Origin of the sequence: Enterobacillus tribolii (genome assembly GCF_003363015.1) — a bacterium.
In the GTDB taxonomy this organism is placed as follows: Bacteria; Pseudomonadota; Gammaproteobacteria; order Enterobacterales; family Enterobacteriaceae; genus Enterobacillus; species Enterobacillus tribolii.
Genome location: NZ_QRAP01000004.1, coordinates 1 through 57,671, shown reverse-complemented (window position 1 = coordinate 57,671; position 57,671 = coordinate 1). Strand labels below are relative to the sequence as shown.

Annotated in this window: 54 protein-coding genes (1 of these 54 running past the window's edge); 43 read left to right on the top strand and 11 right to left on the bottom strand. The window is 54.4% G+C overall.

What is annotated here, in order from left to right; genetic code table 11:
- From C8D90_RS09650 to yfcG, 4 genes are all read right to left on the bottom strand, one after another.
- Positions 1-151: the 5' portion of an OmpA family protein gene (locus tag C8D90_RS09650; protein WP_230472996.1), read on the bottom strand. The gene continues 848 nt to the left of window position 1, outside the view; only the first 151 of its 999 coding nucleotides appear in the window; it begins with the start codon at positions 149-151; its stop codon lies beyond the left edge, outside the window.
- Positions 152-704: 553 nt separating this feature from the next.
- Positions 705-1,622 carry a TIGR01777 family oxidoreductase gene (locus C8D90_RS09645; protein WP_115458245.1) on the bottom strand — a complete coding sequence of 306 codons (918 nt, stop codon included), beginning with the start codon at positions 1,620-1,622 and terminating at the stop codon, positions 705-707.
- 35 nt (positions 1,623-1,657) lie between these two features.
- Positions 1,658-2,029, bottom strand: a complete 372-nt coding sequence (gene folX, locus C8D90_RS09640; protein WP_115458244.1) for a dihydroneopterin triphosphate 2'-epimerase — start codon at positions 2,027-2,029, stop codon at positions 1,658-1,660.
- Between the two features lie 104 nt (positions 2,030-2,133).
- On the bottom strand, positions 2,134-2,760 hold the full coding sequence (yfcG, locus tag C8D90_RS09635) for a GSH-dependent disulfide bond oxidoreductase (protein WP_115458243.1): 627 nt from the start codon (positions 2,758-2,760) through the stop codon (positions 2,134-2,136).
- Between the two features lie 200 nt (positions 2,761-2,960).
- On the opposite strand from yfcG, the gene yfcE reads away from it, so the two are divergent.
- Both yfcE and yfcD read left to right on the top strand, forming a co-directional pair.
- Positions 2,961-3,512 carry a phosphodiesterase gene (gene yfcE / locus C8D90_RS09630; RefSeq protein ID WP_115458242.1) on the top strand — a complete coding sequence of 184 codons (552 nt, stop codon included), beginning with the start codon at positions 2,961-2,963 and terminating at the stop codon, positions 3,510-3,512.
- 103 nt (positions 3,513-3,615) lie between these two features.
- Complete coding sequence (yfcD, locus tag C8D90_RS09625; RefSeq protein ID WP_115458241.1) at positions 3,616-4,224, top strand: NUDIX hydrolase YfcD; 609 nt, start codon at positions 3,616-3,618, stop codon at positions 4,222-4,224.
- A gap of 2 nt (positions 4,225-4,226) precedes the next feature.
- On the opposite strand, the gene C8D90_RS09620 is transcribed toward yfcD, so the two are convergent.
- A complete protein-coding gene (locus tag C8D90_RS09620; RefSeq protein ID WP_115458240.1) occupies positions 4,227-5,246 on the bottom strand; it encodes a LacI family DNA-binding transcriptional regulator in 1,020 nt (339 codons plus the stop codon).
- Between the two features lie 278 nt (positions 5,247-5,524).
- Here C8D90_RS09620 and C8D90_RS09615 point away from each other — a divergent pair, with 278 nt between their 5' ends.
- The 6 genes from C8D90_RS09615 (at position 5,525) to C8D90_RS09590 (ending at position 11,194) form a co-directional block, all read left to right on the top strand.
- Positions 5,525-5,968, top strand: coding sequence for a PTS sugar transporter subunit IIA (locus tag C8D90_RS09615; protein ID WP_115458239.1), 444 nt, complete (start codon positions 5,525-5,527; stop codon positions 5,966-5,968).
- A 112-nt stretch (positions 5,969-6,080) separates the two neighbouring features.
- Positions 6,081-6,350 (top strand): PTS sugar transporter subunit IIB, encoded by a 270-nt coding sequence (locus C8D90_RS09610; RefSeq protein WP_115458238.1) that lies wholly within the window; start codon positions 6,081-6,083, stop codon positions 6,348-6,350.
- 21 nt (positions 6,351-6,371) lie between these two features.
- Complete coding sequence (locus C8D90_RS09605) at positions 6,372-7,760, top strand: PTS ascorbate transporter subunit IIC (RefSeq protein WP_115458237.1); 1,389 nt, start codon at positions 6,372-6,374, stop codon at positions 7,758-7,760.
- Positions 7,761-7,771: 11 nt separating this feature from the next.
- Positions 7,772-8,599, top strand: a complete 828-nt coding sequence (locus tag C8D90_RS09600) for a transketolase (RefSeq protein ID WP_115458236.1) — start codon at positions 7,772-7,774, stop codon at positions 8,597-8,599.
- Positions 8,596-9,552, top strand: a complete 957-nt coding sequence (locus C8D90_RS09595) for a transketolase family protein (RefSeq protein ID WP_115458235.1) — start codon at positions 8,596-8,598, stop codon at positions 9,550-9,552. The genes C8D90_RS09600 and C8D90_RS09595 overlap by 4 nt, the downstream gene beginning before the upstream one ends.
- Positions 9,553-9,793: 241 nt before the next feature.
- Positions 9,794-11,194 (top strand): sensor domain-containing diguanylate cyclase, encoded by a 1,401-nt coding sequence (locus tag C8D90_RS09590; RefSeq protein WP_162844385.1) that lies wholly within the window; start codon positions 9,794-9,796, stop codon positions 11,192-11,194.
- A 28-nt stretch (positions 11,195-11,222) separates the two neighbouring features.
- Here C8D90_RS09590 and pta read toward each other — a convergent pair whose 3' ends face one another.
- Together pta and ackA are read right to left on the bottom strand one after the other, a co-directional pair.
- The gene (gene pta, locus C8D90_RS09585; protein WP_115458233.1) at positions 11,223-13,364 is read right to left on the bottom strand and encodes a phosphate acetyltransferase; all 2,142 of its coding nucleotides are present in this window, start codon (positions 13,362-13,364) and stop codon (positions 11,223-11,225) included.
- A gap of 61 nt (positions 13,365-13,425) precedes the next feature.
- On the bottom strand, positions 13,426-14,625 hold the full coding sequence (ackA, locus tag C8D90_RS09580) for an acetate kinase (protein ID WP_115458232.1): 1,200 nt from the start codon (positions 14,623-14,625) through the stop codon (positions 13,426-13,428).
- A gap of 470 nt (positions 14,626-15,095) precedes the next feature.
- Here ackA and yfbV point away from each other — a divergent pair, with 470 nt between their 5' ends.
- The 17 genes from yfbV to C8D90_RS09495 all read left to right on the top strand — a co-directional run bounded on the left by yfbV (position 15,096) and on the right by C8D90_RS09495 (position 32,513).
- Positions 15,096-15,551 carry a terminus macrodomain insulation protein YfbV gene (gene yfbV / locus C8D90_RS09575; protein WP_115458231.1) on the top strand — a complete coding sequence of 152 codons (456 nt, stop codon included), beginning with the start codon at positions 15,096-15,098 and terminating at the stop codon, positions 15,549-15,551.
- Between the two features lie 193 nt (positions 15,552-15,744).
- Complete coding sequence (locus tag C8D90_RS09570) at positions 15,745-16,242, top strand: YfbU family protein (RefSeq protein WP_115458230.1); 498 nt, start codon at positions 15,745-15,747, stop codon at positions 16,240-16,242.
- A gap of 38 nt (positions 16,243-16,280) precedes the next feature.
- The gene (locus tag C8D90_RS09565) at positions 16,281-16,943 is read left to right on the top strand and encodes a sugar phosphatase (RefSeq protein ID WP_115458229.1); all 663 of its coding nucleotides are present in this window, start codon (positions 16,281-16,283) and stop codon (positions 16,941-16,943) included.
- A gap of 684 nt (positions 16,944-17,627) precedes the next feature.
- Positions 17,628-18,338 (top strand): type IV pilus major pilin, encoded by a 711-nt coding sequence (locus C8D90_RS09560; protein WP_115458228.1) that lies wholly within the window; start codon positions 17,628-17,630, stop codon positions 18,336-18,338.
- 89 nt (positions 18,339-18,427) lie between these two features.
- Positions 18,428-20,278 carry a pilus assembly FimT family protein gene (locus C8D90_RS09555; protein WP_115458227.1) on the top strand — a complete coding sequence of 617 codons (1,851 nt, stop codon included), beginning with the start codon at positions 18,428-18,430 and terminating at the stop codon, positions 20,276-20,278.
- A gap of 21 nt (positions 20,279-20,299) precedes the next feature.
- A complete protein-coding gene (locus C8D90_RS09550) occupies positions 20,300-20,746 on the top strand; it encodes a TcpQ domain-containing protein (protein WP_230472995.1) in 447 nt (148 codons plus the stop codon).
- Positions 20,747-20,760: 14 nt separating this feature from the next.
- On the top strand, positions 20,761-22,221 hold the full coding sequence (locus C8D90_RS09545; protein WP_115458226.1) for a type II and III secretion system protein: 1,461 nt from the start codon (positions 20,761-20,763) through the stop codon (positions 22,219-22,221).
- 16 nt (positions 22,222-22,237) lie between these two features.
- Entirely contained in the window at positions 22,238-22,786 is a 549-nt protein-coding gene (locus C8D90_RS09540; RefSeq protein WP_115458225.1) for a pilus assembly protein, read from the top strand.
- A 3-nt stretch (positions 22,787-22,789) separates the two neighbouring features.
- Complete coding sequence (locus C8D90_RS09535) at positions 22,790-23,689, top strand: hypothetical protein (protein ID WP_115458224.1); 900 nt, start codon at positions 22,790-22,792, stop codon at positions 23,687-23,689.
- Entirely contained in the window at positions 23,677-24,189 is a 513-nt protein-coding gene (locus C8D90_RS09530) for a hypothetical protein (RefSeq protein ID WP_115458223.1), read from the top strand. Before C8D90_RS09535 ends, C8D90_RS09530 begins: the two co-directional genes overlap by 13 nt.
- Positions 24,189-25,733, top strand: a complete 1,545-nt coding sequence (locus tag C8D90_RS09525; RefSeq protein WP_115458222.1) for an ATPase, T2SS/T4P/T4SS family — start codon at positions 24,189-24,191, stop codon at positions 25,731-25,733. Before C8D90_RS09530 ends, C8D90_RS09525 begins: the two co-directional genes overlap by 1 nt.
- Complete coding sequence (locus C8D90_RS09520) at positions 25,717-26,754, top strand: type II secretion system F family protein (protein WP_115458221.1); 1,038 nt, start codon at positions 25,717-25,719, stop codon at positions 26,752-26,754. Before C8D90_RS09525 ends, C8D90_RS09520 begins: the two co-directional genes overlap by 17 nt.
- A gap of 2 nt (positions 26,755-26,756) precedes the next feature.
- Positions 26,757-27,551 carry a hypothetical protein gene (locus C8D90_RS09515; RefSeq protein ID WP_115458220.1) on the top strand — a complete coding sequence of 265 codons (795 nt, stop codon included), beginning with the start codon at positions 26,757-26,759 and terminating at the stop codon, positions 27,549-27,551.
- 29 nt (positions 27,552-27,580) lie between these two features.
- Positions 27,581-28,423 carry a prepilin peptidase gene (locus tag C8D90_RS09510; protein ID WP_115458219.1) on the top strand — a complete coding sequence of 281 codons (843 nt, stop codon included), beginning with the start codon at positions 27,581-27,583 and terminating at the stop codon, positions 28,421-28,423.
- A 4-nt stretch (positions 28,424-28,427) separates the two neighbouring features.
- On the top strand, positions 28,428-29,228 hold the full coding sequence (locus tag C8D90_RS09505) for a M23 family metallopeptidase (protein WP_115458218.1): 801 nt from the start codon (positions 28,428-28,430) through the stop codon (positions 29,226-29,228).
- A 423-nt stretch (positions 29,229-29,651) separates the two neighbouring features.
- Positions 29,652-30,428, top strand: a complete 777-nt coding sequence (locus C8D90_RS09500; protein WP_115458544.1) for a histidine phosphatase family protein — start codon at positions 29,652-29,654, stop codon at positions 30,426-30,428.
- Between the two features lie 252 nt (positions 30,429-30,680).
- Entirely contained in the window at positions 30,681-32,513 is a 1,833-nt protein-coding gene (locus tag C8D90_RS09495) for an SLC13 family permease (protein ID WP_115458217.1), read from the top strand.
- Between the two features lie 3 nt (positions 32,514-32,516).
- Here the strand turns inward: C8D90_RS09495 and C8D90_RS09490 are convergent, their stop codons facing one another.
- Positions 32,517-33,422 carry a LysR family transcriptional regulator gene (locus C8D90_RS09490; protein WP_115458216.1) on the bottom strand — a complete coding sequence of 302 codons (906 nt, stop codon included), beginning with the start codon at positions 33,420-33,422 and terminating at the stop codon, positions 32,517-32,519.
- 104 nt (positions 33,423-33,526) lie between these two features.
- Between C8D90_RS09490 and C8D90_RS09485 the strand changes: the two genes are divergently transcribed.
- Positions 33,527-34,513, top strand: coding sequence for a zinc-binding dehydrogenase (locus C8D90_RS09485; protein ID WP_115458215.1), 987 nt, complete (start codon positions 33,527-33,529; stop codon positions 34,511-34,513).
- A 14-nt stretch (positions 34,514-34,527) separates the two neighbouring features.
- Here C8D90_RS09485 and yfbR read toward each other — a convergent pair whose 3' ends face one another.
- Both yfbR and C8D90_RS09475 read right to left on the bottom strand, forming a co-directional pair.
- Complete coding sequence (yfbR, locus tag C8D90_RS09480) at positions 34,528-35,127, bottom strand: 5'-deoxynucleotidase (RefSeq protein WP_115458214.1); 600 nt, start codon at positions 35,125-35,127, stop codon at positions 34,528-34,530.
- A 126-nt stretch (positions 35,128-35,253) separates the two neighbouring features.
- Positions 35,254-36,468, bottom strand: a complete 1,215-nt coding sequence (locus tag C8D90_RS09475) for a pyridoxal phosphate-dependent aminotransferase (RefSeq protein WP_115458213.1) — start codon at positions 36,466-36,468, stop codon at positions 35,254-35,256.
- 350 nt (positions 36,469-36,818) lie between these two features.
- On the opposite strand from C8D90_RS09475, the gene C8D90_RS09470 reads away from it, so the two are divergent.
- Positions 36,819-37,415, top strand: coding sequence for a carboxymuconolactone decarboxylase family protein (locus C8D90_RS09470; RefSeq protein ID WP_115458212.1), 597 nt, complete (start codon positions 36,819-36,821; stop codon positions 37,413-37,415).
- Positions 37,408-38,034: a CDP-alcohol phosphatidyltransferase family protein gene (locus C8D90_RS09465; protein ID WP_115458211.1), complete on the top strand. Its 627-nt coding sequence runs from the start codon at positions 37,408-37,410 to the stop codon at positions 38,032-38,034. Before C8D90_RS09470 ends, C8D90_RS09465 begins: the two co-directional genes overlap by 8 nt.
- Positions 38,035-38,098: 64 nt before the next feature.
- On the opposite strand, the gene C8D90_RS09460 is transcribed toward C8D90_RS09465, so the two are convergent.
- Positions 38,099-39,406 carry a rhodanese-like domain-containing protein gene (locus C8D90_RS09460; RefSeq protein ID WP_115458210.1) on the bottom strand — a complete coding sequence of 436 codons (1,308 nt, stop codon included), beginning with the start codon at positions 39,404-39,406 and terminating at the stop codon, positions 38,099-38,101.
- 186 nt (positions 39,407-39,592) lie between these two features.
- Here C8D90_RS09460 and C8D90_RS09455 point away from each other — a divergent pair, with 186 nt between their 5' ends.
- From C8D90_RS09455 to nuoN, 15 genes are all read left to right on the top strand, one after another.
- On the top strand, positions 39,593-40,336 hold the full coding sequence (locus tag C8D90_RS09455) for a TVP38/TMEM64 family protein (protein WP_221810567.1): 744 nt from the start codon (positions 39,593-39,595) through the stop codon (positions 40,334-40,336).
- A gap of 352 nt (positions 40,337-40,688) precedes the next feature.
- A complete protein-coding gene (locus C8D90_RS09450) occupies positions 40,689-41,612 on the top strand; it encodes a LysR family transcriptional regulator (RefSeq protein WP_115458209.1) in 924 nt (307 codons plus the stop codon).
- Between the two features lie 623 nt (positions 41,613-42,235).
- Complete coding sequence (locus tag C8D90_RS09445; protein ID WP_115458542.1) at positions 42,236-42,676, top strand: NADH-quinone oxidoreductase subunit A; 441 nt, start codon at positions 42,236-42,238, stop codon at positions 42,674-42,676.
- Positions 42,677-42,718: 42 nt separating this feature from the next.
- Entirely contained in the window at positions 42,719-43,393 is a 675-nt protein-coding gene (locus C8D90_RS09440) for a NuoB/complex I 20 kDa subunit family protein (RefSeq protein ID WP_115458208.1), read from the top strand.
- Between the two features lie 128 nt (positions 43,394-43,521).
- A complete protein-coding gene (gene nuoC / locus C8D90_RS09435) occupies positions 43,522-45,330 on the top strand; it encodes an NADH-quinone oxidoreductase subunit C/D (RefSeq protein WP_376744985.1) in 1,809 nt (602 codons plus the stop codon).
- Between the two features lie 2 nt (positions 45,331-45,332).
- Entirely contained in the window at positions 45,333-45,833 is a 501-nt protein-coding gene (gene nuoE / locus C8D90_RS09430) for an NADH-quinone oxidoreductase subunit NuoE (RefSeq protein WP_115458207.1), read from the top strand.
- Positions 45,833-47,182, top strand: coding sequence for an NADH-quinone oxidoreductase subunit NuoF (gene nuoF, locus C8D90_RS09425; protein ID WP_115458206.1), 1,350 nt, complete (start codon positions 45,833-45,835; stop codon positions 47,180-47,182). Before nuoE ends, nuoF begins: the two co-directional genes overlap by 1 nt.
- Before the next feature lie 87 nt (positions 47,183-47,269).
- Complete coding sequence (gene nuoG, locus C8D90_RS09420) at positions 47,270-50,005, top strand: NADH-quinone oxidoreductase subunit NuoG (protein ID WP_115458205.1); 2,736 nt, start codon at positions 47,270-47,272, stop codon at positions 50,003-50,005.
- Positions 50,002-50,979: an NADH-quinone oxidoreductase subunit NuoH gene (nuoH, locus tag C8D90_RS09415; RefSeq protein WP_115458204.1), complete on the top strand. Its 978-nt coding sequence runs from the start codon at positions 50,002-50,004 to the stop codon at positions 50,977-50,979. Before nuoG ends, nuoH begins: the two co-directional genes overlap by 4 nt.
- Positions 50,980-50,994: 15 nt before the next feature.
- The gene (gene nuoI / locus C8D90_RS09410; RefSeq protein ID WP_115458203.1) at positions 50,995-51,537 is read left to right on the top strand and encodes an NADH-quinone oxidoreductase subunit NuoI; all 543 of its coding nucleotides are present in this window, start codon (positions 50,995-50,997) and stop codon (positions 51,535-51,537) included.
- Positions 51,538-51,547: 10 nt separating this feature from the next.
- Entirely contained in the window at positions 51,548-52,120 is a 573-nt protein-coding gene (nuoJ, locus tag C8D90_RS09405; protein WP_115458202.1) for an NADH-quinone oxidoreductase subunit J, read from the top strand.
- Entirely contained in the window at positions 52,117-52,419 is a 303-nt protein-coding gene (gene nuoK, locus C8D90_RS09400; RefSeq protein WP_115458201.1) for an NADH-quinone oxidoreductase subunit NuoK, read from the top strand. Before nuoJ ends, nuoK begins: the two co-directional genes overlap by 4 nt.
- The gene (gene nuoL, locus C8D90_RS09395) at positions 52,416-54,263 is read left to right on the top strand and encodes an NADH-quinone oxidoreductase subunit L (protein ID WP_115458200.1); all 1,848 of its coding nucleotides are present in this window, start codon (positions 52,416-52,418) and stop codon (positions 54,261-54,263) included. The genes nuoK and nuoL overlap by 4 nt, the downstream gene beginning before the upstream one ends.
- 92 nt (positions 54,264-54,355) lie before the next feature.
- Positions 54,356-55,879 carry an NADH-quinone oxidoreductase subunit M gene (nuoM, locus tag C8D90_RS09390; RefSeq protein WP_115458199.1) on the top strand — a complete coding sequence of 508 codons (1,524 nt, stop codon included), beginning with the start codon at positions 54,356-54,358 and terminating at the stop codon, positions 55,877-55,879.
- A gap of 6 nt (positions 55,880-55,885) precedes the next feature.
- Positions 55,886-57,346 (top strand): NADH-quinone oxidoreductase subunit NuoN, encoded by a 1,461-nt coding sequence (gene nuoN / locus C8D90_RS09385; protein WP_115458198.1) that lies wholly within the window; start codon positions 55,886-55,888, stop codon positions 57,344-57,346.
- The last annotated feature ends 325 nt before the right edge of the window (positions 57,347-57,671 follow it).

The window sequence follows — 57,671 nt, the reverse complement described above, 5'->3', positions numbered from 1 at the left end:
TAATAACGGTTTTTTGCAGGCTGTCGGGTGAGTCCGGCATTAACTGAGTGAGTAAATTCCTTATTACGGAATCCGGTCCGCTAATTCTCAGGAGTTCGCTCAGCGTAAAGTTTTGCGTATTAAGCTCGGGCAGTTCTCTTAATAATTTCAAGAAAACACTGGGGGTTTCTGAGTATTGTAAATGGCCAGAAACTTTATTAAGTAAAAAAGGGATTATTCCGGATAGCGCTAATTTTACGTTATCTGTATTTTCCCCCAGCATGGCGGATACCGACTCCAAAAATGCCGGCGTGATTTTGTTTTCTAGCGAATTTACGATATTTTCTTTCATATCCCTATGTTCCTCCGACACAAGAGCCGGGAATACGTGCGACGGATCTCCCTGCCCGTGTACATGCGGTTGCATGTATACCTTATTAGTACGATTAGTACGCGCGACTTTGACCAATACGATTGGTGCGCGGAGAGTAAATAACTCTCTGGTGGACGTCAACATAATTAAGTAGCAGGGGATCTGATAATAATATTAATAGGGAAATTCTGGGATGAGATATGCATTTGATTAATATAAATGCAGAGTTTTCTGCCTTTCGGGGGGAGAACAGGTAATAATCTGCGATGGCTGTTAAATCAGAAATGCCTTAGAAGCCGGCGCTGCCGAAAAGGGTAAAACGCGCCGGCCCGGCTTTTGCGCCGCTGAGGCGTCAGGCACTACTGCGGCGTGACACGCTGACGACGTCACGCAGCGCCTCTTCCAGTTCAAAATAGCGGAACCCGAAGCCTGCTTCTTCCAGGCGTTTGGGAATGGCGCGTTGCCCGCCGAGCACCAGAACGCTGGATTCCCCCATCAGCAGGCGGATCGCAAAGGCCGGCGTGCGCAACAGCGTGGGGCGGTTGAGCGCTTCGCCCAGCGCGGACGTGAACTGCTCATTGTGCACCGGGTAAGGGGCCGTCATGTTGAACGGGCCGCTCAGGCCGGGCGTGGCGAGCAGATACAGAATGGCGTTGACCATGTCATCGAGGTGGATCCAGGGTACGTACTGACGACCGCTGCCCAGCGTGCCGCCCAGCCCCAGGCGGAATATCGGCATCATTTTCGCCAGCGCGCCGCCGTCGGCGCTCAGCACTACGCCGGTACGCAGCAGACACACGCGGGTGCGTTCGCTGGCGGCTTCCCTGGCCAGTGCTTCCCAGCGGGCGCACAGCCGGTGGGTAAATTCGTCGTGCGGCGTTTCTTCTTCGCTGACGACGGCTTCGCCCTGATCGCCGTAATAGCCGACGGCGGAGCCGGAGATGAACACGGCGGGCGGCGTGGCGCTGCGGGTAATCAGTTCGGCCAGGCGCTGGGTAATTTGCCAGCGGCTATGGCACAGGCGCGCTTTCTGCGCGTCGGTCCAGCGTTTGTCGGCGATCGGCTCGCCGGCCAGGTTGATCACGGCGTCGAAACCGTCGAGCGTGGATACGTCATCAAGCGCCGGAAGCAGGGCGACTTCACCGCCGAGACGACGACGGGCGGCGTCCGGATTGCGGGTCAGCACCGTCAGTGAATGTCCGAGAGAAAGCAGGCGCGCCGTCAGGGCCGAGCCGATGAGTCCGGTGCCGCCGGTCAGCAGAATGTGCATGATTCCTCCCCGGTACAGTGAATATTATGCGCCCGTTACGCCCGGCGATAGCTCATGCTCATGGAGACGGAATCGGCGTAGCGCAGGGCGAATAACTTATCGATCTCTACTTCAGCATAGGTCACCCAATCGTGTTCACAAGCGATATTGAGCACATCCTGAGTGAGTTTTTCCAGCAACGCGAACCGGTGGTTCTCTACGTGAGCGATGACGCGCTTGGTGATGGTCCGGTAGTTCAGCGCGTCGTCAATATTTTCGCTGCTGCGCGCTTTTTCCGCCGGGTAGTGGATCACAATGTTAATGACAACATCCTGTTTATTCTTGATTTCTTCATCGTTAATACCGATGAAGGTGCGCAGACGCAGGTTTTTTATACGAATGATGGCGTCGGGATAAAGGGCTGGCATAACAAATCCTTAAACTGGTGCGATGAGAGCGGCCACAGCATACACGGAAACAGGGGCGATGAATAATGGGGGAGGGGCGCCGCGGGGCGGCGCCGGCAAAGCACTCAGTTTTGCGCCAGCTGGTATGCCCGCTGGGTAGCGGGGCGCGCGGCGATACGTTCGTGCCAGTTGCATACTGCGGGATAGTCGGCCAGATCGATGCGCTGGCGCTCATGGGAAACGACCCACGGGTACACCGCCATGTCGGCTATGGTGTATTCATCGCCGGCCACATAGGCGTTCTTCTCCAGCTGCGTATTGAGCACGCCGTACAGACGCTGCGTTTCTAACTGATAACGTTCGATCGCATAAGGCACCGGCTGCGGCGCATAATAGTTAAAGTGATGGTTTTGCCCCAGCATCGGGCCGAATCCGCCGACCTGCCAGAATAACCATTGCAGCGTCGTCGCGCGGGTGCGCATTTCCTGACTCAGGAAGCGGCCGGTTTTTTCCGCCAGATAGAGCAGGATTTCGCCGGATTCGAACAGGCTGAGCGGTACACCGCCGTCAACCGGCTGGCGGTCGACAATCGCCGGAATCTTGTTATTGGGAGAAATGGCGAGGAATTCGGGCTTGAACTGATCGCCGGCGCTGATATCAATGCGGTGGATCTGATAGGGTAGGCCGGTTTCTTCCAGAAAAAGCGTGATTTTATGGCCGTTGGGGGTCGGGGCGTAATACAGGTCGATCATGATGTCTCCCAATAAAATCAAAAAGTAATAACGGAAGAGGGGGTTTGAACTATAGAGCAAAAAACGTACGTTAGGAAGCTATGATGTTAATTATTTGTTGATTTACCGCAGGCAATAATCAATATTTCGTTTTTGCCTCCCTGACCCGGCGTTATCCGCCTGATGCGGATCGCCGTTTGCCGCATGCAGTGAGAATTGTTATGAAACTGATGTTTATCTCGGACATCCACGGATCGCTCAGCGCAACGGAGCGGGCGCTGGCGCTTTATGAACAGAGCGGCAGCCGCTGGTTGATTATTTTGGGCGACATCCTGAATCACGGGCCGCGCAACCCGCTGCCGCAGGGATATAATCCGCCTGAAGTCGCAAATTGCCTCAATCATTATGCCGACCGGATCATTGCCGTTCGCGGCAATTGCGACAGCGAAGTCGATCAAATGCTGCTGAAATTCCCGATCATGGCGCCCTGGCAGCACATTCTGCTGGAAAAGCAAAGATTGTTTTTAACCCACGGTCACCTTTATCATCCTGCAGAGCTGCCGCCGTTAGCGGAGAATGACGTATTGGTTTACGGCCATACGCACCTCCCGGTGGCGGAGAAGCAGGGCGCGATTATCTGCTTCAACCCGGGTTCCGTCAGTTTGCCCAAAGGGGGGCATGAAGCCAGCTATGGCATGATGGAGTCCGGGATGTTACGGGTGCGGGCGCTGCACGGTACGCAGATACTGGCAGAAACCGCGCTTGGCGTGTGACAACGTATTTTATTGGCAAGTTTGGTAGCGACCGACGCATAATGCGAAGGGAGATTCTGTAAATAACGGCGCTGTGTCAGCGCCCGGAAAAAGGTTGCAGAGGATGGTGGAACAATCACTCAACGCCGAAACAGAGTGGGTGGACATCGTTGATGAAAATAACGAGGTCATCGCTCAGGCGAGCCGTCAGCAGATGCGTGCCCAAACGCTGCGGCACCGGGCTACGTATATTGTGGTTCATAACGGGATGGGGAAGATTCTGGTTCAGCGTCGTACTGAAACCAAGGACTTTTACCCCGGTTGGCTTGACGCCACGGCGGGCGGCGTGGTGCAAAGCGGTGAAATGATGCTGGAGTCCGCGCGCCGCGAGGCGGAAGAGGAGCTGGGCATCGCCGGCGTACCGTTTGCCGATCACGGCATGTTCTATTTCGAACAGGAGAACTGCCGGGTGTGGGGCGGCTTATTCAGCTGCGTTTCCCACGGGCCGTTCGCTTTGCAGGAAGAGGAAGTGGACGAAGTGCTCTGGATGACGCCGGATGAAATTACCGCCGAGTGCGATCATTTTACGCCGGATTCGCTGAAGGCCCTGTCGCTGTGGATGAGCCGCAACAATGAGGGCGAATACCAGCCGATTTGCGAAACGAAAGACGCCGCGGAAAACGAAGCGGCTGACGGCGATCGCCAGGAAACGGCGCAGCCGGCCGGCGAGTAACGTCAGCAACTGTCGCGACGGCACAGCGTGGCGCTGATGGGCGGGCTTTCCGGCTGGGGAAGCTGCTCCAGACGCGCCATTAATACCTTACCCGCCTGAATACCGATCTCACGGTAGGGCACGGTGGTGGTGGTCAGGGGCGGCTGGCAAACCTGGCTGACGTCGCTGTTGCCAAAGCCGATCACTGCCAGCTGCGTCGGCACCCGGATGTGCCTGCGCTGGCATTCATACAGCACGCCGCAGGCCAGCTCGTCAGAGGCGCAAATCAGGGCGTCGGTTTCCGGCCACGCCAGAAGAAACTCCGGCAGCTGCCGGGCGCCGGTTGAGAAAATCGCCGGTTCCGCCGCATTGATCACCCGGTGAGGAGAAACGTGATCGCGCAATAACGCCTGATGCCACCCCTGCAAATGCTGCCGGAAAATCCAGGGCTCCTGGTTGGCGCACAGCAAACCGATATTCTGATACCCCTTCTCAATTACGTAGCGCGTCAGCTGATACATTGCCGCGACATAGTCGATGCCGATGTTGATATCGATCGGATCATCGCGGCGCGCGCCGATCTCCACAACCGGAATATTGCGGTTCTTCAGCCAGTGACGGGTGTTGTCGGAGTGCTCCGCGCTGAGCAGCACGGCGGCGGCCATATTATAGGCCAGCAGCGTTTCCAGCGCCTGTTCCTCGCGTTGCCGGTCATGGCGCGATTCGGCCAGCATGATTTGGTATCCCGCCGGAAGCAGCACGCTTTGCAGCGCGGCGAACATCTCGGCGCAGCCCGGTTCGGAGAAGCTGGGCACGACCATGGCGATGGTGCGGGAGGAGGCGGAAGCCAGCGAGCTGGCGGACAGGTTGGGCATATAACCCAATTCGCTGACCGCGGCTTCAATTTTTTCGCGCAGCTTATCGGAAACCTGCTCCGGCGTGCGCAGCGCGCGCGAGACGGTCATAGAGCCTACGCCGGCCAGCCGGGCTACGTCGGCGAGGGTGACCCTGCCGGTGCTGCGTCGTTTTTTACTGATAGACATGCCAAATCCTAGCGCTTGACCGCACGTTGATACGCTATTGTACTCGACGGTGTAATTTATTCATAAAACCGCGTACGGGCCGCCGCTTCGGCTTTGCCGACGGTGCCGGCCGATGCCCTGCGGCTCCCGCTGAATCCCGTCTTTTAGCTTAACGTCTCTTTTTTGATAGCGCTATCACAAAACAATTTAATATCCATTTGGTAGCGCTATCTTTAAAGGTATTGTCGTTCAGACAGTTCACCACCGACCGTTTTATACGGCGACCTCAAGGAGACGACATGCTGGCGGAATGGCTGACGGAAGAGACGATTCATCAGTGCGACAGAGTGGATGACTGGCAACAGGCCATCGCGCTCAGCGCCCGGCCGTTGCTGGCGCGGGGAAGTATTGTGCCGGAGTATGTTGATGCCATTCTCCGGCAGCACCGGCAACTGGGGCCTTACTACGTGCTGGCGCCGGGCATCGCCATGCCGCACGCCCGGCCGGAAGAGGGCGCGAAGGCGCTGGGGCTGTCATTACTGGTCGTGCGCGAGGGCGTGGTTTTCGGCTCGCAGGATAACGACCCCGTGCATCTGATCGTGATGCTGGCGGCGCCGGACAGCCATAGTCATATTGAGATGATTTCACAGCTGGCGGAGTTCTTTTCCTGTGAGCAGGATGTTCAGGCGGTGATCCGGGCCGGTTCGCTTCAGGCCATCCGGGACATCATTTTCCGCTACTGATTTGCAGCAGTTCCCGCCCGCATAACGCGGGCGTCACTTTATCCGATAACAAAAACACGCGGGGCCTCGCGGGGCTTCGCATTGTCTGAAAACTTGTATCAAGGAATAGCAGATGAAGATTATGGCGATATGCGGTTCGGGTTTAGGCAGCAGTTTCATGGTTGAAATGAATATCAAAAAAGTGCTGAAGAAAATTGGCGTTGAGGCGGAGGTGGAGCACTCCGATCTCTCTTCCGCCACGCCCGGCGCGGCGGATTTGTTCGTGATGGCGAAGGATATTGCCGCCAGTGCCGGCATTGCAGCGGAACAGATGATCGTCCTCAGCAACATCATTGATATCAATGAACTGGAAACCAAGCTGAAAGCCTATTTCCAAAAATAACTCCGTAAGGACGAGGTGGGTATGTTTATCCAGGAAATACTCAAATTTATTGTCGATATCTTAAAGGTGCCGGCGGTGCTGGTCGGGGTGATTGCCCTGATTGGCCTGCTGGCGCAGAAAAAATCGTTCAGCGACGTGGTGAAGGGCACCATTAAAACCATTCTCGGTTTTATCGTATTGGGCGGCGGCGCCGGCGTGTTGGTCAGTTCGCTGAACCCGTTGGGCGGGATGTTCGAGCAGGCGTTCAACATTCAGGGCATCATTCCCAACAACGAGGCCATCGTTTCTATCGCCCTGGAGAAGTACGGGGCGTCGACGGCGCTGATTATGGCGTTCGGTATGGTGGCGAACATCGTAGTGGCGCGCTTTACCCGGCTGAAATATATCTTTCTTACCGGCCACCATACGTTCTACATGGCCTGTATGATCGGCATCATTCTGACCGTTGCCGGCTTCGAGGGCGTTCAGTTGGTGTTTACCGGCGCGCTGACCCTGGGCCTGGTGATGGCGTTCTTCCCGGCGCTGGCGCAGCGTTATATGCGTAAGATCACCGGTAACGACGAGATCGGCTTCGGTCACTTCGGGACGCTCGGCTATGTGCTGTCCGGCTGGATCGGCAGTAAAACCGGCGAGTCCCGTTCTACGGAAGAGATGAACCTGCCGAAGAACCTGAGCTTCCTGCGCGACAGCTCCATTTCCATCTCGCTGACCATGATGGTGATTTACCTGATTATGGCCATCTGCGCCGGATCGGAATACGTGGAATCGACCTTCAGCGGCGGACAAAACTATCTGGTTTACGCCATCATCATGGCGATCACCTTTGCCGCCGGGGTTTTCATTATCCTGCAGGGCGTGCGCCTGATTCTGGCGGAAATCATCCCCGCGTTTACCGGCTTTTCGGAAAAACTGGTGCCTAACGCCCGCCCGGCGCTGGACTGCCCGGTGGTATACCCCTATGCCCCTAACGCGGTACTGATCGGTTTCTTGTTCAGTTTTCTCGGCGGGCTGGTAGGGCTGTTCCTGCTGGGGCAACTGAACCTGGTGCTGATTCTGCCCGGCGTGGTGCCGCACTTCTTTACCGGCGCGACCGCCGGCGTATTCGGCAACGCCACCGGCGGACGCCGCGGCGCGATGATCGGCGCCTTCGCCAACGGTTTGCTGATTACCTTCCTGCCGGTGTTGCTGCTGCCGGTGCTGGGCGCGCTGGGTTTTGCCAATACGACGTTCTCGGATGCGGATTTCGGCGCGGTAGGCATCGTGCTGGGGAACATGGCGCGCTTCCTGAATAAGGACATGATCATGGTCGTGGTCATTGCCGTTTTTGTGCTGCTGGTGGCGCATAACGTTTTCGCCTCCCGCCGCAACAAAGAGAGCGGGGCCGATGCATCGGCCGGCGCGGATGAATAAGGGGGAACACAATGAAAATTGATGAAATACGCCGCTTTGCCACGGACATCCGTGTGGAAACGCTGCGGGCGCTGACGCACCTCGGGTTCGGCCATTACGGCGGTTCGATGTCGGTGGTGGAGGCGCTGGCGGTGCTGTACGGCGCGGTAATGCGCGTGAAGCCGGACGAACCGCAATGGCCGCAGCGGGACAACTTCGTGTTGTCGAAAGGGCATGCCGGCCCGGCGCTGTACAGTACGCTGGCGCTGAAGGGGTATTTTCCGCGCGAGATGCTGATGACGCTGAACCAGAACGGCACCCGTCTGCCCAGCCACCCCGACCGTCTGCTGACGCCGGGGGTGGACGCCACCACCGGTTCGCTCGGTCAGGGAGTTTCCCTCGCCGCCGGCATGGCGCTGTCGCACCGTCTGGCGGGCCGCCCTAACCGGGTGTTCTGCATGCTCGGCGACGGCGAGCTGAATGAAGGGCAGTGCTGGGAGGCTTTTCAGTTCATCGCCCATCACAATCTCAATAACCTGATGCTGTTCATCGATTACAACAAACAGCAACTGGACGGCACGCTGGAAGAGGTTATCCGGCCGTTTGACCTGGCGGAAAAATTTACCGCGTTCGGCTTTGATGCCGTAACGGTGAAAGGCGATGACGTCGCCGCCATTTACGACGCCGTAGCGCCGGCAAGAGAAGGCGCGCAGCGGCCGCGGGTGGTGATCCTCGACACCATCAAAGGGCAGGGCGTTCCTTGCCTGGAACGGCGCAGTAACGCCCATCACCTGCGTTTAACCGACGACGTGAAGGCGGAGATACTGGACGCCATCGCACAACTGGAGGCGACCCGATGAATCCGATCACTCATCCGTTAAAGAAAGACGACATTGAGATGCGTAAGGTCTATGCCGGAGCCATGCGCGAGCAGTTTGAGCTTGGCGGCCCGGTTATCGCGCTTGAGGCGGACCTGATGAGCTCAATGGCGATGGACGGCGTGCAGCGCGATTTCCCGCAGCAGGTGATCAACGGCGGCATTATGGAAGCCAACGTCATCGGCGTTGCCGCCGGGCTGGCGCTGACCGGCCGTGTGCCGTTTGTACATACTTTTACCGCCTTCGCCAGCCGGCGCTGCTTCGATCAGCTGTTTATGTCGGTCGATTATCAGAACAGCAACGTCAGGGTCATTGCGTCGGACGCCGGTGTTTCCGCGGTGCATAACGGCGGCACGCACATGTCGTTCGAAGACATGGGCATCGTGCGCGGGCTGGCGCGTTCGGTGGTGATGGAGATGACCGATGCCGTGATGTTCCGCGACATTCTGTCCCAGCTGGTGACGCTGCAGGGCTTCTACTGGGTGCGCACCATCCGCAAACAGGCTTACTCTGTCTACCCGCCGGGAACCACGTTCACCATCGGTAAAGGCAAGGTGTTGCAGGACGGCGAAGACATTACGCTCATCGCCAACGGCATCATGGTGGCCGAAGCGCTGAAGGCCGCCGCGCAGCTGGCGGAGCAGGGCTACCGTGCGGCGGTGATCGACATGTTTACCCTCAAGCCCATCGATCGCGAACTCATTGTGGAGTACGCGCGTAAAACCGGACGCATCGTGACCTGTGAAAATCACAGCATTCATAACGGATTAGGCTCAGCCGTCGCTGAAGTGCTGGCGGAGCATCACCCGGCTCCGATGCGCCGCGTCGGGGTTAAAGAGCGTTATGGACAAGTGGGAACGGAATCCTTTTTGATGGAGGAATACGGCCTGACGGCACAGACGATCGTTGATCAGGCTCTGTCGCTGTTGGTCTGAGAAAAGGCCGGGGTGCTGGCTTGCGTTGCCGGCGCCCCGGCAAAATATAACTACATTCTATTTTTCATGATTATATATTCATTTAAAGAATTTATTTTTCTGTTTATCGAATGTAAAGCATGTTTTAAGTTTTTATCTTTATTTTCTTGCGGTATAAATAACGGTATTTTCTGAATTAACCTTTCTGCGGTAAAGACAGCGCCGGATGCGTGCTCTCTCCGGAAGAATACGGGGCGTTGTGATGAAAAATACTGTTTATAACTTCAATCAATATTTATTTTTATTGTTCTTATTTGTTGTATTAATACCACTAACCGTATTCTTTCACTACGTTGATACATACATCGGGTATTCCACGAAGATTATCGCGCCGATGATGGTGGCGGTATTACTGGTTTGTCATGCCCTGATCGCTTTCTTTATGTTGCTGCGCTACCTGCACCGGCGAAAGCGTTTCTATCTGGCGGCGCTGTCTGCCGCGTACGGTGTTTCCGCCTGTTATCTCCTGTATCAGTTGCTCTCTTATCCGGGCGTTTTTTCCGCGCAGGCGATAATACCCGGAGAGCTGAATGACATCGGTATTAATCTGTTTTTCCGCAGTATGCTGGTGGCGTTGATTTTTCTTGTCGCTATGATTCTGTACCGCAAAAAGTACGTGGTGGAAAAACATTCTCCGGTGATGGTTGTCATGTTAATGGCCGTCGGTATATTGATGACCGTTCTGGCCTGGCTTTATTCCAGTCATTATCCGCCTCTGAGTTTAACGCTGATCAGCGGTGACGGGCGTTACGATGGTTTATGGCGAAACGGCAGTGGTTATATTCTGGGTGGAGTATGGCTGATCACCTCATTGCTGGTGTTGTATTACTCACATGTTAAGAATGCATTCTGGCTGGCGATCAGCCTGACCTGCGTGGCGCACGTCGGCAGCCTGGCGATGCTGCATGGCAGTAATACTTCCGTCAATTCTCTGGCATGCTATTTCGCACGTGTTTTTGAGATGGCCTCCGCGTTTTTAGTAATGCTGGTTCTGTTGTATGACATTTTCCACGTTCATCAAAACACGCTGAAGAAATATCTCGACTCTTACGAATCTGCCATGCGCGACCCGCTGACCCTGCTCTATAACCGGCGCTACTTTCTTGATGCGCTTAAAGGGCGGCTTGAGCACTTTTCACAGCATGGCGCGCCGTTTGCCGTGATTGTGGCGGACATTGATATGTTTAAACGTTTTAACGATCTCTATGGGCATATCAAGGGCGATGAGGTTATCCGCTACGTGGCGTATACCATGATGCATTCGCTGGGCGAAGCAGACGTCAGCGCCCGCCTCGGCGGGGAGGAGTTTTGCGCCATTATCGAAGCGAGGGATATGCAGGAGGCTTACGCCATCGCCGATCGCTTGCGCCTGAACGTCGGCAACGATAAAGCATCCGGCTTTGACGGCACGTTGCCGGAGTCAGTCGCCATTAGTATCGGCGTTTATCTGGTTGAAGGGGCGGGGGAGACAATGGAACAGTGTCTGGAGAAAGCGGATATCGCGATGTATGCGGCGAAGCGGACGGGCCGTAACCGGGTGGTCGTGTATGATGATGTGCTGATGCGGAAAGAGGAAAAAAATCAGGCTCCGTCACCTGCGTAACGGAGCCTGCAGTAACCGCGAAGGGCGATTAAGCCTGCTGAGTCGCCTGAATGGCGGTCAGCGCGACGGTATAGACGATATCGTCAACCAGCGCGCCGCGTGACAGGTCGTTAACCGGCTTACGCATGCCTTGCAGCATCGGCCCGATAGAAACCAGGTCAGCAGAGCGCTGCACCGCTTTGTAAGTGGTGTTGCCGGTGTTCAGATCCGGGAAGATGAACACGGTCGCTTTACCTGCAACCGGTGAATCCGGCGCTTTTGACTTCGCCACGTCGGCCATGATGGCGGCGTCGTACTGCAACGGGCCATCGATAATCAGATCCGGACGTTTTTCTTTCGCCAGACGCGTTGCTTCGCGAACTTTATCCACGTCGCTGCCCGCACCGGAATTACCGGTGGAGTAGGAAATCATGGCTACGCGCGGCTCGATGCCGAACGCCGCCGCAGAGTCTGCAGACTGAATGGCGATTTCGGAAAGCTGTTCGGCGGTCGGATCCGGGTTGATGGCGCAGTCGCCGTAGACCAGAACCTGATCCGGCAGCAGCATGAAGAACACGGAGGACACCAGGGAGCTGCCCGGCGCGGTTTTGATCAACTGCAGCGGCGGACGGATGGTGTTGGCGGTGGTGTGTACGGCGCCGGAAACCAGGCCGTCTACTTCACCCTGTTCCAGCATCAGCGTACCAAGCACTACGTTGTCTTCCAACTGCTCGCGGGCGACCACTTCGGTCATGCCCTTGCTCTTACGCAGCTCAACCAGGCGCGGCACATACTGTTCGCGTACGGCCAGCGGATCGACGATTTCAATCCCTTTGCCCAGCACCACACCCTGAGAGGCGGCAACGCGCTGGATCTCTTCCGGGTTGCCCAGCAGCACGCACTGTGCGATGCCGCGCTCGGCGCAGATGGCTGCGGCGCGGATGGTACGCGGCTCGTCGCCTTCCGGCAGCACGATGCGTTTACCGGCTTTGCGCGCCAGCTCGGTCAGCTCATAGCGGAATGCCGGCGGAGACAGGCGGCGCGAACGCTCGGAGGTCGCGGTCAGCGAGTCGATCCACTGGTTGTCGATATGGCTGGCGACGTAGTTTTGCAGTTTTTCCACGCGCTGGTGGTCGTCGGCCGGAACTTCCAGGTTGAAGCTCTGCAGGCTCAGGGAGGTCTGCCAGGTGTTGGTGTCAACCATGAATACCGGCAGGCCGGTCTGGAACGCGCGCTCGCACAGTTTGCCGATACGGGCATCCATTTCGTAACCGCCAGTCAGCAGGATTGCGCCGATTTCCACGCCGTTCATCGCGGCCAGGCAGGCGGCGACCAGGACGTCCGGACGGTCAGCGGAGGTTACCAGCAGCGAACCGGGGCGGAAATGCTCCAGCATGTGCGGGATGCTGCGTGCGCAGAAGGTGACGGATTTGATGCGGCGGGTTTTGATGTCGCCTTCGTTGACGATGCGGGCCTTCAGGTGGTTAGCCATGTCAATCGCACGGGTGGCGATCAGATCAAAGCTCCACGGTATGCAGCCCAGCACCGGCATCGGGCTGTTGGCGATCAGCTGTGCGGTGTCGATGTTGACGATATTGGCGCGGGTGGAATCGTCGAAGATTTCCGACAGATCCGGACGCGTGCGGCCTTGCTCGTCTACCGGGGCGTTCAGTTTGTTGATGATCACGCCGGCGATGTTCTGGTTCTTGCTGCCGCCAAAGCTGGAACGGGCCAGTTCAATACGCTCTTTGACCTGTGCGGCGGAGTCGCTGCCCAGCGCCATAACGAACACGATTTCCGCGTTCAGCGTTTTGGCGATCTCATAGTTCAGCGCATTGGCGAACTGATGCTTACGGGTCGGCACCAGGCCTTCGACCAGCACCACTTCCGCATCTTTGGTGTTTTCGTGATAACGGGCCACGATCTCTTCCATCAGCACGTCCTGCTGATTGGAGCTCAGCAGCGCTTCGACGTGTGACATTTTCAGCGGCTCGGCGGCCGGAATGGCGGAGTTGGCACGAATGATGGTGGTGGTTTGATCCGGTGCATCGTTGCCGGTGCGCGGCTGGGCAATCGGTTTAAAGACGCTCAGGGGAACGCCTTTCTGCTCCATCGCACGGATAACGCCCAGGCTCACGCTGGTCAGGCCAACGCTGGTGCTGGTGGGGATCAACATAATAGTACGGGACACGATAAAACCCCTTCAATCAGTGAAAACGACACCGTCAGCCTGGGCTGACGGTGTGCGGTTATTATGCGGTCAGACGGGCGGCGTCCTGGGCGATGACCAACTCTTCGTTGGTTGGGATCACCAATGCCAGGCGGCTGTCGTCGGTGGTGATAGCGCCAGACTTGCCGAAGCGGGCGGCCAGGTTACGTTCGTGGTCGATCTTGAAGCCCAGCAGGGCCAGCTTGTCGAGGGTCAGCTCACGCACCATACCGGCGTTTTCGCCGATGCCGCCGGTAAAGACGATGGCGTCCAGACGGCCATCCATCAGGGCGGTGTAGGCGCCGATGTACTTAGCCAGGCGGTGGCAGAAGACGTCCATAGCGCGCTTGGCGTCGGCTTTGGTATCGTAGTTGTCTTCTACGTAACGGCAGTCGCTGGTGACTTCGGTCAGGCCCAGCAGGCCGGATTCTTTGGTCAGCATCTTGTTGATCTGCTCAACGCTCATGCCCAGTGCATCGTGCAGGTGGAAAATGATCGCCGGATCGATGTCGCCGGTGCGGGTACCCATTACCAGGCCTTCCAGCGGGGTCAGGCCCATGGACGTGTCGACGCATTTACCGTTACGGACTGCGGTAACTGAGCCGCCGTTACCCAGGTGGCAGGTGATGACGTTCAGTTCTTCCACCGGCTTGTTCAGCATTTTGGCCGCTTCTTGGCTGACATAGTAGTGGCTGGTGCCGTGGAAGCCGTAACGGCGGATGCCGTGCTCTTTATACAGATGGTACGGCAGGGCGTACAGGTATGACTCTTCCGGCATGGTGGTGTGGAACGCGGTGTCAAACACGGCGACGTTCTTTTTGTTCAGGGCCGGGAAAGATTTGAATGCTTCGGCGATGCCGATCAGATGCGCCGGGTTGTGCAGCGGGGCAAACGGGGCGGCGTCTTTAATGCCTTGCAGGACTTCGTCGTTGATGATGACGGACTGAGTGAATTTTTCACCACCATGTACAATACGGTGACCGATGGCGGTCAGCGCGGCAGACAGTTCAGGTTTCTGCGCCAGAATGGTGTTCACGATGAAGTTCAGCGCTTCGCTGTGAGCGGCGCCCGCACCCAGAGCGGCTTCCTGCTTGGCGCCGTCCATTTTCCATTTGATGCGTGCTTCAGGAAGGTGAAAACATTCGGCTAAACCTGAGAGGTGTTCTTCGCCGTTGGCAGCATCAATGATCGCAAATTTCAGGGATGAACTGCCGCAGTTAAGAACCAGTACCAGCTTCGACATGAGAAGTACCTACTTGTTATACGTGGTTAATAATGAGTCAGACTGACATTAAGCGTAGCGTATTATGTCGCCGACATTTATGATTAACATCATGCCGCGTGCGTTGGAATGCGCATGATGGAGAAAATAGCGTTAATCTGATACCCGGGGTATTTCCCGTACATCCAACAAAATTGCAACGTGAAATACAAAAAGGTATATATAATCTCGCAACAACCAATTAACACACTCGCAGAGTAATTCACTGACGATGTGCTGCTCCGGCATTTTGCCGTACTACTAAAACGGCGGATCCTGCGTTATAAAGGAAGAAAAAGCGACATTTCGGCAGTTTTTTCTTTCCCCGGCCCGTAAAGCGGGCTTAGGATACCGGTCGGCAGAAGCAAAAACAAAATAAATTTAAATCCGCTAAATTTCCATTGGCATTTTACACGAAAATTTTAAGTTTTATAAACGAAGTTGAGGATACTATGACATCCAAACCCACCGGACAGGTCAGTTGGTTCCAACTTTTCCAGCGCGGTCAGAAGTATATGAAGACCTGGCCCGTGGAAAAACGCCTGGCGCCGGTGTTTCCCGAGAACCGGGTTGCCAGGGCCACGCGGTTCGGTATCCGGTTTATGCCGCCGCTGGCGATCTTCACCCTGACCTGGCAGATCGCGCTGGGCGGTCAACTGGGGCCGGCGGTGGCGACCGCGTTATTCGCCTGCAGCCTGCCGCTGCAAGGGCTGTGGTGGTTGGGGAAGCGCTCGGTGACGCCGCTGCCGCCGTCGCTGCTGCAATGGTTCAACGAACTGCGTAATAAGCTGGCGGAAGCCGGGCAGGCGTTGGCGCCGGTAGAAGGAACGCCGACCTACCAGGCGCTTGCCGATTTGCTTAATCGTGCCTTCAAGCAACTGGACAAAACCTTTCTCGACGATCTCTAGACCGCCGCTCCGGCGGTCATTTCCCTACCTTTTGTGTTGGATTTTTCGTGCGGGATCAGCATGTTGATCGCCGTGCTTTCCGGGCAATTCCCTGCTTAAATCAAAGAATGCATGAGTAGGACTGTCTCGATTCACCCGGCTGTGACATGCTGTGCGGCGTAGTCTGACAATCGTTGTTGATGAGGAAAGCATAATGGAAATGACAAACGCGCAACGCCTGATTCTTTCTAACCAATACAAGATGATGACGATGCTTGATCCCGATAACGCAGAACGCTACCGCCGCCTGCAGACCATCGTGGAAAGAGGGTTCGGCCTCCAGATGCGCGAGCTTGACCGCGACTTCGGCGAACTGAGCGAAGAGACCTGTCGCACCATCATTAATATTATGGAAATGCACCACGCCTTGCAGGTTTCCTACAACAACATGCGCGACGGTAAGCAGGAAATTGATCCGCGTCGCCTGGAGTTTCTTGGGTTTGACGCCGCGACGGAGGCACGCTACCTGAGCTACGTGCGTTTTATGGTGGGAACGGAAGGGCGTTATACCCACTTCGACTCCGGCACGCACGGATTTAACGCGCAAACCAAGATGTGGGAGAAATACCAGCGCATGCTGGCGATCTGGCAGTCCTGCCCGCGTCAGTATCACCTGAGTGCCGTTGAAATCGCACAGATCATCAACGCGTAACGTATTTTCATTCGTCCGGGCAAATGAGGAGATCGCCGGTGAAGTGTAAAGGTTTTTTGTTTGATTTGGATGGTACGCTGGTCGATTCGCTGCCCGTTGTTGAGCGCTCATGGATCGAGTGGGCGCATCAGCAGGGCCTTGACCCGCAGGAGGTGCTGGCGTTCATCCACGGCAAACAGGCGATCACCTCGCTGCGGCATTTCATGCCGGGGGCAAGTGACGAAGAGATTCAAAAAGCATTCCGCTGGATGGAAGAAAAGGAAGCCAACGATACGAACGGTATTACGGCGTTGCCCGGCGCGCTGGCGTTGCTGGAACACCTGAACGCGCTGGCGGTTCCGTGGGCTATCGTCACTTCCGGCACTGTCCCCGTGGCGCACGCGCGGCAGCAGGCCGCGCACCTGCCGCGCCCGGAGGTGTTTATCACCGCGGAGCGCGTAGCGCGCGGTAAACCCGAGCCGGATGCTTACCTGCTGGGGGCGCGCGAGTTGGGCCTGGACCCGCAGGACTGCCTGGTGGTGGAAGACGCCGCTGCCGGGTTGCGTGCCGGTATGGCGGCCGGATGCCGGGTTGCGGCAGTGCATGCGCCGCAGGATCTGGCGGAGCTCAGCCAGGTCGATTTCAATTTGCTTTCGCTGACGGCGCTGCGGGTTGAGCGCCGGGGAGAGGAGATTGACGTGTGGCAGGTGAATGCATCGTAATAAACGGGATGTAGCCCCCTGAGGCATCCGGCAATCGTGCCGGATGCCGGATTAAAGAGTCATAAATGTTATATTTTTCTTTGTTCCATTTAATTAATGGATCATATTTCTTATCAAAATAACCTCAGTTCATTTCCCCTTCCTGATTAATCGTTATAATAAGCCATATTGGGTTAATAGAATTATTATTCCGAATGTTTATGCTGGTTTTGCTTTACATATTTTCTTAATAATAAACTTCTGTTTAATCACCTTATATATGAATGCTCGATCTTTTTTGATTTAATTAAGTGGAAATTAACTGTGGCTTAATTATTTTGTCATTGGCTAATGACGTATTTTTGAAGAAAAAATGCTTATTTTCAATCGCATACTTTTTTATATTTGGTTAAATTGATATTTAAATTCTGGGCATGTGTAATTTAAATATATAAATTTTCGATCGCTGTATTGCGCAGGGGGAATTTTGTGATAGATTTCTATCTGCGTTTTAGAGTTATTACATGTGCTTTTATATCTTGGAAGTATCTACACGCTGTATTTCTGCTGGGTTTCTCCCGGGATGTAGAGTGCGTGTAACTTACGTTTGCAATATCCCAGAATGCTTAGTTGTCATGAATTCATGAGATAAATTCTATTTTGGTATATTAAAAAACAATCATTGTTGATATTAAGGAAATATAAATGGATGCATTATTTGTTCGTGCGGGAAAACGTTTGGATAGTAAAGTGAAGAAACTTCGGGAGTTAAGAAATCAGCGAGGCGTTACTCTGCTGGAGATCATTATCGTTTTAGGTATTATCGGCGTGATCGCCGCGGGTGTGGTACTTCTGGCTCAACGCGCGTTCGTTAATCAGGATATTTCAGACGTTATTAACAATACTAACTCTATTCGTACTGCGGCGATTGAGGCATATAAAGATCAGGGCGCCTATCCGAGTTCATCGAATAGCGCTGTTGGTCTGACCAAAGCCACCATTAAAACGGCGACGAATGATTCTATTATCGCAACGCTGGTCAAAATGGGCAAAATTTCAGCCGATGAAGCTTTCAATGGTTTCTCCAGTGATGCCTTCCAAATGGGGCCGGCGAGAACCAGCGGTAATTCTACCGTAAATAAAGGCTTTGTGCTGGTTGTAAACGGTTTGGATACTGAGACTTGCCGTAACCTGGTTTCCCAGATGGGACCGCAGTGGGATTACGTTGCCACGACAACTGCGGCGGCGGGTGCTGACGCGAACATCGATGACATGGATTTGACCGGAGCGGTGAACATTACCAACGGACTTTTGAAAACGTTGGATGCTGATAGCCTGAATCCGACCAATATCGTTAACAACGGTGTTTGTAACCAGTCAGGCTCAACGAATGCCGCTATCTTTGGCAGCCGTTAATCTGAGTCGTTAATTGAACGGGTAGTCATTTTATTTTACTCCGCTCCATTTGGGGCGGAGTCCTTGAAATTATGTGACAGGGAAGGTGCATGCGTAAACAAGCAGGCGTGACATTACTGGAGATGATCATTGTACTGGCGCTGATGGGGATCTCGCTTGTTTGGTATACCCGTTATCAGAGCCGAAAGGCGGATGAGTATGCCCGGCAAAATGTAGTTAATGCTTTGGCGCATGAGATGAAGGGCGTTATTAATCTGGCCCAGGAGAGCGTCGTTCCTGTCGAGGGCAATAAAGACACGCGAGAAACGAATCCGCTCTATAACCCAAAAGCGAACTCCGCCTATCATCAGCGTATTGTTCACCTTTCTGAGGATGATGATAGCCTGGCGGATGGTGAATATTATGTCTGGGGTGAAGGGAATACCCAGGAACGTTATTATTTTATTAATAACAAATGTAAAAATACACGGGTTTTCGCTGAAGGTATGGCCTTCAGTAAAGAGTATCTGCCTTGCAAAATGGTGAAGCAGGCACTGAATACGGAACTGCAAATCGACCGTATCGCTTTTACTAACAGCGGTAATGCAGGCGAGAAGCTCACGATAAATACGGTGGAAGTCACCGTCGGGTATAACATGAGTGGCAATGATGCTGTGCAAATAGCGAATTATGCACCGCAGTTTGCGTCGGCCTATCAAAATGTAAAGCTAAGCTACAGCCATGCTTATGTTGTTTATCGTAACCGTACGGCTGGGGCCGGAAGTCCGTGGAAGATTGCTAAAGACAGCAATAACCGCATCATTGATTTCAGCCACGTCTCTAATAATATTGCTGGCTTGCAAAATCTGGCAAAGCAGAACCGGCTGGGCATCCGCTTTGTATTTGATTTGAATGATAACTCAGGATCGCCGGTCCTCCCCGATGGATCGGTTGCGGTAGACAAGCTGTGCTGGAATCCGGCGGAAGGTAAAGCGCAGGTTTGCTACCAACAGCTCCCCGGAACCGGAACGCATGGTGAAGATCAGGTCATGGCGCTGACGGTTAAAGATCCGGAGTTAAATAATGGGCGTGCGATGACAGGTACTATCCTGACGAACGTCGTATTGGAGAACACGGCCAGGCCGGTATACCTGTTTGCCCGTACTGGCGGTGTCTATGGGGGGCAACCCTACGGAGATGTCGTACTGGATGCGGACAATAAGCCTTCATTGCTGACGATGACGGACCCTGACGGCGTTCAATACACGGCCGAGCGTACGGGCACTGAAAAGTTTGATTACGATTGGTATGACGCATTTGAGCTTGTTACTCCACCCTATATCGATCAGGTGGCAACCAATAACCAACGTGATGATGTGCTGGAAGGTCGGGCAAGCCTGACGCCAAAAATAACGGAAACAGGCGCGGTGACTTATCTGGTGCATACGTGTCCGAAGGTAACGCAATCTATTGTCCTTAAAGATCGTAATGGTGAAGCGGTTATTGACGACGATACGGAAACCTTGCAGGAAGTGAAGGTCGAACGGCAGTTATATCCGCGTATATCCGTTGCACTTTCTTCTATCGCGGGCGATCAACTGACTAGCGGGAGCGGTAAACGGAGCCAGTTTATTTCATTCTCTGAGCTGTCGAAAAATCGTGAAGTGTTGAGTGATGCTAATTCTGTAGTAGAAAACCTGGCTGGGGTAGCTATACAGGCGAATTTTGTGAAATCTACAGTCGTAGATAATCATTACCAGCGTTATGTATGGCTGATATCCAGTATGGTCGCTTCCTATAATGCCGATACGGGTAAAGGGAAGAATATGATTAACCCAACATCGGCATCCTATGTCGTAACCCGTTGGTGCAGTACGCTTCCGCAAAACGATATGCCTGCAGGCTATGTAAACGATCTGGCAAAAGAGAAGGGCGAAGAAGGATATCTGTATAAACAATAATGTAATCCGGGAATTTATTATATGGAAAGTATAGGTGTGAAAAATAAGTTTATCCGCGTTGTAATTGCTCTGTGTATGATAGCGCCTTTCGCTGCCTCGGCTAATAAGAATGCGAATGTTCGTGATTTAGCGCCAAAGGCACGTAGTCCCTTTTCCGTTGACAACCCATCGGCTGTTAAAACGGACGTTATTTCACCGGGCTCTGCCATGGTTAAAAGCGAAAAACATTTATATCTCAGAGAGGATATGTTGTTGAGTCAGGGGCTGAAATCATGGGCATCTGAAAATGGCTATAAACTTTTATGGAATAGCCGGAAAGACTACATTATCTATAATAACCTGGTTTTTAGCGGCAAGGATGATGATGAGCTGCTGAGTGAATTAGGTAAGCTCTTTTTTTCTGAAAACTATGGCTTAGTGGTAAAACGCTATATTAAAAATAACGTAATCGTTATTGATGAACAGTAAGGACACGTTAAACAATGATTAAAAAATTCAGCGTAGGCGCAGTGTCACTCGCCTTCTTGCTCCAGGGATGCAGTAGCTCATTTGAGAATAAATATGATGCAAATAAGGCAATGCAGGAAGACTTAAAAGGCGGAACGCGTGCGGAAGATGCAAAAGTTCGTCCTTATATTAAGTATGACACTGCTTTCCTGGGACAGAAGGTTGAGTATAGCGTCGAGCGGCAAAATCTTCTGAATAAGCCCGTAAAAATACAGTCTTATGAAGCTGCGGATATTGAAACTATATTGGCGTCGGTAGCGGTTCAAACCGGAATCAGTTACCGGATTGACAGTGAGCTGAAAGGAAAAAGCGGCTCAGGAAATGCCACGGGAAGTATCAAACCGCACAGCGTTAATTTTACTGGTTCGTTTGAAGAATTTATGCGTTATATTTCTTCGCTGTATGATGTAAGCGTCAGCCTGGATAAAAGCGCCGTATTGAAAATAAAAGTCTACGATAACTACGCGATAAAGCTTGATTTTTATGGTGGTGATAATAAGACAGAGACAACGCTCGATCTTTCCGGTAATGAGGCCACATCCGGAGGCGGGTTAACGGGTAAGTCTGAGACTAAGTTTGAATCATCATTTTGGGATGACGTTGATGATATGGCCGGGAAATATGTCTCTAGCGGCATATACAATATTTTTAAGGATGCATCAATTCTGATGTTTACCGGGCGACCTTCAGAATATGAAGCGCTGAACAATGTTCTGCAGAAATACAAAACAGATAACAACAAACAGTTTGTTGTTACCTATAAGATATTTACGCTGGACAATGAGAAGGTTAAAAGCGCGGCTGCAGGATTGAACATCAGTTACAACAGTAACAGCACGTCGGCGCAGATAACGACGCAGCTGATGCAGTCCATCGGGGGGGGGATTTCCGCCGGCTGGAAGAGCGACACCTGGGATATCAGCGGTCAGCTTGAAGCGCTGTACAACCTGACCGGCAACCGGGTCATTCAGAGTGGTTCCTTTATCACCCGCAACAATATGCCGGTTCCATTGAACATGACTAACTCAAAGTATTATGTTTCAAGCCGTACACGCTCCGTCAATGCGGAAAGCGGTAATGAAGATGTGTCGGTAGTGACCTCTGAGTTAGTAACGGGAACCAGCTTTATCATTACGCCCAGAGTACTTTCGGACGGGCGTATAGAAGTGATCAACGGATTTACCAAACGGGAGTTGGTATCCATTGATACCTTTGATGCCGTGCAACTCCCTGCCGTTAATACGACGGAGTCATTCAATTCAGCAATCATATCGCCGGGCAGTTTACTGATGGTGGCAAAGTATGATGCGAAAAAGCAGAAGGACTCGCGTAACTTTATGCTGCTGGGAGCCGGTACGGAAACCGATGAAGGCAGCGCAACGGTAGTCATGGTTGTTGGTGTTGATTACTACCGTGCTCCTTTCGTCGCCCGCTGATGCTATGGAGGGGGAGATGAAGGCGCGTCTGTTAAAAAATAATCTTTTAGTGAATATGCAATGGGAGCCTGAGTACCCCGATAAATTAGAGTCGGGTGCATTAACATGGTTTCGTAACTCAGTAAAATCAAACCGAAAGCTTTTTTATACAGATGCATTTGGTCATGTTGCAACGGGTTATACGGCAAAGCTCTCTTCCCGTTTTGATGCATTCCCTATCTTCCTGATGACGCTGTTTGGCGATGGAATATATTATCGCCATCAGGCAAACACCAATGGTGATAGCTATCTGGTGATAATCAAAGACGGTCGGGTTGTTTCAGGAACAGATTGCTTTTTGAAGCGGACATTATTTGATGCTTTGCTTGAGAATGCTGAGAATTACAGCAATCTGGAAATGATCCTCATCACTGATAATCATTTAGCCAGAGTCATTGAATATTGCACAGCACGACAACAATCCCTCAAGCGGCGCAGAATGATTTTTATTTTGTCCTTTATGGCCGCAGGCGCAGTCGCATTGTTTGTTTTGGCGTTGATGTTCCGGCTAATGAATGCAGGTTAACCTATGCTTAAAAAGAAGTTTGTCTGGAAAAATAAAAAACTTTCATCAGGTACGGCTATCATCATTCTGGTCGTTATTACATTGATACTCGTCTGCGGCGGGGGCGGTGCATACTGGTATTATTTCATAGAGGTGCCAAGGCAGGAGCAGGAGGCATTGCGCATTCAGCAAGAACAAAAAATCCAGAGTGATATTGCTGCTGTTAATGCTTTTTACGAGAAAACCCTGGCAGGCGGAAATTACTTACAGGTTATTTCATTGCTGCATGAAATAAACCGAAGCCGTTTGTTGCTTGATAGTATAGGGTTCATAGAGAAGGATTTCATATGCAATATGAAAAACTGCTCATTCGACTATGAGCTTGCCGAGAATACGATTTATAACACGCCGCAAAAACCATTTTATGGTGAGTATTATGACGTGTCTCTGATTGGTGCCGGAGAGAGTAAAAATCAAAGAGGGTCCTCTTCCGGAACCAAAAAGAACGAGGATGTATTCTCTTATAAAAATCTTCCTGGGATCAAACAGAGCAGTTTGCTGGCGGAGTATAAAAAAAGGGAATCGCTGGTTTTTCAACGCTGCAGTAATATTGTTAATTACATAAACGGTTATAATTCAGTCTTTTCCAGCATGCCCGGTCCAGACCGAAAAACGAAGCTTTTGTCGATGGATAAGTATCCGCAGTCCCCGGTAATGTCAACGGAAAAGTCATTAGGAACCAAAGTTCATTACTATGGCATGTTGTCGGCGCCGCTGACGTTAACAATAAAAGAGACGGATATTCCTCATTTGGTCAGTATTATTCAGGGCTTGGCATATAAAGAATCGTTCATTATCAATGGTATTGAGTTGAATGAAAGGGAAGGCTATAAAATTTCAGGAGTAATGGTATGTGCAAATTAAAGTTTCTTGTTTCAGGCGCTATGTTTTTCTCTGTTATTTTGAACTCACCGGCATTTGCTGAGAACGTGGCAGGGGCAGTGAATCAGCCAGCAGCGGCAGAAGCGTCGCCCACGGATGAGCCAGAGAGCTCTCAAACTCAGATCATTCAAATGGTCCAGGATGATTATCTGTTTCAAAAAACCTACAGAGGTTTGAAAAACGAGCTGGCGCTTGAGGAGCTGCGTAATAAGATCAGGAAATTGCAAGGCGTGGATAAGTTATCGCCGCCGACCATCGCACAACCTGTGGATACCGGATCAGAGACGCTTGTTTCGGCAGATACCGTTCCAATGCCGCGCGTCTTATTAGAAACGCAAATAGCAGGGGTTTCAACGGTCGCTGTATCTGATGGTAATCAGATAAAATATGTGATGCCTGGCAGAGTATTCGATATGAATGGTAAGTCATATCATTTAAGCCGTACTCAGGGTAATAAATTGCGGATACAGGAAGCGAATTAGTGAGTCTTGATTTTATTCATTTACCCGCGGATTGCCTGAATAATGAGGACTGGTACTTTCATGAGTATGCAGGAATAGGGATTACTGCAACGTTGAAAGATGGCGGTGAGTTTCTCATTCTTTCTTGCTTATCTATCGATACCTGGTTCAGCCAGCAATTGCAGGTAAGCCGTATTAATAGTGTGTATAAGCGAGAGTTAGCGGGCATTGCACAGGTAAGTGAGGATACCTATTTCAAGATTCTGGAGTATGTCTCCGCCCGAGACAAAAGTGCGGCAAGTGCTAACATCAATATATCAGACACGCAACATCAGTTGAGTGATATTCTGCATAAAGCCGTAGGTATGGGAGCAAGCGATCTTCATATTACCCGTAATGATTTTTTGGCTTTAATGGAAGTGCGCGTTAACGGTGTACTTGTTCCGTTTATGCAATTGAAAGCTCAGCAATGTGATGAACTTGTTTTCGTACTGTATAACGTTGAAGCAACAACGCGTGACACCACCTGGAACCGGGCAATACCGCAAAGCGCCAATATTCTTTATTCCCTTGGGGAAAGAAGCTATCGCTTTCGCTATGCGCATTTCCCTATTTTTGGTGAAACCGCCGACTGTTATCATGCTGTTTTGCGTATTATTCCATCAGGGCTGCAGAAAGGAACTATCGCTAACTTAGATACATTGGGTTTGTTCGATGTTGAAATAAAGGATATTAAAAAAATACTCAGTAATCCGTATGGGGCATACATTATTGCCGGTACGACGGGATCGGGAAAATCGACGACGTTAAAAAACTTAATGGAGTGGTTGCAGATCAACCGCTATGAAGATAAGGGATGCTTCCTGACGGTTGAAGACCCGGTGGAGTATCAGATTTATGGCGCCAAGCAAAGTTCGGTTGTCAGCGTTGATGGCGGAGGATTTCATGCCGCGATTAAATCAGCGCTGCGACGGGACCCGGATGTCCTGATGGTGGGTGAAATCCGCGATAATATTTCGGCTAATGCATTAGGTGGCGCCGTAGAGAGCGGTCACTATTGTTTTACTACGGTACATGCCGGAAATATTGTCTCGCTGTTACAGCGTTTATCCGCACTCGGCCTGACCAGCGATAAATTGTCGACACCCGGATTTATTGCCGGCTTGCAATGCCAGAAGCTTATTCCGGTGTTGTGCCCGCATTGCAAGCAGCCTTATCAAACAATGGAAACCGCGTCGGGGAAGACGTTCGGCTTATATCAACGTAATGCTGCCGGCTGCTCCGTCTGTAAACATAGCGGAATCAGCGGTCGTCAACTGGTGATGGAATACCTGTTACCGACTTACGATGAATTAGCGGCGATTGCCAGAAATGCATGGCTGGATGCTTATACCATTTGGCGCAAAAAACGAGAACAGTGTGACGGATTGGGTGAAGGGTTTGAGATTCGTGAAAAAGTCATGTTTCACGTTCTGACCGGCAGAGTCTGTGCGCAATGGTTCAGTATGGAATTTGGTGAAGTATTACCTGAAAACATGGAGGTGCTTCTTGGCAAAATTAAGTAAAAAACAACGGCTTTATGTCTACCAGTTTTGTGCGGATATGATTAAGGCACAGCTGCCTTTGTATGACTCTTTGCAGAAGCTTCAGTTGGAAGGTAAAGCCCTGTTGGGGAAAGGCTTTAGCCAAAAGATTCTTGCTCTGCTGAATCAGATGGCGCAGGAAACGTCTGTTGCGGCGGTTTTTTCCAACATGGTGCCGTCAAATGAGTTAAGCGTAATTACTTCCGCCGAACGTAGCGGCAGCCTGGCTGAAGGGTTTATGACGCTGGTCAATATTATCAATTTCAACGATGAGCTACGTAAAAGAATCGTAGGGGCAATGATTTTCCCGATGATTATGCTGGTTCTCTCCCTCGTTGTGATTGCTGGCTATGCGGTAGGGGTTTTTCCCAAGTTTGCTTCCGTTGTCCCGGTGGATAAGTGGCCGGGAGTCACACAGAACTTATACAGTTTTGGCACAGCATTGTATGGTGGGTTATGGGTACTGTTGTTAGCCCTGTTTATCGGATTGGTTATTACAATCTCTTTTGCCATGTCGAATCTGAAGGGAACGATCAGAAATAAATACCTGGATAAAATTTTGCCTTTTTCCACTTACCGGCAGCTCAGTTCCTCTGTCTTTTTAAATAACCTGTCGCTTATGTTGCGTAATGAAATTCCGCTTGCAGATTCGCTGAGTATTATCAGGTTGAATTCAAATCGCTGGTTAAAATACCACATTGACAACATGCTGGAAAAAATGGCTCAGGGCCTTAACTATGGTAAAGCATTAGATAGCGGACTTCTGGGTACCGAAGAGTTATTAAATATTAGCTTATACGCGGATTTGCCTTCTTTTAATGATGTGTTGAGATCTGTCTCCGATAAGTCTCGTGAAAATATTAAATTATACATCCAGAAGCTGGCAGGGATTTTGAAAAGTATGTCAACCCTGGTATTGGGAGGCACCGTAATCTGGGTATTTGCCGGATTGTTTATGCTAATGGACACGTTGTCTAAAATGGCGGGATCGGGGAGCTTATAATTATGCGCATCATAGATAATGCCGTCAGATATATGTTGCTTAGCGTTATGACCTTAGCTTGTGGGGATGTTTTTGCTGTTCAGAAATTCGGCTTTCATCAGCAGTGTGGTGCGTTAGATACGCCTTTGAATATTAATATCGAACTAAATCTGGGGGATAAGAACGCTAACTATGGTGTTAATGTAATATATATCTATTCTGATCGTATTAGTAAAGAGACAGCGGCGCTTTATCCTCAAATGCCTGCGTTTTCATTTATTAAGAATAACGCTTCTGGTGTGTTGTGCATCAACGGTTGTGGGTATGCCTCCTCACCCTCTGTAGATAAGGGGCAGTCTAAATACAATGTTATTAATACCGGTGGTAATTCAGGCTATGTTTATAATACATCAATCAGAACTGAAAATGTGAAGAAAAGTAGAAATACTAACATTATTATTCCAACGCGGCGCCTGGCTTTGTTGCGTATTGAAGGGTTTATTATGCCGGGTGGGCTTGGTCCTTATGAACGGACTCAATATTCAAGGTTGGTTGGGGTTTATGGTGCGGCATTTTATGAGCCTTTGATTATTGAATATGTTGAGACTGATGTGCCTGGCGTTATGAAACTGTCACAGGTAGAGTATGGGAACAGTCGAAATAAAAATGGTTACCCTGTGCCTGATGTAAATATGAAAATAGGACGAAAGAAATCATTAAATATAAAGATGCAGGGAAATAGTAGTCGTGGTGTATTTGATGTTCCGTCATCACTCACAACTACGGAATGGAGCACAATTCCTGACTGTGCGAAGTAACGCGTTATAGGTTAAGGAACCTTTCCTTTATGAATATGTTTATCCATCAGCTGCTCCCTTATTTGCTTCTCCTTCTTGGAATGCTGATTGGCAGTTTTCTGAACGTAGTCATTCATCGTCTGCCCTTAATGATGCAGGCTGAATGGGATGATGAAACACGGCAGGAACCTGTATCTATAATAAATTTATGGTGGCCTCCATCACATTGCCCGGTATGTAAAGCCAACATTAAACCCTGGGACAATATCCCCGTTCTGAGTTGGTTGTTATTAAAAGGGAAATGCAGAGGCTGTCACCATCCGATCCCTTTTTTTTATCCACTCAGCGAAGCCATAATAGGCTGCTGTTTTTTTCTGTTAGCGCTGTTTTGTTCTGCAACACATTCCTGGCCTTGGATCGGCAGTATCGCACTTTTCCTGTGCATACTCTACACGCTGGCTTTAATTGATATCCGTACCTGTCTGTTGCCGGACAGCCTGGTATTTATGCTGTTGTGGAGCGGATTACTGGCCTCCGTTTTGGGTATTATTCCTGTCTCGCCGCGGGATGCGGTTATCGGTGCGGTCATGGCTTGGGGACTGACCGCCGCGATGACAAAAGCATACTATTGGCTCAGGCGGAAAGAAGGCTTTGGGCAGGGAGATATCAAGCTGTTTGCGGCGGTTTCTGTTTGGTTGGGCTATCAGGCTGTCCCTGCTTTATTGCTTTTATCGGCATTGCTGGGTGCGGGTATTTACGTTTTCTGCTGGTTTTATTTCTGCAAAATTCTGGGAGAAAGTAAAAATATCTTTTTGGCTCAGGGGCATTATCTGCCTTTTGGCCCTGCCATCGCGTTGGCTGCGGTGATTTTGTTGTACTTACAGGGAGCGTAATACGATGGTGATGATTTTGCCTTGCTTACTTTGGGGATTGCAGCCATTCATTTCTCCGCAAAAATCGTATCAGGACATTGCGTTACTGGCCGCAAAAACGTGTGAAGTGAGTACACTGGCCCAGGCAGGCGAACCGGAGCAACGGTATGTTCCCGCATTTATGCAACTGTATGCGGCGGATAATGGAAAAAAGGCGTCCGCGCATCAGCCCGACTTTCTCTTTCCGCTGGTGGGGAAATGGTCGGTGACTTCCGCCTACGGACCGCGCTTGCATCCGTTGCTCGGGCGCGTTCTTCCCCACCGGGGAGCTGACTTTGCTGTGCCGGTGTCCAGTGAGGTGCTGGCTGTTCAGAATGCCCGGGTGCTTACCGCCAGTTACAGCCCTACGGCGGGTTACTATATTGAACTGTCGCACGGGAACGACTGGACGAGTACCTATATGCATCTGCAGAGCTTAAACGTGTCACAAGGGGATGAAGTGAAACAGGGAGACGTGATTGCACTCTCCGGCGCCACGGGCCGGGTTACCGGGCCACATCTGCATTTGGAAATGCGTTATAAAAAAGTCGGTGTAGATCCTGTGGGTGTATTTAACGGAATGATGGGGAAAATGAACCGGAAGCCCATATCGCGGGATGGAACCTTACCGCGTATTGTGCTGGTAAGTGGTAGCGGAGAGGAAACTCGTGTCGGCATTAAGGCAGGTCGCAAAATAATATTTGCACGCCCTGGTAGTGTGGTGTTCAAAAAATACAGAGTGACCATGTTAAGTGGAAAGTACAGGCTGGAAAAAACAAACACATGATTCTGTTATGGGGGATTGACTATTTTCTCATTGTGAGTGATGGGATTAATCTTTGTCTGTGATTTTTTAAGATACCTTGCTTCAGATAAATCCATTGTTTCACAATAAGTTGCCTGGTTTTTTCTGTTTAATAAAACGTGGAATACTTGCGTTGGATTTTCTTAATAAAATCATCGGTCATTATTTGTTTCTTGTTCTTCTCATAATGCATTCTATACTAAGGATTTTATTAAAAATCATTTCTTATAAGCAGTATGTAAACTAAGAAATATATATTCCTGCCATGTATTCACGGCGTTGTAAGTTCGAAATTATTTTTGTTTCCATCACAAAACAATAAATCCCTGGCTGATAATTTTGTTGCCTTTGCTATTTTTTGTTTTCTTTATCTTTCAAGGAGACGAAATAGTGTTGAAATCATTTATGCTAAAAATAGCTTCTGTGTTTTTATTTTTAGGGTTAATAGTTAGCGGCTGTGGTTCCTCTGAAAATTCGGACGTGACGCTGTACGTCGTCCGGCACGGAAAAACGATGCTGAATACTACCGACCGTGTGCAGGGCTGGGCCGACGCAGTATTAACTCCGGCAGGTGAACAGGTGGTGGGTTATACCGCGACCGGCATGAAAGATATTCCGTTCACTCTGGCGTACAGCAGCGACAGCGGGCGTGCAATACAGACGGCAAACTTTATTCTGGCAAAAAACGTGAAGTCTGACGTGAAATTAAAGACGGACTGGCGTTTACGCGAATTCAATTTTGGTTCGTATGAGGGAGATCTCAACCACACGATGTGGAACGACATTGCCGCCAGCAAGGGTAAAACGGTGGAAGAGTGGATGGCCGACGGATTTACCCCGGAGTCGTTCGCCAATGCTGTCGCAGAGCTGGATAAGGTGCGCGTCACGCCCGGCGAAAACTGGCCGGCCGAAGATTACGCGACTATTTCAAACCGCCTGCGCGAAGGATTGCAGGACATCATTGCGGAAGCCAGAAGCAGCGGCGGCGGCAACGTGCTGATTGTCTCCCACGGGTTGAGCATCGGGGCATTGGTCAGCATGTTAGACCCCGACGCAGTATTGCCGGCCGGCGGCGTAAAGAATGCCAGCGTGACGAAAATCGTTTACCAGGACGGTAATTATCATGTCACCGACGTCGGTGACCTCAGCTACATGGAAAACGGCAAAGCTTCGGGCGACTGATTGGCACTATCTGCCTGTTCTTTGTCCTTTTATGCGCTGCATTGCGGGAACGCTGTTCCCGCATTCTCCTCCGAGCACCTGTTTTCCTACGTTACGCCATTATTTCTCGCTTAAGATGCGTATTGATTACGTAGTTTGTGCCTTGTTACGAATCAATTCATTGTGGGCAAAATCGTTATATTATGCCCACTCGATGATTATTTAAGAAAACCGGGTAGCCCATCAGCGCATTGGACAAAAAAGGGAGAAGGTGTGAACGGCGAGCTATTGTGGGTATTGACGCTATTACTGATTGCTATTGTGCTTTTCGCCACCAACAAGCTGCGCATGGACGTCGTGGCATTGTTGATTATCGTGGCGTTCGTGCTGAGTGGCACTCTGAATTTGCAGGAAGCCACCGCGGGCTTCAGCGATCCTAACGTAATTCTTATTGCTGCCTTGTTTGTCATTGGCGACGGGTTGGTGCGTACCGGCGTTGCCTATCAGGTCGGCGACTGGCTGGTGCGTGTGGCGGGCGACAGCGAAACCAAGATGCTGTCATTACTGATGGTCGCCGTGGCGTCATTGGGCGCGGTGATGAGTTCGACCGGCGTGGTGGCGATATTCATCCCCGTGGTGCTGAGCGTGGCGGCGCGCATGAAAACCTCGCCGGGCCGCCTGATGATGCCGCTCAGTTTCGCCGGGTTGATCAGCGGCATGATGACGCTGGTGGCAACGCCGCCCAACATGGTGGTCAGCAGTGAGCTGGTGCGCGAAGGGTATCGCGGGCTGGGCTTTTTCAGCGTCACCCCGGTGGGGATCGTGGTGCTGATCCTCGGCGTTGGTTACATGCTGCTGACGCGCGGTCTGCTGGCCAGTAACGAACCGGATGCGAATAAGGAAGCCTGGCAACGGCGCACGTTCCGCGACCTGATCCGCGACTATAAGCTGACGGGCAGGGCGCGGCGCCTGGCTTTGCGCAGCGGCTCGCCGTTAATCGGCAAAACCCTGGACGAACTGCACCTGCGCGCCCGCTACGGCGCCAACGTGGTGGGTATCGAACGCTGGCGTAAGTTTCGCCGCGTTATGGTCAGCGCCTTCGGCGATACCGAGCTGAAAGAGCGCGACGTTCTGTTGATTGATATGTCGGCTTCCGACGTCGACCTGCGTGAATTCTGCGGCGAGCAGATGCTGGAACCGATGGTGCTGCGCGGAGAATACTTCTCTGAGCAGTCGCGCGACGTTGGCATGGCGGAAGTGACGCTGGTGCCGGAATCTGAAGTGCTGGGAAAATCCCTGCGCGATATGACGTTCCGTTCGCGTCACGGCCTGAACGTGGTGGGTATCCGCCGCAACGGCGAGGCCCTGCCGGGCAAACTGGTGGATGAGCCGCTGCAACTGGGCGACGTGCTGCTGGTGATCGGCAACTGGAAGCAAATCCGTCAGTTACAGCAGCATACCAAATACTTTATTCTGCTTAACCTGCCTTCCGAAGTGGATGAAATGGTGCCCGCCGTATCGCAAGCGCCGCACGCGTTGTTCTGCCTGGCGCTGATGGTTGCCATGATGCTGACGGATGAAGTTCCCAACGCCATTGCCGCCATTATCGCCTGCCTGCTGATGGGCAAATTCCGCTGCATAGACATGGAGAGCGCCTACAAGTCGATTCACTGGCCCAGCCTGCTGTTGATTGTCGGTATGCTGCCGTTTGCATTGGCGTTGCAGAAAACCGGCGGTATCGATCTTGCGGTGCGCGGGTTGATGGACCTGGTTGGCGGCATGGGGCCGCGGGTGGTTCTGCTCTGTTTGTTCGTGCTGTGCGCGGTAACCGGTTTGTTTATTTCCAATACCGCCACGGCGGTGCTGATGGCGCCGATAGCCATTGCCGCCGCACGTCAGATGGAACTGTCGCCGTATCCTTTCGCCATGATCATTGCCATCTCCGCTTCGGCTGCCTTTATGACGCCGGTGTCTTCGCCGGTCAACACGCTGGTGCTGGGGCCGGGTAACTATAAGTTCGGCGACTTCGTTAAGATCGGCGTTCCCTTCACCCTGTTGGTGATGGTGGTGAGCGTTATTCTGGTGCCCTGGCTGTTCCCCTTCTGATTATCAGCGCGCCGGCCGGGTTACCGGCTGGCCACCTTTCACATAGTGCAATGCGTTCTCCGCGCAAAAATCAATGTAGGCTCTGACCAGGCTGGACGGGTGCCGCTGTGACGGGTAAAGCAGATTCACGTACTGCGGCGGCATCGGATAAGACGCCAGCAGAGGGCTTAACGTGCCTTGTTCTATGGCGTCCAGCGCCAGAAATGCCGGAAGCTCGGTAACATATTGCCCGGCGATCGCCAGGTTTCTTAATTGCAGATAGTCATTGGTCAGAATGCGCGCAGAGGGCGTGACGTGTTCTTCCCCCAGTTTCCAGACGGCGGGCGTTCGTGAGTCGGTGCTCCATACCGCGCAGGGCAGGGTATGCAAATCTGACGGCACCCTGATGGCCGGCGAGCGTTGCAACAGCACCGGCGCTGCGACCAGAATATGGCGATAGGTGAGAAGTTTGCGCGCCACCATGGCGTCGTGCACGATCTCGCCGATCCGCAGGGCGACGTCAATACCGTCCGCCAGTAAATCTACCCGCCGTTCCGTAGAATAGACCAGCAGCTGAATTTGCGGATGACGGCGCTGGAAAGCATCCAACAACCGCCACCAGGCCTCAAACGCCGGAGGAATGGAAAGGCGCAGGCAACCCTTGAGCTGCGCCTGATCGCTGCGCGTCAGCAACTCCGCCTCGTCCAGCGTTTCAATGCCGCGGGCGGCATATTCATAAAGCCGCGCGCCGGCGTCGGTCAGGGAAATTCCCTGGTGCGTTCTCTCCATTAACTGAACGTTAAGCTGTTGCTCCAGCCCGCGCAAACGGCGGCTCAGGGTGGAAAGCGGGACGTCCAGCCGGGTTGCGCTGGCGCTCAGGCTTCCGGCCTGCACGGTGGCGACGAACCACTTAACGGCATTAAGGTCCATATCGTGTCCTGCCAAAAATGGGAAGATAACTCCCATTTTTGTCCGTTTCTTTCAATAATGAAAGGGGTAATACTCATCTCATCGTAATTTTCAGGAGAGACGTGATGAAGGCTTATGTTATTGAACGCACCGGCGGCCCGGAGGTTTTACAGCTTCAGGATGTTCCCGCGCCGCAGGCCGGGGAAAACGAAGTCAAAATCCGGGTAAAGGCGTTTGGCCTGAACCGTGCCGAGCTGATGCTGCGGGCGGGGAACATGGGTGAAATTACCGCGCCGCGCATTCCCGGCATCGAAGCCGTTGGCGAGGTGATGGAGGATGCGTCCGGCGTATTCCGCCCCGGACAGCGCGTGGCAACCCTGATGGGCGGCATGCAGTTCAACCGCGGCGGCAGCTACGCGCAAGAGGTTTGCGTACTGCGCAGCAACGTGATTGACCTCAATGACTCGAACCTGAGCTGGGAAGAGCTGGCGGCATTGCCGGAAGCCTGGCTGACCATCTGGGGCGCGCTCGACAAACGCCTGAAGATCGCCCGCGGCGAAAGCCTGCTGATCCGCGGCGCGACGTCATCGGTGGGCCTTGCGGCGCTGCTGTACGCCAAAAATGCCGGGCTGAGCGTGATTGCAACCACGCGTTCGCCACAGCATACCCAGCATCTGTACGAACTGGGCGCCGATCATGTGGTGGTGGATAACGGGAATATCGCGCAGGAAGTCAGGCGCTTCTGCCCGAACGGCGCGGACAAGGCGCTGGAGATCGTGGGGCTGTCCGTTGTGGCGGACACCGCGGCGGCGTTGCGCCCCTTCGGCGAAATTTGCATGATCGGCATGCTGGACGGCATGTTCAGCATGGACGGTTTCAACCCGAACCGGGTATTGCCCGACGCCGTCACGCTCAGTTTTTTCGGCACGACAATGCTGGGCACGCCGGGGCTACCGCTGACGGATACGCCCCTGGCGCAGATTGCCCGCGACGTAGATCAAGGGCGGTTGCCTTCGCTGCGGGTGAAAACGCTCACCTTTGACGAAGTGCCGCAGGCTCACCGTTTGATGGAAAACAGCAGCGTCCGCGGCAAACTGGTGGTGCTCGTGTAGTTCTGCCGGGCTGATTACAGCGGAGAGTCCTGGCTGATTTCATCCAGCGACAGGCTGAAGCTCGGAATGAAGACATCCATGAAGTAGGTCATTTCCGGGCTGCTGCGCAGCTCCAGCGTTTTTTCCAGCCGGGCCTTCGCCAGGGTAAATTCATTGTTGCCGGCGGAAAGCTCCTCCAGGCATTTCAGGTAGGCGCACAGGGCGTCGGCCTGTTTGACCACATGCTTCTCATCTTCGCTGTAATGGCGTTCATCCAGCAGGCTGCGGAAATCATTCTGCAGCTCCTGCGGCAACATTTCGATTAGCTTCTGTTGGGCAACCTTTTCGATTTTCTTGTATTCGTGCGCGATCTGCGGATTGTAATACTTGATTGGCGTTGGCATGTCGCCGGTGAGGACCTCACTGGCGTCGTGGTACATCGCCAGCACCGCAACCCGTTCCGGATTGACGTTGCCGTTGAACTTGCGGTTTTTAATTACCGCCAGCGCGTGGGCGACGAAGGCCACCTGCAAACTGTGCTCGGAGACGTTTTCGGTACGGACGTTACGCATCAGGGGCCAGCGGCTGATTAACTTCAGGCGGGACAAATGGGCGAAGAAATGACTCTGGGGCATGGTGTGCTCTCTGTAAACGACAACAGATGTATTGTGGGGAATGCGTGAAAATATCGCAAGGTGCCGGGTGTACGACGTAAGTGCAAACAGGAAAAGAAACGGCGCCCGAGCCGGGCGCCGCAGGCATTACTGATGATAACCGGACAGGAAACGGCCGAACTTACTGACCGCCATTTCCAGGTCGTCAACGCGCGGCAGCGTTACGATGCGCACGTGATCCGGATGAGGCCAGTTGAAGGCGGTGCCCTGAACCAACAGGACTTTTTCCTGCAACAGCAGGTCCAGCACCATCTTTTGGTCATCATGAATATTGAAACGACGGATGTCGATTTTCGGGAACATGTATAACGCGCCCTGCGGCTTCACGCAGGAAACGCCGGGGATCTCATTGAGCAGTTCCCAGGCGCGATCGCGCTGTTCATATAAACGGCCGCCGGGCTGAATGAATTCGCTGATGCTCTGGTAGCCGCCGATGGCCGTCTGAATGGCATGCTGCATCGGCACGTTGGCGCACAAGCGCATCGAGGCCAGCATTTCCAGCCCTTCGATATACCCTTTGGCGTGCTTTTTCGGCCCGCTGATCACCATCCAGCCCTGACGGAAGCCGGCTACACGGTAAGTCTTGGACAAGCCGTTGAACGTCACGACCATCAGGTCGGGCGCCAGCGCGGCGATGGAATGATGCTGGGCATCGTCATACAGAATTTTGTCGTAGATTTCGTCGGCAAAGATAATCAGATCATGCTGACGGGCGATCTCCACGATTTCCTGCAGCAGCTCTTTGCTGTAAACGGCCCCGGTCGGGTTGTTGGGGTTGATGATCACGATGCCGCGCGTGCGTGGGGTGATTTTGCTGCGGATATCGTCAAGATCCGGGAACCAGCCCGCTTCTTCGTCGCACAGGTAATGCACGGCCCTGCCGCCGGAAAGCGACACCGCCGCGGTCCACAGCGGGTAGTCCGGCGCCGGCACCAGCATTTCATCGCCGCTGTTAAGCAGCGCCTGCATGGACTGCACGATCAGCTCCGACACCCCGTTGCCGATATAGATATCCTCCAGGGTGATATCGTGGATATCGCGTGACTGGTAGTGCTGCATGATCGCCTTACGCGCGGAGTACAGCCCTTTGGAGTCGCAGTATCCCTGTGCGGTCGGCAGGTTACGGATGACGTCCACCAGAATCTCGTCGGGCGCTTCAAAGCCGAACGGGGCGGGGTTACCGATGTTGAGTTTGAGAACTTTGTTGCCTTCTTCTTCTAATCGTTTTGCTTCTTTGAGTACCGGACCACGGATGTCGTAGCACACGTTATCCAGTTTGGTGGATTTTTCAATCGGAGTCATAACACGCCTTAATAAAAACATCAGCCTTGACAGAAATACTCTGCGTATCGGAAAAACGTGTCCGCACGGAGGAATGTGGTGCACAATTATCAGCGGAAGACGGAACCGGAGCGATATCTTTCTCATCGTCGGTTTAGTTGCCGGTAACCAGGGCGGGACACGATAACATTATCACTTTACTCTCCGCCATCCGCCTTTTGAAGGGCATTGCCGTGTTTTGGTGCAAAACATTATCCCCGGTGAATGCGGCTTGGCATCATACGAAGTATTTCGCCATTATTGGATTTTTATTCTTCTTGTTATTGTTTTTTTGGATTTATCATCCATGAAAAGGGCAACGGAAAATCACTATGAATGAGAAATGGGCGATGTCATGGGTTTCATCGCTGAAAAAACTGCCGTGCAGCCTGTGGCCGCTGGTACGTGCGCAGCAGAAGCATTATGGGGAGACGCTGAACCCGACGCGCTGGTGGGGACGTTTCCCTTTTCTGTTCTGGCTGGTGGCGTTGTTCGTCGGTTTTCTGGAGCGGCGGAAATCCACGCTTGCCCCGGAACTGCGTGCATTGGTGATGACGCGGGTTTCCCAGCGCTGTGACTGTGCGTTTTGCATTGATGCCAACAGCCTGCGTCTGGCGCAGCGCAGCGGTTCGGCGGAAAAAGTGATGGCGCTGAAAGACTGGCCGCAGCAGCACGGCGGCGTGTTCAGCGCCGCGGAAGAAGCGGCATTAGCCTATGCGGATGCGGTAACGGCCACGCCGCCGGTCGTTTCCGGCCAGATTAAGGCCGCCCTTAAAACGCATTTCTCTGATGAAGCGATTACCGAGCTGACGGCGCTGATTGCCTTTCAGAATCTCTCCGCCCGTTTCAATGCCGCGCTGGAGATCCCCGGTCAGGGGTTGTGCGTGATTGAGCCGGCGAAAAAGGGGGATGAAGCGCCTCATGCTTGACCGCTATCTTCATCCGCATGTTAAACCGCTGCTTGGCCGCGCGGCGGCGTTGCTTGACCGGCCGGGCATTACGCCGGACGGACTGACCCTGAGCGGGTTCGCCATTGGCGTGCTGGCGCTGCCGTTTCTGGCGTTGCAGTGGTACGGCGCCGCGCTGGCCGCGATCCTGCTCAACCGTCTGTTCGACGGGCTTGATGGCGCACTGGCGCGGCGACGCACGTTGAGCGATGCCGGTGGTTTTCTCGATATCGCGCTGGATTTCCTGTTTTACGCCCTGATCCCCTTCGGCTTCGTGCTTGCCGAACCGGCGCAGAACTCGCTGGCCGGCGCCTGGCTGCTGTTCGCCTTTATCGGCACCGGCAGCAGCTTTCTGGCATTCGCCACGCTGGCCGCCAAACATAACCTGGAGAATCTCTCCTACCCGCATAAATCCTTCTACTATCTGGGCGGTCTGACCGAAGGCAGCGAAACCATACTGTTTTTCATTCTCTTCTGCCTGATGCCGGCGTATTTCGCTCCGCTGGCCTGGCTGTTCGGCATCCTGTGCTGGTTCACCACGTTTACCCGCATCTGGGGCGGTTACCATACCCTGAAAGGCGTCCGGGGGGCGGGGGACTAACGCCGTAAAATGCAAAAGGCGGCTGTGCAGCCGCCTTTTTACGAGTAAGGATTTTGCAGGGCGGTTACTTCCAGCTGCTGTCCGGGCCTCTCTCGCCGCTCACCGTGGCGTTTCCGGCTTCGCTGCTCCACTCGTACCATCCGCCGTCATAAACGCTGATGTTTTTCCAGCCCATCGCGCGGGCGTACATAAACGTCTCGGAGGCGCGCCAGCCCGTTCCGCAGTAGAAGGAAACCTGCTGATCCGGCGTGATATGCCATGCTTTCCACATGGCGGCGATGTCGTCGGCGGACTTCATCGTGCCGTCCGGGTTGTGGAAGTCTTCCATGTGCGTAGAATCGCTTCCCGCATGGCCCCAGCGTGCGCCGGCGATTTCGCCTTTCGGCTTAATGTAGCTGTAGCCGCTGGTTTCACCGATGAACTCCGGCCAGGAACGGATGCTGACCAGCGAGGCGTCGCGGCGGTTGAGCAGGGCTTTGGCCTGCGGCTGGGAAAGTATCAGCTGCGGCTGCCCCGGAACCGGCGCGCCGAAATCCGCCGCCGGTTTAACATCGGGCGGCAGGCCGCGTTCTACCGGAAGCCCGGCGTCCGACCAGGCCCGCCAGCCGCCGTCCAGCAGACGTACATCCTTCACGCCGGCGTACAGCATGATCTGCGCCGCGCGCGCCGCGGCATAAACGTCGCGGCCATACAGGATGACGGTGGTGTCATGACGCACGCCGAGTTTCGCCATCAGCGCTTTCAGCTTGTCGTCGGAGACTTTGTTCCACAACGGCTCGCTTTCGATGTCGTTAGTGTCCAGGTAGCCTGCGCCGGGAATGTGGCTGATCAGGTACTGCTTGGGCGCGCCCCAGGCAACCTCGAGCACGCGCCATTCGCCTGCCGGCGCCGCAGTAACCGTCTGGCCGTTTTGCAGGGCGTGAATCCAGCCGGGGTAGACCAACTGCTCGAAATGGGGCAGGCGCTGTAACGGGCGCGTTTGGTTTAAGGCGTCCGCCAAATAGGTCACGTTATGAAAGCCCAGTTTATTGAGGCGCGCTTTTACCGCGTCAATTTGTTCCGTCCGGCCATACAGCGATACCTGCGTGGCGGGCGTGACCTGATGTTGCTGCAGCCAGTGCGACAACTGAGTATCGTTCATTTCGTTCAACCAGGTTGCCGCTAGGTTTAATGCTCCCGGTTCATGCCCGGAAGGGGCGCCGGCCTGCTCGGGCCAGCCGTTGTAGAACGCGCTGGGGCGGGTGTCGATAATGACGTTCTGCTGCGCCTTATCCTGCGCCGGCGCCGGTTTTTCGGTGGCCGCGATGCTGGCGGTTGCGTGCAGGCAGCCCAGCAGCAGGGCGGATACGGCAACGTGACGGGAAAGTTTCATCACATGATTATCCTGTTTATGTAAGGAAAAATGTTTGCTAATTCTCCGGCAGTCAGAGGCGCGGAATATTGTTCCAGCGCACATCCTGCTCTCTTAACCTGACAAAAACAGGAGAAAACGCGTATGCTGTGGCGGGTAAAAGCCGGCCACAGCGTGAAATCATATCGGGTATGAAGAGAGTCATAAATGCAAATACTGCGCTACGTTAAACTTACCGTAGTGGTTTTGTTGTGCGCCGTCGCTCTGGTCGCGTGGTCCAATCCGGCCGTTCAGGCGTTTCTTAAAATGATTTGGCGCCTGCTCTCTTCGTTGGATTTTAATGCCTTACTGGACTATTTACGCGGATTCGGCCCCTGGGCCGCAGTGGTTTCATTCTTTCTGATGATTTTTCAGGCTCTCGCCGCGCCGTTGCCCGCTTTTCTGATCACGCTTGCCAATGCCGCGCTGTTTGGCTGGTGGCAGGGGGCGATTCTGTCGTGGGTCAGCGCCATGGCCGCTGCTGCGCTGTGCTTCATGTTGTCGCGCTGGCTTGGCCGGGAGTGGGTCGCACGCTGGGTGTCGCCCGCCGCACTGGCAAGCTGCGATCGTTTTTTTATTCAATATGGAAAATACACCATATTGATTTGTCGTTTACTACCTTTTGTTTCATTTGATCTTGTGAGCTACGCCGCAGGATTAACCTCTATCCGGTTATGGACATTTCTTATCGCCACCGGATTAGGGCAGCTCCCCGCTACGTTAATATACTCATACGCCGGCGGCATGTTGACGGGAGGATTGCAGTGGATGGTCAGCGGGCTATTCGTTTTGTGCTCCCTGTCGATTGTCATTTATATAGGTAAAAAGAAAGCATCTTTTATCCGGAATAAAGAATATCCGATAAAAAAGAGGGAGGGGGAAAAGGAGGATGAAAAACAAAAATTTACATAAAAAATGCTAAACTAAGCACCTATACTGAAGTTAGGTTGGATGTATTTATGTTCATACTAAGGTATAGTTATTTGATATATAGATATTTTGTTACTATCAAGCGTGCTAGATTTTTAGCAACCGTTCAGAGAGGGTAATACCTTAAAAGATGTTTGCGTATTTACCGAAATATAATTATTTTTAGGCCATAATAAAAATTAGTTTCGGACAGCAAATAACGGTAAGCCGGTTTCACCAGGCATTTCTACGAAGATAAAACGAGCTCTATTTTTTTAATTTGTAAGAAGAAATCTCACGAACAACAACATCAGGGTTGTTTTAGTTACAATTAACATATAATGAGAATAAAGGTATGACAAATTTACACCGTCCCACCATCAATCTCGATTTGGATTTGCTGAGAACGTTCGTTGCGGTGGCTGACGTGAAAACGTTTGCCGCGGCAGCGGTTGTCGTTCAGCGTACGCAGTCCGCGGTGAGCCAGCAGATGCAACGGCTGGAACAATTGGTAGGGAAAGAACTTTTCGCCCGTCACGGACGTAACAAGCAACTCACCGAACACGGTGTGCAGTTGTTGGGCTATGCCCGTAAAATCTTGCGCTTTAACGACGAAGCGTGCAGTTCGCTAATCAATAACCATCTGCAGGGCTCGCTGAGCATCGGGGCGACCGATGATACAGCAGACAGCATCCTGCCGGTTTTGCTCAGCCGTTTCACCAGCCTGTACCCCAAACTGGAAATCGACGTGCGGGTAAAGCGTAGCCCTGACATGCATCAGATGCTGTTGAACGGCGACGTTGATCTGACGATCACTACCATGAGTTATGAAGGGCTGTCTCAGGCAACCCTGCGCCGTTCTCCTACCGTCTGGTTCTGCGCGACGGATTACAGTTATCAGCCGGGTGAGCCGGTGCCGCTGGTGGTGCTGGATGAACCCAGCCCGTTCCGCGACATGGCCATCGAGTATCTGAACCGCTTCAATATCAGCTGGCGCCTGGCCTACGTGGCTTCCACGCTGTCGGCGGTGAAGGCCGCGGTGAAAGCGGGCCTCGGCGTTACCGCGCGTCCGGTGGAAATGATGTCGCCGGAGCTGCGTGTGCTGGGTGAGTCTGAAGGGCTGCCCAAACTGCCGGAGACGGAGTACACGTTGTATCTGTCACCGAGCAGCCGTAATGAGCTGGCGACCGTTCTGTTCGCCTCGCTTAAAGCGGGCGATGAAACGCAGATTGAAGAACCGGATCTGCGTGAATATCCGGTGGATGCAGAAAGCAAATAATTCTTCTGAATTAACGCGTTTTTGTAACCGGCACGGCGTACTTTCAGGCGCCGTGCCGGTTTGTTTATGTGCGTTACAGGGGCGTATCGCGGCCTGATGTTGCAAATAAGAAATTTTCTCATTTAGGCCGTTGATAATATTGCTAAATCCAAAATTTGTTCAATTTGTAATCCTGCTCTTCTCTGGTTGTTCACCTGCACGATAATTACTGACAGAAATGTGCTCTGGATCAAAAAAAAGATGCCGTATACCCTCATTAGGGAACGGGTAATACTTTAGAAAATGGTATAGTTATCGGCGCGCAACGCTACCTTTGTTTACAAAATTGCTACTTCTTTCACGGAAGCGCGAAAAACACGCTTCCGGATGGTCTATTTGTGGCGCGCATCATATGTTAATAAATTTGCGCTATTGTAAACTACTGTGTTGTAACTTTTGTCAAAGTTGACAAAAGGTTATCGAAAGGAGTAAAAAGCCCACATAAACTACCGTTGAAAATTTAAAATTTGCGTGTAGTTTGCGTTGTCTTGTGGTCATTTTCCTTCCCTTAGTCGTTGTGGTGCCTGTGCGGGTTGCTGGAACCCTGCTGGCTGACACCACGCTTGATGAGTAAGCATAAGAGTATGTCAACAACCACTGAAGTTATCGCTCATCACTGGGCATTCGCCGTATTTATCGTCGTCGCAATCGGATTGTGTGGAGTCATGCTCCTCGGGGCCTATGCCCTGGGAGGAAGAGCACGCGCACGCGCGAAGAATACGCCTTACGAGTCCGGTATTGACTCGGTCGGCTCGGCACGTATGCGGCTGTCCGCCAAGTTCTATCTGGTCGCCATGTTCTTTGTCATCTTCGATGTTGAAGCCCTGTACCTGTATGCGTGGTCAGTGTCTATCCGGGAGAGTGGGTGGATTGGCTTTATCGAGGCGGCAATTTTCATCCTGGTGCTGTTGGCCGGTCTGGTTTATCTGGTGCGTATCGGCGCGCTGGACTGGACGCCTGCACGCTCCAAGCGTCGCGTTAAGCACCCAAGCACCGTCACCAACACCAACAGTCACCCACAGTAACCGTGCGCGGTTACTGTTTATGGTTAACAACGAGGCATTACGATGGACTACACGCTCACCCGCATAGATCCTAACGGTGAGAACGACCGTTACCCCCTGCAAAAACAAGAGACTGTCAGCGATCCTCTTGAGCAGCATGTGCACCGCAGCGTGTATATGGGCAAGCTCGAGCACGCCCTGCACGACATGGTGAACTGGGGCCGTAAGAATTCCCTGTGGCCGTACAACTTCGGTCTTTCCTGCTGCTATGTGGAAATGGTGACATCGTTCACCGCGGTGCATGACGTGGCCCGTTTTGGCGCTGAAGTTTTGCGCGCCTCGCCGCGTCAGGCCGACTTCATGGTAGTGGCCGGTACGTGTTTTACCAAAATGGCCCCGGTTATTCAGCGCCTGTATGACCAAATGCTGGAGCCGAAGTGGGTGATTTCCATGGGGTCATGCGCCAACTCGGGCGGCATGTACGATATTTACTCCGTGGTTCAGGGCGTGGACAAATTCATTCCGGTTGATGTGTATATCCCGGGTTGCCCGCCGCGTCCGGAAGCTTATATGCAGGCGCTGCTGCTGTTGCAGGAATCCATCGGTAAAGAACGCCGCCCGCTTTCGTGGGTGGTCGGCGATCAGGGCGTTTACCGTGCCAACATGCAATCAGAAAAAGAGCGTAAGCGCGCTGAGCGAATCGCGGTGACCAACCTGCGTACGCCTGACGAGATCTAACCCGTGCGTGGCGCAATGACCGGAACAACGGCGTTACGCCAGGCGCGGAAAAATACACAGGGCCCGTGAGGGGCTCAGCCCGTTTTGCCCCGCACGGAAGTCGCGGCGGCAAGTTAAGTAAAAGCGTGGTGATAAAAATTATGACAGATTCGACGACGCAAGATCTCAACCTGCCGGCCTGGCAGACCCGCGATCATCTCGATGATCCGGTAATCGGAGAATTGCGTAACCGTTTTGGGCCAGATGCCTTTACCGTTCAGCCTACCCGTACCGGCATGCCCGTGGTATGGGTTAAGCGTGAACAGTTGCTGGAAGTGATGACGTTTCTCAAGAAGCTGCCGAAGCCGTATGTCATGCTGTTTGACATGCACGGCATGGACGAACGCCTGCGCACGCACCGTGCAGGGCTGCCGGCAGCCGACTTCTCCGTCTTCTACCACATCATCTCCATCGATCGTAACCGCGACATCATGCTGAAGGTCGCGCTTTCTGAAAACGACCTGCACGTGCCGACGGCCACCAAAGTCTTCCCCAACGCCAACTGGTATGAGCGTGAAACCTGGGAAATGTTCGGCATTACCTTCGACGGCCACCCGCACCTGACGCGCATCATGATGCCGCAGACCTGGGAAGGGCACCCGCTGCGCAAGGATTACCCGGCGCGCGCCACGGAGTTCGATCCGTTCGTGCTGACCAAGCAGAAAGAAGATCTGGAGATGGAGTCGCTGACGTTCAAGCCTGAAGACTGGGGCATGAAGCGCGGCACCGACAACGAAGACTTCATGTTCCTCAACCTCGGCCCGAACCACCCGTCCTCTCACGGTGCTTTCCGCCTCGTGCTGCAACTGGACGGCGAAGAGATCGTCGACTGCGTACCGGACGTGGGTTATCACCACCGCGGCGCTGAAAAAATGGGCGAGCGCCAGTCCTGGCACAGCTATATTCCTTATACCGACCGCATTGAGTACCTGGGCGGCTGCGTTAACGAAATGCCTTACGTGCTGGCGGTGGAAAAACTGGCCGGCATCGAAGTGCCGGAGCGGGTAAAAGTTATCCGCGTGATGCTTTCCGAGCTGTTCCGCATCAACAGCCACCTGCTGTACATCTCCACCTTTATTCAGGACGTCGGCGCCATGACGCCGGTCTTCTTCGCGTTTACCGATCGCCAGAAAGTGTATGACGTCGTCGAGGCCATCACCGGTTTCCGTATGCACCCGGCCTGGTTCCGCATCGGCGGCGTGGCGCACGATCTGCCGCGCGGATGGGAGCGCCTGCTGCGCGACTTCCTCGACTGGATGCCCAAGCGCCTGGAGTCTTACGTTACCGCTGCGCTGAAGAACTCCATCCTCAAAGGCCGTTCCGTCGGCGTGGCCGCCTACAGCGCGAAAGAAGCGCTGGACTGGGGCACTACCGGCGCGGGGCTGCGCGCTACCGGCATCGAGTTCGACGTGCGTAAATGGCGTCCGTACTCCGGCTATGAAAACTTCGACTTCGAAGTACCGGTGGGCAACAACGGCGACTGCTATGACCGCGTGATGCTGAAGGTGGAAGAACTGCGCCAGAGCCTGCGTATTCTGGAACAGTGCCTGAAGAATATGCCGGAAGGTCCGTTTAAGGCCGACCATCCGCTGACTACGCCGCCGCCGAAAGAGCGTACCCTGCAACACATCGAAACCCTGATTACCCACTTCCTGCAGGTGTCATGGGGCCCGGTGATGCCGGCTAACGAATCTTTCCAGATGGTGGAGGCCACCAAAGGGATCAACAGTTACTACCTGACCAGCGACGGCAGCACCATGAGCTATCGCACGCGCATCCGCACCCCGAGCTATGCGCACCTGCAGCAGATCCCGTCTGTTATTCGTGGCAGCCTGGTATCCGATCTGATCGTATACCTCGGCAGTATTGATTTCGTTATGTCAGATGTGGACCGCTAAACATGTCAGATCAATCTTTAACCAAAGACGAGGTTTTCGTGCTCAGCGACAGCGCCCGCGCCGAGATCGAGCATGAGAAACATCACTATGAAGATCCGCGCGCTGCGTCGATCGAGGCCCTGAAGATCGTTCAGAAAGAACATGGCTGGGTGCCGGACGCCGCTATTTACGCCATTGCTGACGTGCTGGGCATTCCCGCCGCCGACGTGGAAGGCGTGGCGACGTTCTACAGTCAGATTTACCGCCAGCCGGTCGGCCGCCACATCATTCGCTACTGCGACAGCGTGGTGTGCCACATCAACGGCTACCAGGGCATTCAGGCCGCGCTGGAGCGCAAGCTCAAGATCAAACCGGGCGAAACCACCTTTGACGGGCGTTTCACCCTGTTGCCGACCTGCTGCCTGGGTAACTGCGACAAAGGGCCGAACATGATGATCGACGACGATACCCATGCTCACCTGACGCCGGAGAGCGCCGTTGAACTGTTGGAGCGGTATAAATAATGACGATTGAAATTAAGCGTACTGCCGAAACCCACCCGCTGACCTGGCGTTTGCGCGATGACAAACAGCCGGTGTGGCTGGATGAATATCGCGCTAAAAACGGCTATCACGGTGCGGAAAAAGCGCTCAAAGGCATGGCGCAGGACGAGGTGGTTAACCTGGTCAAAGACGCCGGCCTGAAAGGGCGCGGCGGCGCGGGGTTCTCCACCGGCCTGAAGTGGAGCCTGATGCCGAAAGACGAAAGCATGAACCTGCGCTACCTTCTGTGCAACGCCGACGAAATGGAGCCGGGCACCTACAAAGACCGCCTGCTGATGGAGCAGCTGCCGCACCTGCTGGTGGAAGGCATGCTGATCGGCGCCTATGCGCTGAAAGCCTATCGCGGCTACATCTTCCTGCGCGGCGAATATGTTGAAGCTGCGGTGAACCTGCGTAAGGCGATCGAAGAGGCCAAAGCCGCCGGTCTGCTGGGCAAAAACATCATGGGCACCGGCTTCGACTTCGAGCTGTTTGTCCATACCGGCGCAGGCCGTTATATCTGCGGCGAAGAAACCGCACTGATCAACTCGCTGGAAGGCCGCCGCGCCAACCCGCGTTCCAAGCCGCCGTTCCCGGCCACCGCCGGCGCATGGGGCAAACCGACCTGCGTCAACAACGTGGAAACCCTGTGTAACGTCCCGGCCATCATCGAGCATGGCGAGGCCTGGTACAAAGGGCTGTCCGCCGGTAAGAGCGAAGACGCGGGCACCAAACTGATGGGCTTCTCCGGCCGGGTGAAAAATCCGGGCCTGTGGGAGCTGCCGTTCGGCACCACCGCGCGTGAAATTCTGGAAGATTACGCCGGCGGGATGCGCGACGGCCTGAAATTTAAAGCCTGGCAACCGGGCGGCGCGGGCACTGACTTCCTGACCGCCGATCACCTGGATCTGCCGATGGACTTCGCCAGCATCGGCAAGGCCGGCAGCCGTTTGGGCACCGCGCTGGCGATGGCGGTGGACCACGAGATCAACATGGTCTCCCTGGTGCGTAACCTGGAAGAGTTCTTTGCCCGTGAATCCTGCGGTTGGTGTACCCCGTGCCGCGACGGCCTGCCGTGGAGCGTGAAGCTGCTGCGTGCGCTGGAGCGCGGCGAAGGCCAGCCCGGCGACATCGAAACGCTGGAGCAACTGTGCCGCTTCCTCGGGCCGGGCAAAACCTTCTGTGCGCACGCGCCGGGCGCGGTTGAGCCGCTGCAGAGCGCGATCAAGTATTTCCGTGAAGAATTCGAAGCCGGCATCGCAGCCAAAGATTACGGAAATACCCAGGCCATTCAGGGGATTCAGCCGAACCTGCTGAAGGCGCGCTGGTAACAGACCCGGTAGTTATAAGCCCGCTGCGTGGATCTCAGGCAGAGGACGGGGCGGGAATAAGGTTTTTTTTATTTTGGAAGCATACTAATGGCTACGATTCATGTAGACGGCAAAGAGTATGAAGTCGACGGAGCGGAGAACCTGCTGCAGGCATGTCTCTCCCTCGGACTGGATATTCCTTACTTTTGCTGGCATCCGGCGCTCGGCAGCGTCGGCGCTTGCCGCCAGTGCGCGGTTAAGCAATACCAGAATGCGGAAGACACCCGCGGCCGCCTGGTAATGTCATGTATGACGCCGGCGTCGGACGGAACCTTCATTTCCATCGATGACGATGAAGCGAAGAAGTTCCGTGAAAGCGTGGTGGAGTGGCTGATGACCAACCACCCGCATGACTGCCCGGTGTGCGAGGAAGGGGGAAACTGTCACCTTCAGGATATGACGGTGATGACCGGGCACAGTTTCCGTCGTTACCGCTTCACCAAGCGCACCCATGAAAACCAGGAACTGGGGCCGTTCATTTCTCATGAGATGAACCGCTGCATCGCCTGTTACCGCTGCGTGCGTTATTACAAAGACTACGCAGACGGCACCGATTTCGGCGTTTACGGCGCGCACGACAACGTGTACTTCGGCCGTCCGGAAAGCGGTACGCTGGAGAGCGAGTTCTCCGGCAACCTGGTGGAAGTTTGTCCGACCGGGGTGTTCACCGACAAAACGCATTCCGAGCGTTACAACCGTAAGTGGGACATGCAGTTTGCGCCCAGCGTTTGCCAGCAGTGCAGCGTCGGCTGTAACACCAGCCCGGGTGAGCGTTACGGCGAGCTGCGCCGTATTGAAAACCGCTATAACGGCACCGTTAACCATTACTTCCTGTGCGACCGCGGCCGCTTCGGTTACGGCTACGTTAACCTGAAGGATCGTCCGCGCCAGCCGCAGCAACGCCGTGGCAATGACTGGATCGCGCTGAACGCCGATCAGGCCATGCAGGGCGCGGCGGATCTGCTGCGTCAGGCGAAGAAAACCATCGGCATCGGTTCTCCGCGCGCCAGCCTGGAGAGCAACTACGCGCTGCGCGAGCTGGTCGGGGCGGAAAACTTTTACAGCGGCATCGAAGCCGGCGAGCTGAGCCGCCTGCAACTGATGCTGAAAGTGCTGCGCGAAGGCGGCGTTTACACGCCGGCGCTGCGTGAAATGGAAAGCTACGACGCGGTGCTGATTTTGGGTGAAGATCTTACCCAAACCGCAGCGCGCATCGCGCTGGCGGTACGTCAGGCGGTGAAGGGCAAAGCCCGCGCCATGGCCGCCGCGCAACGCGTGGCCGACTGGCAGATTGCCGCGATTCAGAACATCGGCCAGCACGCCAAATACCCGCTGTTCCAGACCAGTGTGGACGCGACCCGTCTCGACGACATCGCCGCGTGGAGCTACCGCGCGCCGGTTGCCGATCAGGCGCGTCTGGGCTTCGCCGTGGCGCATGCGCTGGACGGCGCTTCCCCGGCGGTTGACGGCCTGTCCGACGATCTGAAGAAGAAAGTCGACATTATCGTTCAGGCGCTGACCGGGGCGAAGAAGCCGCTGATTATCTCCGGCGCGAACGCCGGCGACAGCGCGCTGATCGAAGCCGCCGCCAACGTCGCCAAGGCGCTGAAGGCACGCGACCTGGAAGTCGGCATCACCTTCGTGGCCGCCGAAGCCAACAGCATGGGCCTGGCGCTGATGGATGCGCCGTCGCTTGACGACGCGCTGAGCGTACTGGAAAACGGCAGCGCCGACGCGCTGGTGGTGATGGAGAACGATCTCTACCGCCGCGCGCCTGCTGCCCGCGTTGACGCGGCGCTGGCGAAAGTGAACGGGGTGGTGGTGATTGACCACCAGCGCACCGCGATTATGGACAAAGCCAGCCTGGTGCTGTCCGCCGCCAGCTTTGCCGAAAGCGACGGTACGCTGGTGAACCAGGAAGGCCGCGCCCAGCGCTTCTTCCAGGTTTACGATCCGGCGTACTACGACGATCCGAAGAAAAACGCGCCCTCCATCATGCTGGAAAGCTGGCGCTGGCTGCATTCGTTGCACAGCACGGTAGAAAGCCGTCACCTCGACTGGACGCAGCTCGACCACGTGATCGCCGCCTGCGTGAAAACCTATCCGCAACTGGCTGGTATCGTTGATGCTGCGCCGGACGCGTCGTTCCGCGTACGCGGCCAGAAACTGGCGCGCGAACCGCACCGCTACAGCGGCCGTACCGCGATGCGCGCCGATATCAGCGTGCATGAACCGCGTCAGCCGCAGGATAAAGACACCGCCTTTACCTTCTCAATGGAAGGCTACAACGGGCCGCAGGCCGACCGCCAGCAGATCCCGTTTGCCTGGGCGCCGGGCTGGAACTCCCCGCAGGCGTGGAACAAATTCCAGGCGGAAGTGGGCGGTCATCTGCGCCACGGCGATCCGGGCGTACGCCTGATTGCCGCCAGCGAAGGTTCCCTGCCGTATTTCAGCAACGTACCGGCGCCGTATCAGGCTTCCGGCTGGGTGGTCGCGCCGTATTACCACCTGTTCGGCAGCGATGAGATGACGCAGCGTTCTCCGGTGATCCAGCAGCGTATGCCGCAGGCCTATGTGATGATCAACCCGGCGGATGCGGCACAGTTGGGCGTGAATGAAGGCGCGCTGCTGGAAATCAGCTGTGCGGGCCAGACCCTGCGTCTGCCGGCGCGCTTCAGCGCGCATCTTCAGGCAGGGCAGGTGGGTCTGCCGCTGGGGATGCCGGGAATTTCACCCGTCCTGAACGGAAATAAAGTGGATGCGATGCGGGAGGCTGCATTATGAGTTGGCTGACGCCTGAGCTGATCGACATCATCATCTCGGTGGCGAAAGCTATCGTGATCTTGCTGGTCGTGGTCACCTGTGGGGCATTTATGAGCTTCGGCGAGCGCCGTTTGCTCGGTCTGTTTCAAAACCGCTACGGGCCGAACCGCGTAGGTTGGGGCGGCTCGCTGCAGCTGGTGGCGGACATGATCAAAATGTTCTTCAAAGAAGACTGGGTGCCGCGTTTCTCCGATCGCATGATCTTCACCCTGGCGCCGATGATCGCGTTCTCCTCGCTGTTGCTGGCCTTCGCCATCGTGCCGGTCAGCCCGACCTGGATGGGCGCCGACCTCAACATCGGCATCCTGTTCTTCCTGATGATGGCGGGTCTGGCCGTGTACGCGGTGCTGTTCGCCGGCTGGTCGAGCAACAACAAATACTCCCTGCTGGGGGCGATGCGCGCCTCGGCACAGACCCTGAGCTACGAAGTGTTCCTCGGCCTCTCCCTGATGGGCGTGGTGGCGCAGGCCGGCTCCTTCAACATGGTGGATATCGTCAACTCCCAGGCGAATCTGTGGAACGTGATTCCGCAGTTCTTCGGGTTTCTGACCTTCATCATCGCGGGCGTGGCGGTGTGTCACCGTCACCCGTTCGACCAGCCGGAAGCCGAGCAGGAACTGGCCGACGGTTACCACATCGAATACTCCGGCATGAAGTTCGGTCTGTTCTTCGTGGGTGAATATATCGGTATCGTTACCGTGTCCGCGCTGATCGTCACCCTGTTCTTCGGTGGCTGGCAGGGCCCGTTCCTGCCGCCGTTTATCTGGTTCGCGCTGAAAACCGCCTTCTTTATGGTGATGTTTATCCTGGTGCGTGCGTCGCTGCCGCGTCCGCGTTATGACCAGGTGATGTCCTTCGGCTGGAAAGTGTGCCTGCCGCTGACGCTGCTGAACCTGTTGGCGACCGCCGCCGTGATTTTGTACAACGCTCAATAAGGGGTGAGTGTAACCATGACATTGAAAGAGCTGGTGATTGGTTTCGGCACCCAAGTGCGCAGTCTGTGGATGATCGGACTGCATGCTTTCGCCAAACGCGAAACCCAAATGTACCCGGAGGAGCCGGTTTATCTGCCGCCGCGCTACCGTGGACGGATCGTGCTGACGCGCGACCCGGACGGCGAAGAGCGTTGCGTTGCCTGTAACCTGTGCGCCGTTGCCTGCCCGGTGGGCTGTATCTCTCTGCAAAAAGCAGAGATGAAGGACGGCCGCTGGTATCCGGAGTTTTTCCGTATCAACTTTTCCCGCTGCATTTTCTGCGGGCTGTGCGAAGAAGCCTGCCCGACCACCGCGATTCAGCTGACCCCGGACTTCGAACTGGGTGAATTCAGACGTCAGGATCTGGTGTACGAGAAAGAGGACCTGTTGATTTCCGGTCCGGGTAAATACCCGGAGTATAACTTCTACCGTATGGCCGGTATGGCGATTGACGGCAAAGCCAAGGGCGAAGCCGAAAACGAAGCCAAACCGATCAACGTTAAAGGTCTGTTGCCCTAAGGAGCCAAGCATGGAATTTGCATTTTATGTTGCAGCGCTGGTGGCCGTGGTGGCAACGATCCGCGTGATTTCGCATACCAATCCGGTTCACGCGCTGCTGTATCTGGTTGTGTCGCTGCTGGCTATCGCGGCGGTGTTTTTCTCCCTCGGCGCTTACTTTGCCGGGGCGCTGGAAATCATCGTCTACGCCGGCGCGATCATGGTGTTGTTTGTGTTCGTGGTGATGATGCTCAACCTGGGCGGCTCCGTGATTGAGCAGGAGCGCGCCTGGCTGAAGCCGTCGCTGTGGATCGGACCGGGCATCCTGTCGCTGGTGCTGCTGGCCGTGCTGGTCAACGCCATCATGAGCCTGCACGACAAAGGCATCACCGGCGCGGCGGTAGACGCCAAAGCCGTGGGCATCGCGTTGTTCGGGCCGTACGTGCTGGCGGTGGAGCTGGTTTCCATGCTGCTGCTGGCTGGCCTGGTGGTGGCGTTCCATCTCGGACGCGAGCACAAACAGGGCGAAGTGCTGAGCAAAGCACCGGAAGACGGCGAAGGGCGTGCCCAGGCCGTAAGAAATAAAGCGGAGGAGCGCGCATGATCCCGTTACAACATGGCCTGATTCTGGCGGCCATTCTGTTCGTGCTGGGCCTGACCGGCCTGCTGATCCGGCGTAACCTGCTGTTTATGCTGATCAGCCTGGAAATCATGATCAATGCGTCTGCCCTGGCGTTCGTCGTCGCAGGCAGCTATTGGGGGCAGGCGGATGGTCAGGTGATGTATATCCTGGCGATAAGCCTGGCGGCCGCTGAGGCCAGTATCGGCCTGGCGCTGTTACTGCAACTGCACCGTCGCCGCAATACCCTGAATATCGATACTGTCAGTGAGATGCGCGGATGAACTTATTATACCTAACAATTCTGCTGCCGCTGCTGGGGTTCCTGCTGTTGGCATTCTCCCGCGGGCGTTGGTCGGAAAACGCTTCCGCGACCGTGGGCGTGGGTTCCGTCGGCCTGGCTGCGCTGGTGACGGCGTATGCGGCGTTTGATTTCCTCAGCCAGAAAGCCGCGGGCGTGCAGGTGTTTGACCAGCACCTGTGGACGTGGATGGCGGTGGGCGATTTCAAAATCGCGGCAACCCTGACGCTGGACGGCCTTTCCCTGACCATGCTTTCCGTGGTGACCGGGGTCGGCTTCCTGATCCATATGTTCGCCTCCTGGTACATGCGCGGCGAGGAGGGATATTCCCGCTTCTTCGCCTATACCAACCTGTTTATCGCCAGCATGGTGGTACTGGTGCTGGCGGACAACCTGCTGCTGATGTACCTCGGCTGGGAAGGGGTGGGGCTGTGCAGTTATCTGCTGATCGGTTTCTACTACACCAATCCGGCCAACGGCGCTGCGGCGATGAAAGCCTTCATCGTGACCCGCGTGGGCGATGTGTTCCTGGCGATCGGCCTGTTCATCCTGTACCACGAGCTGGGTACGCTGAACATCCGTGAACTGATGGTGCTGGCGCCGCAGAAGCTGGAAGCCGGTTCCTCAGCGATCACCTGGGCCACCCTGATGTTGCTGGGCGGCGCGGTCGGTAAATCCGCACAGTTGCCGTTGCAGACCTGGCTGGCAGACGCTATGGCCGGCCCGACGCCGGTCTCCGCGCTGATCCACGCCGCGACCATGGTGACCGCGGGTGTCTACCTGATCGCCCGTACCCACGGCCTGTTCCTGATGGCGCCGGACGTGCTGCACCTGGTCGGTATCGTCGGTGCGGTAACGCTGGTGCTGGCGGGCTTCGCCGCGCTGGTACAGACCGACATCAAGCGTGTGCTGGCTTACTCCACCATGAGCCAGATCGGCTACATGTTCCTGGCGCTGGGCGTACAGGCATGGGACGCGGCGATTTTCCACCTGATGACCCATGCGTTCTTCAAGGCGCTGCTGTTCCTGTCGTCCGGTTCGGTGATCCTGGCCTGCCATCATGAGCAGAACATCTTCAAGATGGGCGGACTGCGCAAAACGCTGCCGCTGGTTTATATCTGCTTCCTGGTGGGCGGCGCGGCGTTGTCTGCCCTGCCGATCGTTACCGCCGGTTTCTACAGTAAAGATGAAATCCTGTGGGGCGCGCTGGCTTCCGGCCACGTCAACCTGATGACCGCCGGCCTGGTGGGCGCATTCCTGACGTCACTGTATACCTTCCGCATGATTTTCATCGTGTTCCACGGTGAAGAGCATACCAAGGCGCATGCCGGAACGGGCATTACCCATCACCTGCCGCTGATTGTTCTGCTGGTGCTGTCTACCTTCGTCGGCGCGTTGATTACGCCGCCGCTGGCGGGCGTGCTGCCGGAAAATCACTTTGCCGATCACGGCAAGATGACGCTGGAAATTACCTCCGGTGTTGTCGCCGTCCTCGGTATTCTGCTGGCGGCGGTGCTGTACCTGGGCAAACGTCAGCTGGTCACCAGCGTGGCGAAGAGCGCGCCGGGCCGTTTCTTCTCGACCTGGTGGTTCCATGCCTGGGGCTTCGACTGGCTGTATGACATGATTTTCGTCAGGCCGTTCAAAGCCGTGGCTTACCTGCTGCAGCGTGATCCGCTGAACAGTCTGATGAACCTGTTCGCCGTGTTCGCCCGCTGGGGCAACCGCGGGCTGACCGTGAGTGAAAACGGTCAGTTGCGCTGGTATGTGGCATCAATGGGTGTGGGTGCAGTGGTCGTATTGGCGCTGTTGTTATTGGTTAAGTGAATACGGTTTAAAACTTTCGGTGCGGGCGTCGCTGACGTCGCCCTCGCCGGTTACATGTTTTAAAATATTCAGAATAAGGGACACAAAACGCCATGTTATTGCCTTGGCTAATTCTTCTCCCGTTTATCGGCGGCCTGCTCAGTTGGCAGGGTGAGCGCTTCGGTACGAAAGCGCCGCGCTGGATCGCGCTGATAGCAATGGGTCTGACGCTGGTGCTGACGCTGGTGCTGTGGTCGCAGGGAAACTACTCGCTGACCGCCGCGCAGGGCATCCCGCAGTGGCAGGAGCAATTCACCCGCGCCTGGATCCCGCGTTTCGGCATTGAGTTCCGCCTCGCGCTGGACGGCCTGTCGCTGCTGATGGTCGTGCTGACCGCACTGCTGGGCGTGCTCGCCATTCTCTGTTCCTGGAACGAAATTCAGAAGTATCAGGGATTCTTCCACCTCAACCTGCTGTGGATTCTCGGCGGGGTGATCGGGGTGTTCCTGGCCATCGACATGTTCCTGTTCTTCTTCTTCTGGGAAATGATGTTGGTGCCGATGTACTTCCTGATCGCGCTGTGGGGCCATAAGGCTTCCGACGGGAAAACCCGTATCAGCGCGGCCACCAAGTTCTTCATCTATACCCAGGCCAGCGGCCTGATCATGCTGATCGCTATTCTGGGGCTGGTATTCGTTCACCACAACGCGACCGGCGTGTGGAGCTTCAATTATGAAGTGCTGCTGAATACGCCGATGAGCCACAACGTGCAGTACCTGCTGATGCTGGGCTTCTTCATCGCCTTCGCGGTGAAAATGCCGGTGGTGCCGTTGCACGGCTGGCTGCCGGACGCGCACAGTCAGGCGCCGACTGCGGGTTCCGTCGACCTGGCGGGGATTTTGCTGAAAACTGCTGCCTACGGCCTGCTGCGTTTCAGCCTGCCGCTGTTCCCGGAAGCGTCGCACGAGTTTGCGCCGATCGCCATGTGGCTGGGCGTGATCGGTATCTTCTACGGTGCCTGGATGGCGTTCGCGCAGACCGACATCAAGCGCCTGATCGCTTACACCTCGGTTTCCCACATGGGCTTCGTGATGATTGCCATCTACTCCGGCAGCGAACTGGCCTATCAGGGCGCGGTAATTCAGATGATTGCGCACGGCCTCTCTGCGGCCGGTCTGTTCATCATCTGCGGCCAGCTTTATGAACGCCTGCATACCCGCGATCTGCGTCAGATGGGCGGCCTGTGGGGGCGCATCAAGTATCTGCCGGCGCTGTCGCTGTTCTTCGCGGTGGCAACGTTGGGGATGCCGGGAACCGGTAACTTCGTGGGTGAATTCATGATCCTGTTCGGCAGCTTCCAGGTCGTTCCGGTTATCGTGGTGATTTCCACCTTCGGATTGGTTTTCGCATCGGTGTACTCGCTGGTGATGATGCAGCGTGCTTATTACGGCGCGCCGAAATCCGAGCAGCCGCTGGCAGGGATGTCTGCCCGTGAACTGTTCATCATCCTGCTGCTGGTGGTTCTGCTGGTGCTGTTGGGCGTTTACCCGCAGCCGATTCTGGACACCTCGGGCGCTGCGATGAGCAACATACAGCACTGGTTTGCTTCTGCTTCAACTTTAACGACAAGGCCGTAATTCGCCATGACAATAACTCCTCAACAACTGATCGCACTGTTACCGCTGTTGATCGTCGGATTGACGGTGGTGGTTGTGATGCTGTGCGTTGCGTGGCGTCGCAATCACTTCGTCAACGCTACGGTGACGGTGATCGGTCTGAACCTGGCGCTGCTTTCTCTCTACTTTGTTGGGCAGGAGATGCCCACAAGCGTCACGCCGCTGCTGCGGGTCGATGGTTTTTCCATGCTGTATACCGGGATGGTGCTGTTAGCCAGCCTGGCGACCAGCACCTTCGCTTACCCCTGGCTGCAGGGCTACCCGGATAACCGCGATGAGTTCTACCTGCTGGTGCTGATCGCCGCGCTGGGCGGTATCCTGCTGGCCTGCGCGAACCATCTGGCGGCGCTGTTCCTCGGCATCGAGCTGATTTCCCTGCCGTTGTTCGGCCTGATTGGCTACGCCTACCGGCAGAAACGTTCGCTGGAAGCCGCCATCAAGTACACCATTCTGTCGGCGGCGGCATCGTCATTCCTGCTGTTCGGCATGGCGCTGCTGTATGCGGAATCGGGCGATCTCTCCTTTGCCGGTTTGGGCAAGAGCATGACCGACGGCGCGATGCTGCATCAGCCGTTGCTGCTGGCCGGCCTCGGCCTGCTGCTGGTCGGCTTCGGCTTCAAGCTGTCGCTGGTGCCGTTCCAGCTGTGGACACCTGATGTGTATCAGGGCGCGCCGGCCCCGGTGTCGACCTTCCTGGCGACCGCCAGCAAGATCGCCATCTTCGGCGTGCTGATGCGTTTGTTCCTGTATGCACCGGCGACCGACAGCGAAGCCGTACGCGTGGTGCTGGGCATTATCGCTTTCATCTCCATCCTGTTCGGTAACCTGATGGCGATTACCCAGACCAACATCAAGCGTTTGCTGGGTTACTCGTCCATTTCTCACCTGGGCTACCTGCTGGTGGCGTTGATCGCGGTGCAGAGCCATCAGATCTCCATCGAGACGGTAGGGGTGTACCTGGCCGGTTACCTGCTCGCCAGCCTGGCGGCGTTCGGTATCGTCAGCCTGATGTCCAGCCCGTATACCGGGCCGGATGCGGAGTCGCTGTTCTCTTACCGCGGCCTGTTCTGGCACAAGCCGATCCTTTCCGCGGTGATGACCGTGTCCATGCTGTCGCTGGCCGGTATTCCGATGACGCTGGGCTTTATCGGTAAGTTCTACGTTATCGCCGTCGGCGTCAGCGCGCAGCTGTGGTGGCTGACCGGCGCAGTTGTCGTGGGGAGCGCCATCGGTTTGTACTACTACCTGCGCGTTGCCGTCAGCATGTATCTGCATGCGCCGGAAACCCTGCGTCGCGACACGCCGAATAACTGGGCGCTGACCGCAGGCGGGGTGGTGGTGTTAATCTCCGGAATTCTGGTGGTTCTGCTGGGTATTTTCCCGCAGCCGCTGATTTCTCTGGTACAAATGGCACAGCCCGCACTCTGATTCATCAGGTATGTAAGATGAACCGCCGGTGGAAACCCCGGCGGTTTTTTTATTTTCTTTACGCCGGTGATGATGACGTTAAGTCAGAATAATCAGTGTATTGGCGATGCTGACAATTAGGAAAAAAACCAATAGCAAGATCTATCCGAGAATTGTTTTTTAAGATTTGTTTGTCATAATAATGGGACTTTCAGTACCGGGATGTTTCATGACGCGAAAAGGAATTCGTCTCCTGACATGGTTTTCTCTGGGCAGTCTGTGTTCCTTTGAGGGATGGGCAGCTCCGCTGAGTCCTTCAGACCGTGACACAATACAGCAACAGCAG

Bases quoted from the DNA above. Each gene is read 5' to 3' on its own strand.
- C8D90_RS09645 (WP_115458245.1), bottom strand. From the start codon at position 1,622: ATGCACATTCTGCTGACCGGCGGCACCGGACTCATCGGCTCGGCCCTG.
- folX (WP_115458244.1), bottom strand. From the start codon at position 2,029: ATGCCAGCCCTTTATCCCGACGCCATCATTCGTATAAAAAACCTGCGT.
- yfcG (WP_115458243.1), bottom strand. From the start codon at position 2,760: ATGATCGACCTGTATTACGCCCCGACCCCCAACGGCCATAAAATCACG.
- yfcE (WP_115458242.1), top strand. From the start codon at position 2,961: ATGAAACTGATGTTTATCTCGGACATCCACGGATCGCTCAGCGCAACG.
- yfcD (WP_115458241.1), top strand. From the start codon at position 3,616: ATGGTGGAACAATCACTCAACGCCGAAACAGAGTGGGTGGACATCGTT.
- C8D90_RS09620 (WP_115458240.1), bottom strand. From the start codon at position 5,246: ATGTCTATCAGTAAAAAACGACGCAGCACCGGCAGGGTCACCCTCGCC.
- C8D90_RS09615 (WP_115458239.1), top strand. From the start codon at position 5,525: ATGCTGGCGGAATGGCTGACGGAAGAGACGATTCATCAGTGCGACAGA.
- C8D90_RS09610 (WP_115458238.1), top strand. From the start codon at position 6,081: ATGAAGATTATGGCGATATGCGGTTCGGGTTTAGGCAGCAGTTTCATG.
- C8D90_RS09605 (WP_115458237.1), top strand. From the start codon at position 6,372: ATGTTTATCCAGGAAATACTCAAATTTATTGTCGATATCTTAAAGGTG.
- C8D90_RS09600 (WP_115458236.1), top strand. From the start codon at position 7,772: ATGAAAATTGATGAAATACGCCGCTTTGCCACGGACATCCGTGTGGAA.
- C8D90_RS09595 (WP_115458235.1), top strand. From the start codon at position 8,596: ATGAATCCGATCACTCATCCGTTAAAGAAAGACGACATTGAGATGCGT.
- C8D90_RS09590 (WP_162844385.1), top strand. From the start codon at position 9,794: ATGAAAAATACTGTTTATAACTTCAATCAATATTTATTTTTATTGTTC.
- ackA (WP_115458232.1), bottom strand. From the start codon at position 14,625: ATGTCGAAGCTGGTACTGGTTCTTAACTGCGGCAGTTCATCCCTGAAA.
- yfbV (WP_115458231.1), top strand. From the start codon at position 15,096: ATGACATCCAAACCCACCGGACAGGTCAGTTGGTTCCAACTTTTCCAG.
- C8D90_RS09570 (WP_115458230.1), top strand. From the start codon at position 15,745: ATGGAAATGACAAACGCGCAACGCCTGATTCTTTCTAACCAATACAAG.
- C8D90_RS09560 (WP_115458228.1), top strand. From the start codon at position 17,628: ATGGATGCATTATTTGTTCGTGCGGGAAAACGTTTGGATAGTAAAGTG.
- C8D90_RS09555 (WP_115458227.1), top strand. From the start codon at position 18,428: ATGCGTAAACAAGCAGGCGTGACATTACTGGAGATGATCATTGTACTG.
- C8D90_RS09550 (WP_230472995.1), top strand. From the start codon at position 20,300: ATGGAAAGTATAGGTGTGAAAAATAAGTTTATCCGCGTTGTAATTGCT.
- C8D90_RS09545 (WP_115458226.1), top strand. From the start codon at position 20,761: ATGATTAAAAAATTCAGCGTAGGCGCAGTGTCACTCGCCTTCTTGCTC.
- C8D90_RS09540 (WP_115458225.1), top strand. From the start codon at position 22,238: ATGAAGGCGCGTCTGTTAAAAAATAATCTTTTAGTGAATATGCAATGG.
- C8D90_RS09535 (WP_115458224.1), top strand. From the start codon at position 22,790: ATGCTTAAAAAGAAGTTTGTCTGGAAAAATAAAAAACTTTCATCAGGT.
- C8D90_RS09530 (WP_115458223.1), top strand. From the start codon at position 23,677: ATGTGCAAATTAAAGTTTCTTGTTTCAGGCGCTATGTTTTTCTCTGTT.
- C8D90_RS09515 (WP_115458220.1), top strand. From the start codon at position 26,757: ATGCGCATCATAGATAATGCCGTCAGATATATGTTGCTTAGCGTTATG.
- C8D90_RS09510 (WP_115458219.1), top strand. From the start codon at position 27,581: ATGAATATGTTTATCCATCAGCTGCTCCCTTATTTGCTTCTCCTTCTT.
- C8D90_RS09505 (WP_115458218.1), top strand. From the start codon at position 28,428: ATGGTGATGATTTTGCCTTGCTTACTTTGGGGATTGCAGCCATTCATT.
- C8D90_RS09500 (WP_115458544.1), top strand. From the start codon at position 29,652: ATGCTAAAAATAGCTTCTGTGTTTTTATTTTTAGGGTTAATAGTTAGC.
- C8D90_RS09490 (WP_115458216.1), bottom strand. From the start codon at position 33,422: ATGGACCTTAATGCCGTTAAGTGGTTCGTCGCCACCGTGCAGGCCGGA.
- C8D90_RS09485 (WP_115458215.1), top strand. From the start codon at position 33,527: ATGAAGGCTTATGTTATTGAACGCACCGGCGGCCCGGAGGTTTTACAG.
- yfbR (WP_115458214.1), bottom strand. From the start codon at position 35,127: ATGCCCCAGAGTCATTTCTTCGCCCATTTGTCCCGCCTGAAGTTAATC.
- C8D90_RS09475 (WP_115458213.1), bottom strand. From the start codon at position 36,468: ATGACTCCGATTGAAAAATCCACCAAACTGGATAACGTGTGCTACGAC.
- C8D90_RS09470 (WP_115458212.1), top strand. From the start codon at position 36,819: ATGAATGAGAAATGGGCGATGTCATGGGTTTCATCGCTGAAAAAACTG.
- C8D90_RS09465 (WP_115458211.1), top strand. From the start codon at position 37,408: ATGCTTGACCGCTATCTTCATCCGCATGTTAAACCGCTGCTTGGCCGC.
- C8D90_RS09460 (WP_115458210.1), bottom strand. From the start codon at position 39,406: ATGAAACTTTCCCGTCACGTTGCCGTATCCGCCCTGCTGCTGGGCTGC.
- C8D90_RS09455 (WP_221810567.1), top strand. From the start codon at position 39,593: ATGCAAATACTGCGCTACGTTAAACTTACCGTAGTGGTTTTGTTGTGC.
- C8D90_RS09450 (WP_115458209.1), top strand. From the start codon at position 40,689: ATGACAAATTTACACCGTCCCACCATCAATCTCGATTTGGATTTGCTG.
- C8D90_RS09445 (WP_115458542.1), top strand. From the start codon at position 42,236: ATGTCAACAACCACTGAAGTTATCGCTCATCACTGGGCATTCGCCGTA.
- C8D90_RS09440 (WP_115458208.1), top strand. From the start codon at position 42,719: ATGGACTACACGCTCACCCGCATAGATCCTAACGGTGAGAACGACCGT.
- nuoE (WP_115458207.1), top strand. From the start codon at position 45,333: ATGTCAGATCAATCTTTAACCAAAGACGAGGTTTTCGTGCTCAGCGAC.
- nuoF (WP_115458206.1), top strand. From the start codon at position 45,833: ATGACGATTGAAATTAAGCGTACTGCCGAAACCCACCCGCTGACCTGG.
- nuoG (WP_115458205.1), top strand. From the start codon at position 47,270: ATGGCTACGATTCATGTAGACGGCAAAGAGTATGAAGTCGACGGAGCG.
- nuoH (WP_115458204.1), top strand. From the start codon at position 50,002: ATGAGTTGGCTGACGCCTGAGCTGATCGACATCATCATCTCGGTGGCG.
- nuoI (WP_115458203.1), top strand. From the start codon at position 50,995: ATGACATTGAAAGAGCTGGTGATTGGTTTCGGCACCCAAGTGCGCAGT.
- nuoJ (WP_115458202.1), top strand. From the start codon at position 51,548: ATGGAATTTGCATTTTATGTTGCAGCGCTGGTGGCCGTGGTGGCAACG.
- nuoK (WP_115458201.1), top strand. From the start codon at position 52,117: ATGATCCCGTTACAACATGGCCTGATTCTGGCGGCCATTCTGTTCGTG.
- nuoL (WP_115458200.1), top strand. From the start codon at position 52,416: ATGAACTTATTATACCTAACAATTCTGCTGCCGCTGCTGGGGTTCCTG.
- nuoM (WP_115458199.1), top strand. From the start codon at position 54,356: ATGTTATTGCCTTGGCTAATTCTTCTCCCGTTTATCGGCGGCCTGCTC.
- nuoN (WP_115458198.1), top strand. From the start codon at position 55,886: ATGACAATAACTCCTCAACAACTGATCGCACTGTTACCGCTGTTGATC.